This is a genomic window from Pseudoalteromonas sp. P1-9 (assembly GCF_001399975.1).
Classification (GTDB): Bacteria; Pseudomonadota; Gammaproteobacteria; order Enterobacterales; family Alteromonadaceae; genus Pseudoalteromonas.
This window is the reverse complement of sequence record NZ_LKBD01000018.1, coordinates 1-57671: the sequence shown is the minus strand read 5'-3', so window position 1 is coordinate 57671 and position 57671 is coordinate 1. Positions and strand designations below refer to the sequence as shown.

Here is a 57671-nt window from a genome sequence, read left to right as displayed (position 1 = left end):
GTTAATTGCATCGGCACTAATGTGCTCAGATGCCATAATTAAGTCGCCTTCATTTTCACGGTCTTCGTCATCCATCAGAATGACCATTTTACCTAGACGGATATCTTCAATAATTTCTGCTGCAGTGTGTAAGCCCATTTTGTTACCTTTGCTTGCGACTGGTTATCGATTCATAAAGCCAGCTTGCGCTAGAAGCTCATGAGTGAGAGAACTGGTTGGTTTTGCATCTTGCTGTGGCATCATTAAACGCTCTAAATAACGTGCGAGCTGATCCACTTCTAAATTCACTTTGCTACCTACTTTAAAGCCACTAATCGTGGTTTCGCCTGCTGTGTGCGGCACAATAGTTAGCTTAAATTCGTTGTCGTTTATTTCGTTTACGGTAAGGCTAATGCCATCAATGCAAACCGAGCCTTTATACGGAATGTACTTGAGTAATTGCGCTGGTGCACAAAGCCAGTAATCGGTTGCACGGGCATTGGCTTCAATACGGGTTACGGTAGCAATGCCGTCGATATGCCCAGAAACTAAATGACCGCCTAAACGCGACTGAGGCATTAACGCTTTTTCAAGGTTAACGGTTTGCCCAATTTGGTAGTTTTCAAAGTTGGTTAACGATAAGGTTTCTTTTGATACATCGGCTACATAGCCGTGGCCTGTTAAAGCAATAACCGTTAGACATACGCCATTGGTTGCGATGCTGTCGCCTAATTTAACATCAGCCAAATCAAGTTTGCCTGAGTTAATGGTAACGCGCATGTCGCCAGCAATCATTTCAATTGCCGCAACGTTTCCGGTTGCTTCTATAATGCCTGTAAACATATTAATTTCTTTTTACTAATGCATGTAGACAGATATCCTGTCCAACTTGCTTGAGTGTGTTTATTTCAAGTTCAGGGACTTGAGACATGGTTGTAAATGTTGGCAAGTTAATCAAGCTCTTACTGCTGTGCCCCATCAATTTAGGCGCCATAAACAAAACAAGTTCATCGACCAACTTTTGTTCGAACATTTTACCTGCCAAGGTTGCGCCCGCTTCTAATAATACTAAGTTAACGCCGCGCTCGGCTAATAATGACAATAAAGCGTGTAAATCTACTTTGCTATTGTTTTGATCAACCACTACTTGTTCAACAAAATGCGGCCAAGTGTGCGATTTATCAAGAGTTGTACGTGCAATAATTATTTTAGATGGTTGCTGAAATAACGCGAGATCTGGCGTAAGTCGGTTTTGCGAATCAATAATCACACGTATTGGCTGGCGAGTACTGTGTTTTGCATCAAGATCTGTTAATTCATCAGGGCGGACATTTAACTTCGCATTATCAATAATAACCGTATCAGCCCCTGACAGTACTGCACAGCTTTCAGCGCGTAAATCTTGCACAGCGCGGCGCGACTCACTACTGGTAATCCATTTACTTTCACCATTTTCAAGTGCCGTTTTACCATCAAGGCTTGCCGCGAGTTTACAGCGTACATAAGGCAAGTTGGTGCGCATGCGTTTTAAAAAGCCCAAATTGAGCGCTTCGGCTTCATGGTTTAATAAGCCAAAATCGGTTTCGATTCCGGCATCTTCGAGCATTTTTAAGCCGCGACCTGCGACTTCTGGGTTTGGATCAACCATAGCAGCAACAACACGGCTAACGCCTGCTTTGATCAGACCTTCAGCACATGGCGGCGTGCGGCCATAATGCGAACACGGTTCTAGCGTGACGTACGCGGTTGCCCCTTTAGCGTTATCGCCAGCCATTTTCAGCGCATGCACTTCGGCATGAGGGCCACCCGCTTGAATATGAAAACCTTCACCGATGATTTGATTATCTTTAACTAAAACGCAACCTACATTGGGATTAGGCGTAGTGGTAAATCGACCGCGTTTAGCAAGCTCGATGGCGCGTGCCATATATTTGTGATCACATTCAGAAAAGCGATTGTTGTGCATCAGATTACTCACCTAAGCGTGCGATTTCTTCGCCAAATTCTTTAATGTCTTCAAATGAGCGGTAAACAGATGCAAAACGAACGTAAGCAACTTTATCGAGTTTTTTCAGCGCTTCCATAATAAATTCGCCGACTGTTTTACTATCAACTTCGCGCTCACCTGTCGCACGCAGTTGCGATTTAATTTGGTGTACTACTTCTTCTACCTGTTCTGTGCTGACTGGACGTTTTTCTAGCGCACGATGCAAGCCATTGCGAAGTTTATCTTCATTAAACGGCTCTCGGCTGCCGTCTTGCTTGATTACGCGTGGCATAACAAGCTCGGCACCTTCAAAGGTAGTAAAACGTTCGTGACATTCATTACATTCGCGACGACGGCGAACCTGATGACCACCACCTACTAAGCGTGAATCGATAACTTTGGTGTCATTGGCTGTACAAAAAGGACAATGCATAAACAACTCTCGAAAGAAAAAAGGCCGCAAAAAAGCGGCCTTATCATATCATGTTAACAATGAGAAAACATTATGCGTAAACAGGGTGTTTCGCACAAATTGCTTTTACTTTCTCACGTACTTCATCTTGTACTTTTGTATCTTCGATGTTGTCTAGAACATCACAGATCCAGCCAGTTAACTCTTTTGCTTCTGCTTCTTTAAAACCACGACGCGTGATTGCAGGAGAACCAATGCGCAGACCAGATGTTACAAACGGAGAACGTGGGTCGTTTGGTACTGAGTTTTTGTTAACTGTAATGTAAGCATTACCAAGTGCTGCGTCTGCATCTTTACCTGTGATATCTTTGTTGATTAAATCAAGTAAGAATAGGTGGTTGTCTGTTTTACCAGAAACAACGTCGTAGCCACGAGCTTTGAATACTTCAACCATAGCTTGCGCATTTTTAACAACTTGTGTTTGGTATGCTTTGAACTCTGGCTCTAGTGCTTCTTTAAATGCAACCGCTTTAGCAGCGATTACGTGACATAAAGGACCACCTTGACCACCTGGGAATACCGCAGAGTTTAACTTTTTGTAAATCTCTTCGTCGCCACAGTTAGACACGATTAAGCCACCGCGAGGACCCGCTAATGTTTTGTGCGTAGTTGTTGTAACAACGTGTGCAAATGGTACTGGGCTTGGGTAAACGCCTGCAGCAACAAGGCCAGCAACGTGTGCCATATCAACTAGAAGGTAAGCACCTACTTTATCTGCGATTTCACGGAATTTAGCCCAATCAACAATACCTGAGTATGCTGAGAAACCACCGATGATCATTTTAGGCTTATGCTCTAGTGCTAGCGCTTCAACTTGTGCGTAGTCGATTTCGCCAGTTTCTTCATTTAGACCGTACTGAACTGCGTTGTACGTTTTACCTGAGAAGTTTACGTGTGAACCGTGAGTTAGGTGACCGCCGTGTGCAAGGCTCATACCTAAAACTGTGTCACCCGGCTGAAGTAACGCTTGGAATACTGCCGCGTTTGCTTGTGAACCAGCGTGCGGTTGCACGTTTGCGTAATCTGTACCGAATAATTCGTTAGCGCGATCAATTGCTAATTGCTCAACAACATCAACGTGCTCACAACCACCGTAGTAACGCTTGTAAGGGTAACCTTCCGCGTATTTGTTAGTTAACTGAGAACCTTGTGCTTCAAGTACACGCGGGCTACAGTAGTTTTCAGACGCGATAAGTTCGATGTGCTCTTCTTGACGCTGCTTTTCGTTTTCCATTGCGCCAAATAGTTCTGGATCAAAATCCGAGATATTCATGCTACGTTCTAACATGGTTACTCCTAAATAGAAGATGGTTGTGGGATAAAGGGCGTATTGTACGCTTAAAAAGCGCCCTTGCCTACTTTGTATATGTGAAGTTATTTAAACAGGGATTGAAAATTTTTCACAGTGTATTTTTAATGATATTTTTAAATCGAAATATAAATATTTAAAATGCGAAACAAATCTTTCATTAAATTTAATTATACAACTACCAGTGTTTGCCTAATGAGACAAAAAAGCTGGATTCGCCATCATCGGTTGCACCAAAACCAAATGCAGCTGGGCCAAAGCGTGTATCGGTGCCAACAAACAAGCTGCTGGCAAAAATAAGCTCAGATAAATCGACACTTTGTTGAATATCCCACACATTGCCTACTTCAGCACTCACACCAAAGTAAAGTGGCATGCTGGTCATATTAAGCATATCGCGACCTAAATCGTATTGATAAATCACTGCGCCAAACGCTTTTTTAGGACCGTTTAACACGTTTTTGCCATAACCCGATAAATTTAAAAAGCCGCCCAAGCGCTCAGTGTTAACGGTAAATGTACCGTCTGATTCATAACTGGTATACGATGCTGTGCCAACTAAGCCATGGTGGCGAATAGAAAAAGCGCCGCGCCAATCAATTTTGTATTTACTGGCATAGCGACTGTCGATTGGATCAAGGCGATCGTCATACGCTTCTTTAAAACGACCATAATAAACACGTAGTCGATTACCTTGGGTTGGAAAACTAATGCTATCTAAGGTGTCATACATCAAACTGCTGTAAAAGCCCGTTTGATCAAAGGGGAATTTATCATTAATCAATGATTTTTGTTCAAGTTCGCCTACATCCCGTATTGTGCCAAACTCAAATCGCCAAAAATTATTAATGTTGTAACCGAGCGCTAAATTACCACGCAGGTGATTCTTTTCTAAATCAAAGTACGCTTGCGTTACCGTTTGTAGCTTGTATCTGTCTTTGATAAACGCAAGGCGAGCACTCGCATAATAGTCATCTTCTGCGTTTAGCGGTTGATAAAATTCGGTCGCGATATACTCTTCAAAACCAAGCGAAATCTCATTGCGCCACGATCCTCCAAAGCGATTAATATTGCTGTTCGTAAACGCCATATCAATTGAGAGAACTGAGTTTACTGTCACATCACTTTGATAATTAGCGCCAAAATCTAAATAGTTTGGCCCCCACGATTTACCAACTGTTTTTAATACTAACACCCGCCCTTGCTCGGTATCTTTAAACTCGGTTTCAACACGCTCAAATTCATTGAGCGCATAAACGCGATTTACCGCCTGCTGCACATCATGCTCCGATGGGGTGTCTCCGGGGTTAATCGAAAAGTGTTTGAGTATCAATTTATTATTAACGTCTGACAAATTATCCAACGAAATCGCAAGTACTGGGTTATAAATTGGCTGAAACCACAGTTGGCTGCGCTCACGTTTAGCAACTTGGTACGCCTCAAATTCACTCGATGAAGTAGCTAAGGTTTGCAGTTTTGGTTCCGCGATTTTTGCAGCAGCAAGCCCGCGCACTAACGATTCTTCTAAATCAGCCCAGTCAGTGGTGCTTAAGTCATCAATGTCGGGGCGAATATAAATGTCCTTTTCACTTAGCAAACGTTTTTGCCATTGTGTTGAGGCATTGGTCAAAATAGTCGAAAGCTGGCCAAGTACTTCCATAGTTGATGTAAACTCATTCGACTGAGCAAGTGATGCACCTATATCCACGGCTATAACGATATCTGCGCCCATCTCTTTTACTACGTCAACCGGCAAATTATTGGCGATGCCACCATCAACCAGTAAGCGACCATCAATTTCGGTCGGCTGCACAGCCCCGGGTACCGAAGCCGAAGCTTGCATTGCTTCTGCAATACTACCAGATGAAATCACCACGGCTTCACTGGTCGATAAATCGGTAGCAATTGCGCGATACGGGATTGCTAACTGGTCAAAATCATCAAACAAATGCACTGAACGCGTGGAGTTTCGCAATAAACGGCTCATACTTTGCCCGACAAGCAAACCTTTAGATGAACGCAATGCACCGTCACGAATACCAAAATTCAGCTGTAGATTAAATTTATCGCGTGCCTCTTTATCGCGATAGCGTAATACTTCTCTTGGAATATCATCTGAATAACCTTGGTTCCAATCTTCATTAAGCATAAACTTTTCAATTTCACTCGCTGAATATCCCAAGGCATACATACCTGCAACATAAGCGCCGATACTAGTACCGGCGATATAGTCGACTTTTACATTATTCGCTTCAAGTACCTTTAACACGCCAATATGCGCACCGCCTTTAGCACCGCCACCTCCGAGTACTAAACCTATTTTTGGCTCATTCGATGCACTCAGTTCAAAACTCATCAATATTGAACAAAATAAAAGATAAAAAGAGGTTTTATTAAGCGCCGGCATAGGTAAGCAATTACTATTATTTTTATGTGAATTTACCTTAACTTAACAGAATGACATTTTAAATCTACTACGACATTGAATGCCCCCATTTATCACACTACAATATGCAGCAATTACATTATTAAAATCACTATAGGATTATTCATGCCTTTACCGGATAAGTTTATCTACACGATGCATCGTGTAAGTAAAGTAGTGCCGCCAAAGCGTACTATTTTAAAAGATATCTCGCTTTCATTTTTCCCTGGCGCAAAAATTGGTGTGCTTGGTTTAAACGGTGCAGGTAAATCTACCTTGCTTCGTATTATGGCGGGTGTTGATACCGAGTTTGAAGGTGAAGCGCGCGCATTCCCTGATACAAAAATTGGTTACTTACCACAGGAACCTGTACTAGACGAAAACAAAACAGTACGTGAAACTGTTGAAGAAGCGCTTTCTGAAGTAACAAATGCCCTTGCACGTTTAGACGAAGTTTACGCTGAATACGCAATGGACGGCGCAGACTTTGACGCATTGGCAAAAGAGCAAGGTGAACTTGAAGCAATTATTCAGGCGCACGATGGTCACAACCTAGATAATGCACTAGAGCGCGCCGCCGATGCGCTTCGTTTACCAGAGTGGGACACGCCAATTAAACTACTTTCAGGTGGTGAGCGTCGCCGTGTAGCGATTTGTCGTTTATTGCTTGAAAAGCCAGATATGCTATTACTCGACGAACCAACTAACCACTTAGATGCTGAGTCAGTAGCTTGGTTAGAGCGTTTCTTACACGATTACGAAGGCACTGTTGTGGCGATTACCCACGACCGTTATTTCCTAGACAACGTGGCAGGTTGGATTCTAGAACTTGACCGTGGTGAAGGTATTCCATGGGAAGGCAACTACTCATCATGGCTTGAGCAAAAAGATGCGCGTTTGAAGCAAGAAGAGAAAGCGGAAAAAGCACGTCAGAAATCAATTGCGCAGGAGCTTGAGTGGGTACGTTCAAACCCGAAAGGCCGTCAGGCTAAATCGAAAGCACGTATGGCGCAATTCTCAGAACTACAACATTCTGATTATCAAAAGCGCAACGAAACCAATGAGCTATTTATTCCACCAGGTCCTCGCCTAGGTGATAAAGTACTAGAAGTAAACAACATCAAAAAAGGCTACGGCGACCGTGTACTAATTGATGATTTAAGCTTCTCAGTACCAAAAGGTGCAATCGTCGGTATTATCGGTGCTAACGGTGCTGGTAAATCAACCTTATTCCGTATGCTAGGCGGTCAAGAAACACCAGACGCAGGTTCATTTGAACTTGGTGAAACCGTTGAACTTGCAACAGTTGATCAGTTCCGTGACGATTTAGATGGTTCAAACACCGTATTCCAAGAATTATCTGAAGGCCAAGACGTATTGAAAATTGGTAACTTTGAAATTGCCAGCCGTGCTTATGTATCGCGCTTTAACTTCAAAGGTAACGACCAACAGAAATACGTGAAAGACTTATCAGGTGGTGAGCGTAACCGTCTTCACCTAGCCAAGCTGTTAAAAGCTGGCGGTAATATGATCTTACTCGATGAGCCTACCAATGACCTTGACGTTGAAACATTACGCGCCCTTGAAAATGCGATTTTAGAATTCCCAGGCTGTGTAATGTGTATCTCGCACGACCGTTGGTTCCTTGACCGTATTGCTACGCATATTCTTGATTACCGTGATGAAGGTCAAGTTAACTTCTTCGAAGGTAACTACACCGAATACGAAGCATGGCTTAAGAAAACGCTTGGTGCAGAAGCTGCGCAACCTAAACGTATTAAGTACAAGAAAATCGGTTAATTGGTTTTCACACAATACAAAAAAGCCCGCACATTGCGGGCTTTTTAATGCATAAACGTTATTAACGTTTTAGCACAGCTTCTGGCTGATTGAGCAGTTTGATTAATGGGTTTTCAGCAAGCACCTTCTCTTTTAAGAAGTAACCAATCACTAAACCAACAATAAAACCACCGATGTGCGCGCCATAATCAACGCCATCTTGTAATACGATTAGACCGAAAATATTAATTGCTATCCAAATCGCAAAGAACCACACCGCGCTCAGTTTCTTTTGATAAATAACAAACATAAAGGTTAAGCTAGCGTGTCTAAACCACATTAGGTACATGCCAAATAATCCGGCAATTGCGCCACTGGCACCAACCGATGGAATATTCGGGTCTTGTGACATAACCAAGCTAAACAGCGATGCGCCTATGCCGCATATTAAATAATACATAAGGTATTTTTTATGGCCAAGCGCATCTTCTAAGTTATCGCCAATAATGTATAAGAAATACATGTTTCCAACTAAATGCATCACAGAGCCATGTAAAAAGACACACGTTAATAAAGTCCAAATCTCTTGGCCGTTATTAACATCAGCAGGTCTTAGTGCAAAGTTTTCTAATACAAAACCAAAGCTCTCGATGTTAAAGAAATACGCACAGAAAATCAGAATATTAATCGCAATTAAAGACCAGTTTACCCAAGGTTTTGACTTGGTTTTTAAGTTATATTCCACTGGCATTTGCGTTAGAAATTGGAATAAGTAAGTTTTCCAAGATACTTTTTTATTTAGTTCATCAAGTGCACCGCGTAACTCAGGACTGTTCTCCACTGACGTAAGTTCGTCTTTATCAATCCAGCTACCATCACACTTACGACAAATATCCAGTTCAGTTTGATAATCTTTTAATAAGTGCACCGCTTCTAAATGGCTGCCGCAATCAGGGCAGTTTAATTCTGTGCTACCCTGAGGCTCACCAAAGTGATGGCTATAACATTCGCCAATCGGGCCGTCATTAATCTCTTCAATCATGCGATTAACTTGGTTTTTCTCAAACCACAAACCACCGCACTGACGGCAAACATCAATTTCTTCACCGCAATAATGGGTAACTTCTAGTGCTACATTAACGCACTTTGGACAACGTTTGGTCATGGCTTATTACTCTCCTTTTAATACGCCAATTTGAATATCTTCTTTCGCTAACAAGCGTTTTAGCTCGTCAGCACTGTCTTTAAGTTTTAACAGCGGGCCATTTTTAAAATATTCCGTTTGTTCTAACAATAATTTTGATGCATGGCGTGAACCAATGGCCCAGCGACCTACCTGATCGATGGTGCGGTCGGCTTTACCATAAAAGCGGCGCACTTCAGAAAGAATTTCACTCGGCGTTTCCAAAGTAGTGGGATTGTACTTCATGGTTTGCCAAACGTATTTGTCGAGCATTGGGCGCTGCTCTGTAATCACTACTTTTGGCGGGCTTTTGGCGAGGACTTTTGCGTACGTTTCAATTTCTTTAACCGCGTCATCTAATTCATCGTATAACGACATGCGCAGATAATAGTTATCTTCCATTTTGCTTAACGTATCGAATTTTAGCGCTTGTTCAAGACCGCTTTGTGCAGCTAAATATACACCAACAATTGTCGATACAATCATAAACGCCTGATTTAACCAAAATCCGGTTTTTTTCAATTCACCGTGATCAATCTTTTGTTTTTCAGCGTGTTCTGGCATTGTTTTTCCCTTAAAAAATAAATTCCATAAGTGGCGCCCGCTATTTAAACATATCAGCATGAAAATATTTAATATTTTTTGTTAATCGGCTATGCTTTAAAGATGACGATAAGGAGCGCTCCTAATGCAAGAAAGACGACATTTCACTCGTATTATTTACCGCACGCCTGCAAAATTAACCTTTATGGGCGTAGAGTATAACGCTGAAATCCTTGATTTATCGCTTAAAGGTGCACTTTTAAATAAGCCTGATAACTGGCCTACTGCGTGTGATCTTTCGCATCACGCCAAGTTAGTGTTTCAACTTTCTAACAGTGATATTGCGATTGAGATGCTGGTGTCGCTGGCACATGTTGAAAGTGACCAATTGGGGCTACGCTGTGAGCAAATTGAAATTGACAGTGTGACGCATTTAAAACGCCTTATCGAACTCAATATGGGAGATGAAGAAGAGCTTTATCGTGAGCTTGAGCATTTATCGGTGTTAAACGATTAGACGCTTTCAATATCGCAGCATAAGTTAACTGCAAGTAATGTGTTTAAAATCACCTCGGTTTGAGGTCACCAGCGCGCTAAAGCGCGTTTTCTATTTATTGTGATCTTGAAGCTCATTCACGCAAGCCATCTTTAGTATTTCTACTTTCCCCTTTGAGTATCTTCTCGTCATCAAATATAGCCAAAACAACTTTTATATTTATTGCAACTGTATAGATTTAACACCTTTCACAGCCAGTACAACCTCTATCGCCATTGTTACCTGTCAAAAAGCGCAGCCTTATACACGCGTTAACCCTGCAAATATTGAATCATTATTTTCATTAAAAACATGGAGTGTTGAGAGTGTGACAGCTTTGCAATTGCATTCATTAAGCTATACGCCTTAAAAAAACAAAAGACTTTATGATTATTGGCGCTTATACATTTACGATTGAATTAATTGATAATCATTATCATTTTTATTGACTTGAAATTCTGCGCAGTATAATCTTACCAACATGTAAACCTAGCAGGGAAAAACCATGGAAGTTATTTTGATTGCTTTTTCATTTATTACGGTAATTATTGCAATGTCGTGCTATTTCAAAAGTAACCAATGCGCTGAAAGTATTCGCTTTGATAGCAATAGCCCGATTGGTCTTTATTGGTTACTGGCAGTCGTATCGTCTGCACTAGCCCTTTTTACGGCAGTTACAGCGCTAGGCGTATATGAAGGAACCCTTGCTTGGTTATCAATTCACACATTGATTTTAGTGCCTGTCTTATTGTTCTCCCCGTTCAAACTCTCACAAGATAAGCCGCAATAAAAAATAGCGCCATTTGGCGCTATTTTTTGTACTCGATTTGTCAATACAACACAGAAGCTTACTCTTGAAAGTAAGTGCCCCAACCATCGTATTCCACACCAGCTTTTGCAGCAAGATCGATAAGCTTATCTACATCTTCAAGAATAAGTTCTGCGTCAAGTTCACATTCAACTACAACGTCAAAGCCCCAAATTTTGCTGCCATCTTCTAATTCAAGTTCAGCTGGATCTTCCACGTCAAAACCAAGTTTGAATGCAGCAAGTGCCGCTTCTTCTAACTTATCAAAATCTTCACATACAAAGTGGTGTTCTACTTCGTACAGTTTGTCTGGGTTTGAGCCGTCTTCTAATAACGACTCAACAATGTCTTCACTTATTTCGCGCCAGTTTTCCACAATCGCTCTCTACTTTAGCATCTAGCTGTTCAATTTTACTCTGCATCATAGCATGAATTCGCTTTGCGTGCTCTCTTGCCGATACATCCTTTTCCAACGAAATCGGATCAAGTAATTCAACATAAATGGTTGGGTTAGCCCAACGATTTAACTTAATACGCCCTGTTGTTGTACTCATACAGACCGGCACAACCTCCACACCGGCTTGCATAGCCGTGTGAAATGCGCCTGTTTTAAATGGTAATAAACCACGCCCATAACTGCGTGTACCTTCAGGGAATAACCACACAGAAATCTTATCATTTTTAATTTTTGATGCGGCCTTATCAATTGTGCCTTTTGCTTTTGATTTATTATTGCGGTCAATTAAAATATTGCCTGACAACCAGTACAACTGGCCAAAAAATGGGATAAAGCGAATGCTTTTTTTACCAATGCTTACGGTATTTTCTGGTACTGCGTTGGTCACGGTAAACAAATCATAGTTATTTTGGTGATTCGAGACAAATACATATGACTTATCTTTATCTAATTGTTCAAGGCCTTTGATTTCCAACTTGGCGCCCAGTAGTACATGCATGCTGCCATACCAAGAAGCAAAACGGTGAACGTGGTTGCGGTTAAACGGCATTACTAAACATAACAGCAAACCAAAAATCGCACTAAAAAAGATAAAAATCGCAAGTAGTACTAAGCGAACAGCAAATATCAAAATAACGTCTCCAATAACTAAGCGCGCCATTATACGAATTTTAGCTAACATGTGTAAGCTAAAAAACACGGATTATAAAAAAACCAGCCCCATATTGAGACTGGTTTTCGTTATTTTAACGCTTTTCGACGCAAAGAAGCACTAATCTTCGCTATTTTCCGAATCAATAGCATCGTCGATCAATTCTTGTGCGGCAGTAAACTCAACTTCCATTAAGTCTACACGCTGTAAACCACGCGGTAACTTATTACCACGTCTGCCACGCTCGCCGTAGTAATGTTCTAAATCACTTGGTTTTAACGTTAGTTTACGCTTACCTGCATGTAAAGTAACAGACGCGCCATCTGGCACGATACCCAGCACTTTGACAAACTCTTCTCGCGATTTAACACGGGCGCTCGGAATGGAAATGATCTTATTTCCTTTACCTTTACCTAGTTTTGGCAAATCACGAATTGGGAAGATCAGCATGCGACCTTCGTTCGAGATTGCTAAACAGCGGTCTGTCGTAATGTCGTGAATTGACTGTGGTGTCATTAATAATGCAGCTTCAGGAATCGTTACCAGTGCTTTACCGTTTTTATTTTTACTCACCAAGTCATTAAATTCGGTAATAAAGCCATAACCTGCATCTGATGCCATCAGGAAGTTGGCTTTTTCTTCACCCATAACCACATGTTCAAGGTTCGCGCCAGGTGCAACATTAAAGCGCCCTGTCATTGGCTCACCTTGGCTACGGGCAGAAGGTAAACTATGGGTATCGGTTGCGAATGCTCGGCCAGAGCTATCTAAGAATACACTCGGCTGATTACTGCGTCCTTTGGCAAGAGACTTAAAGCTGTCACCCGATTTATAACTCAGGCCTTCAGCGTCAATATCATGGCCTTTAGCACAACGTGCCCAGCCTTTTTCAGAAAGCACGACTGTCACACTTTCTGATGGCATTAAGTCTTTTTCACTTAAGGCTTTTGCTTCACCGCGCTCAACCACAGGCGAACGACGATCGTCACCATAAAGCTCAGCGGCTTCTTGAATTTCTTTTTTCAGTAACGTCGACATACGGCGCTCAGAACCAAGAATCAATTCAAGTTTATCGCGCTCTTTGGCAAGTTCGTCTTGCTCACCGCGAATTTTCATTTCTTCTAATTTAGCAAGGTGGCGAAGTTTAAGCTCTAAAATTGCCTCTGCTTGCGTTTCCGTAATACCAAAACGCGCCATTAAAACTGGCTTTGGCTCATCTTCGCTGCGGATAATTTCAATTACTTCGTCGATATTTAAAAAGGCAATCAATAAGCCTTCTAAAATATGCAAACGTGCTAATACTTTGTCTAAGCGGTATTGCAAACGGCGGCGAACCGTTTCACGTCTAAACACTAACCATTCAGATAGAATTGTTTTTAAGTCTTTTACTTGAGGACGACCGTTTAGCCCCAGCATGTTTAAGTTAACACGGTAGTTTTTCTCAAGGTCGGTGGTCGCAAATAAGTGCGCCATAAGTGGCTCAGCTTTTACGCGATTTGAACGCGGCACAATTACAATACGCGTTGGATTTTCATGATCGGACTCATCACGTAAATCGGCCACCATAGGTAATTTTTTAGCGCGCATTTGCGTAGCAATTTGCTCTAACACTTTCGCACCAGAGCACTGATGAGGTAACGCCGTAATGACAATATCGCCTTGCTCTTCAGTATACACCGCGCGCATTTTGATAGAGCCTTTACCACTTGAGTAGATTTTGCGAATTTCAGCCTTAGGCGTAATAATTTCCGCATCAGTTGGGTAATCCGGTGCTTGTACTAAATCAAGCAGCTCTTCAAGTTCGGTTTTAGGTTTATCCAGTAATGTACAACAGGCATCTGCCACTTCGCGTACGTTGTGCGGCGGAATATCAGTTGCCATACCTACAGCAATACCGGTAATACCGTTCAATAGAATATGCGGTAAACGTGCAGGCAGTACTTCCGGCTCCTTCATGGTGCCGTCGAAGTTAGGGATCCAATCGACTGTGCCTTGGCCTAGTTCTTTTAATAAAACCTCAGAGAACTTAGATAAACGCGCTTCGGTGTAACGCATTGCCGCAAAAGACTTAGGATCATCTGCCGCACCCCAGTTACCCTGACCATCCACCAGCGGATAACGGTAAGAAAATGGCTGCGCCATCAGTACCATGGCTTCATAACAGGCGCTATCACCGTGTGGGTGATATTTACCGAGTACATCACCCACGGTACGGGCTGATTTTTTGTATTTTGCCGCTGCCGATAGGCCGAGTTCACTCATTGCGTAAACAATACGACGTTGTACGGGTTTCAAACCGTCGCCAATATGTGGCAAGGCACGGTCTTTAATTACGTACATTGAGTAATTTAAATAGGCGCTTTGCGTAAACTGCGCCATTGTTTGTTTTTCTATCCCTTGCATTGCGAGGGTATCGAGATCTGACATGCTCGTTTACCTAAATTTTTTAATGCTAGTTATGAGTTCCATGAATCCGCTTGGTCGCCACTGGTTTCTAACCACTCGCGACGATCGCTTGAGCGCTTTTTGGCAAGTAACATATCCATTACTTCCAATGTTTCTTCATCGCCCTCTAAGCTTAATTGCACTAAACGGCGCGTATTTGGATCCATTGTCGTCTCGCGCAGCTGCATTGGGTTCATTTCACCCAAGCCTTTAAAGCGTTGTACATTCACTTTGCCACGTTTTTTCTCTGCTTCGATACGGTCTAAAATGCCGGTTTTTTCATCTTCATCAAGGGCATAAAATACTTCTTTACCTACGTCGATTCTATAAAGCGGTGGCATTGCTACATACACGTGCCCTTGCTCTACCAAAACAGGGAAGTGTTTTACAAACAGTGCGCACAACAAGGTTGCAATGTGCAATCCATCAGAATCCGCATCCGCTAAAATACAAATTTTGTGATAGCGTAGATTAGTTAAATCTTTTGAATCTGGATCCATACCAATCGCCACTGAAATATCGTGCACTTCTTGCGACGCAAGAATTTGTCCTGATTCAACTTCCCACGTATTAAGGATTTTACCACGTAGTGGCATTACCGCTTGGAACTCACGATCGCGCGCTTGTTTAGCTGAACCACCCGCCGAGTCACCCTCTACTAAAAAGAGTTCACTGCGCTCGCTTTCTTGCGTGCTACAGTCGGTTAATTTACCCGGTAACGCAGGACCTGATGTGATTTTTTTACGAACCACTTTTTTCGCCGCACGCATGCGTTTTTGCGCGTTGCTAATACAAATTTCCGCAAGCAACTCTGCAATATCTGTGTGCTCATTAAGCCATAAACTAAACGAGTCTTTTACCACACCCGAAACAAATGCTGAGGTTGCACGTGACGATAATTTCTCTTTAGTTTGACCTGCAAATTGTGGGTCCTGCATTTTGACCGATAGCACATAACTACATCGGTCCCAAATATCGTCAGGTGTTAGTTTTACCCCACGCGGTAATAAATTGCGGAATTCACAAAATTCGCGCATTGCTTCTAGCAAACCTTGGCGCAGACCATTTACATGGGTACCGCCTTGCGCTGTTGGAATAAGGTTTACATAACTCTCATAAACCCCTTCACCGCCTTCAGGTAACCACAATACCGCCCAATCTACACCTTCGGTGGAACCGGAAAACTCACCGGTAAATGGTTGTTTCGGTAAAACTTCGTATTCTTTTAATGCATCAGCAAGGTAATCTTTTAAGCCATCTTCAAAAAACCATTCAATGGTTTCTTTAGTTTGTTTATTGATAAAACGGATTTTTAAGCCAGGACATAGAACCGCTTTGGCTTTTAATAAATGCTTGAGCTTTGATAGCGAGAAGTTTGCCGAGTCGAAGTAACTTGGATCAGGCCAAAAGTGCACTGACGTACCGGTATTGCGCTTGCCTACAGTACCGACCTCGGTTAAATCTTGTACCTTATCACCGTTTTCAAACGCAATTTCATACACTTTTGCATCGCGTCGTACGGTAACTAATACACGCGTTGATAAGGCATTTACAACGGAAATACCTACCCCGTGTAAACCACCTGAGAATTGATAGTTTTTGTTGGAAAACTTACCACCAGCATGTAGTTTGGTAAGAATAAGCTCAACGCCCGGAATACCTTCTTCGGGGTGAATATCGATTGGCATACCACGGCCATCATCGACTACTTCCAGCGAGTTGTCTTCGTGCAGGATCACATCAATTTTCGATGCATGCCCAGCTAAGGCTTCATCCACACTGTTATCGATAACTTCTTGGCCAAGGTGGTTTGGACGTGTGGTATCGGTATACATGCCGGGACGGCGCTTTACCGGTTCGAGTCCATTTAAAACCTCAATGGCTTCTGCATTATAATCTTGTGTCGTCATGAAATGCGGTTCTTTTTATATTAATTATCTTTGATACCTAGCTGCCCTTTTCTGGGTATTTTTTTACTAGGTTTTAGCGCGTTTTTATAGGTTATTCCCTTATCACTATTGTTTTACGATATTTTCAGGAAATCTACAATAACAGGAAAATAACGTTCGAACCCTATAAAGCTATGATCGCCAGCAAATTCAACGTGCTGACGGCAGTTTTTATAATAATCGACCGCCTGTGAAAAATCTAATACTTCATCACCCGTCTGTTGTAAAAGTAAAATCAACTCAGGCTGTGACAAGTTGGCAATGTAAAACTGCTTTAACTGGTCCACATGACGTTCAGTCACATCGTAATAGTAACCTTGATATGGGTTGTACTGCGTACCCAGGTAATCATGCATTAGGTCAAATGGTGCAACGGCCGGATTAACAACCACTGCTGGCAGTTGATAGCGCTCGGATAAAATAGTCGCAAAGTATCCGCCCAATGAACTGCCAATCAATTTAGTATTGGCCGTTATTAGCGCTTCGAGCGTCAGCAAAATTTCACGCGGTTCATGGTTTAGTTTTGGTACTAAATACTCAACATCATGATGTTCCGCTAAATACCGACCAAATTGTTGTGCTTTAAATGATTCTGGTGAACTATTAAAACCATGAATGTATATTACGCGTTGTTTAGCCATACTACCTGAGTGTTTAAACTGCCATTTTGCTGTAATCGTATCATACGAAAGGCAGGACCTAAGTCGACTTGTTGCCAATCGCTGGTATTTTTTTCAAATTGTATCGAGGTGGCGGGCGTAGCAAATACTGCAAACTCATTAAACAACCAGCTGTATTCATTGTGAACATGGCCGTGAATTAACCCTCTCACCTTTTTAAATTGGGTTAATTGTGAAAGCAGTGCTTCGCCATTTTCTAACATATGTTTATCAAGATAACCCTGAATAGGTATCGGGTGATGATGAGTAAACAGCAAAGCATGCTTAGTATTGTTCGTTAACTCATTTTGTATTTCGTTGAGGTGTGTTTCACTTACAAACCCCGCTGGCGTTGGCCCTTTGGAATTAGCTAATAGCACTTGCCAATGTTCATTTTCCAACACTTTACTGTCGCGAATGCCGTACTGACTAAAAACCTCGCGATAAACACCTATTTCGTCATGATTACCCGGTAGCCAGAACAACTTACCACTAAGACCTGCTTGTTGTACCAATTGAGCGAACAAGTGATATGACGCCTCACTGTGGTCTTGTGTTAAATCTCCGCCAAAAATAATGGCATCGCAGTCAATTGATTTAATACACGCTAATGTCTTTGCTAAATTATTTGCGGTATTTACACAAAAATATTCACCATTTGGTTCTGCAAAAACATGACTATCGGTGATATGAACCAGTGTTAATTGCGCTTTATCAAAGTGTTCGCGTTGGCTAAACCATGTCATGATCGGTATCCCAGTGGAAAGTACTACGTCCTTGGTTAATACAGTATTCTAACCAATCTTTTAAAAATGCATTCAATTGATATTTTTCATCTTTTTGATGCATATCAGGGTTTGGGTAACCATAAGCCGGCTTGACCCGTTTGGGATAATATTTACATACTACTTCTGCAACTTTGGCATCGTGATAGACGCGTACGTTTAAATCAGGTCGCGTAAATCCTATCACTTGGTGGTCTGTTTGTTTAAGCGAGACTAAATTAGTGTAAGGCGATGCCTCTAATACGGTAAGCGTAAATTCAAAACCACCAACCAATACCTTATTCACCGCCCCTCTATCATTTTCTTTTGGCATCAGGCGGTTTATGCGAGCATAGTTTTGCTCACATAAACGAATGTACTTAGGTAAGTTTTGTCGATAAGCCTGTGCTAACACGTACGGTACTTCTCTCTTATTGCATCAATATTTAGTTTAAGCCACTGCAAGCAAATTACGGTGGCAGCGTTATCCATTTCACCTTCATCAAGTAGCTGAAATGCCTGCTCTACTGGGATTACATGTACCCTAATATCTTCACCTTCTTCAGGTACGCCATAAATGCCACCGGCTTGTGATAAATCAGCTTCACCATAATATAAGTATAAACGCTCTGATGTTCCGCCGGGGCTTGAAAGATACGACAGCATAAACTCAATGTTATTAAGTGCTATACCAGACTCTTCTTTCGCTTCTTTTTTTACCACGGCTTCATAATCTGTACTGCCATCGGTCATACCTGCAATCACTTCAAGCAACCATGGCGATTTATCATCGTTAAATGCGCCAATGCGTATTTGTTCAATAAGCAGCACCGCATCCAATTTTGGATCATAAGGTAAGACTGCTACCGCATCGCCGCGTTCAAATATTTCTCGCACAATCACGTCAGATTGCCCACCGGCAAATAATGCATGACGAAAGTGATATTCATCAATTTTAAAAAAACCGTTAAAAGTGCGCTTTTTCGCGACAATTTCTACGTCTGATTGCTTGAATTTTGTAATTTTGGCCATATAAAAGGTGATTAATTAGTTTAAAATCTATTCGATAATCTATCGAATTTTCGGTATTTTAGCTGATAAAGTGAATAAAACGAATTTTTCATATTCTGTTACACTTGAATACTTTGTTTTACTGTATTGTTTTTCTAATCGATAAAAAAACACGCTAAGATGCTTTCAAAAATTGTCTGGGGATGACAACCACTATGAAAAAGAAATTATTATCTGCGCTTGTTGCATTAAGCTGTGGCTTTTCAGTTACACATGCTAATGCAGAAGACCTTATGCAAGTATACGAAATTGCACTTGCAAACGATCCTGTTGTGCTAAAAGCAAAAGCAACACGTGATGCACAAGACTACAACACTGACATCGCAATGGCGCGTTTATTACCACAAATTGGCGCATCAATGGGTTATAGCAAAGTTGATGGCGATGCTGGCGATTCTGATACGTTCAGCCGCGGCGTTAGACTAGACCAAGACCTATTCAACTTAGGTTCTTGGAAATCACTAAACATTGCAGAAAAACAAGCGCTACAAGCAGATGCTAGCTACCGATTAGCACAGCAAAACCTAATTGTACGTGTATCAAATGCATACTTTAACGTACTTGCACGCCAAGATGATTTAGAGTTTGTACGCGCAGAAAAACGTGCGATTGAGCGTCAATTAGAGCAAACAAAGCAGCGTCACGCAGTAGGTTTAACAGCAATTACTGATGTACATGAAGCACAAGCACAATACGATAACGCAGTAGCTCGTGAAATTGTGGCACTTAACGATGTTGAAACAGCACGTGAAGAACTAGGTGAAATCACGGGTAAGTATCACGAAAAGCTAAATGCACTTAATACAGACAAATTCACAACGGTAAAACCAGCGCGTAAGAGCAATGACTTTGTTGAATCTGCAAAAGAAAACAATATTTCACTGCAGGTATCACGCGTTTCTGTAGATATTGCGAAAGAGCAAATTGAACAAGCAAAAGCAGGTCATTATCCAAAACTTACGTTATCAGCTTCTTATGGTGATAAATTAGGCGAAACAGGCCCACGCGCTGACCAAACAAGTGTTGGTCTAGACTTCACTGTACCGATTTACCAAGGTGGCGGTACGCAAGCTGCTGTAAACCAAGCATCTGAGTACTTTGTTGCTGCAAGCCAAGAGTTTGAAAGCGCATACCGCAATGTAAATAAGCAAGTACGTACTTCTTACAACCAAGTAGTGTCAGATATCGCTACTTACCGTGCCCTCGAGCAAGCGGTTGTTTCAGCAGAGAGTGCATTACAAGCAACTGAAGCGGGTTTTGAAGTAGGTACACGTACCATCGTTGACGTATTGCTAAGTACACGTAACTTATATGACGCGAGCCGTAATTTATCTGCGGTACGTTACCGTTACGTTGTTTCTACACTAGGCTTAAAACTTGCTGAAGGTACACTGTCGCGCAGTGATATCGAAGCAATTAACCGCGGTTTAAACTAATCTCGGTGATGTAATGCAATGTGGGAATAAATCAATTCCCACGTTCTCCTCTCTTTTTGTTATACTCGCGCTAATTTTTACTTTTCCCTTCGAATACTGTGATCACTAAAGCGCCATTTTCATATTCTTTTCTTGCTCCAAAATATTGGCTTACTTGGTTAAGTGTGCTGATTTTGTATCTTCTGTCTTGGTTACCGTATCGACTGCAAATTTGGCTTGGTAAGTTATTAGGTCGCCTAGTTTATCGGTTTGTAAAAAAACGCCGTAAAATCGCCGAAGTCAATATTGCCTTAGCCTTTCCAGAACTCGACAAAGCAGCGCAGGCAAAATTAGTAAAAGAGAACTTAGAAAATACCGGCATTGCGATTTTTGAATCAGGTATGGCGTGGTGGTGGCCACAGTGGCGTGCAAAAAAACATTTTGGCGGCATTACTGGTTATCATCATATTGAAAAAGCGATTAATAATGGCAAAGGCGTATTGTTGCTGGTTCCTCATATGATGCATTTAGAAGTTGCGGGTCGCATGATGGGAATACAAAACAACGGTGTTGGCTTTTATCGCCCTCACAATAACCCGTTAATGGAATACATTATTGTCAATGGTCGCCTACGCTTTAGTGAAGCACTGGTTACAAAGCGCGATGTAAAAAGCTTATTAAAAGCATTAAGCCAACAAAAGTTATGCTATTACTTGCCTGATCAAGACTATGGTCGAAAACGCTCTGAATTTGTGCCGTTTTTTGCGGTTAAAGAAACGTGTACTACAACTGGCACGCTTATTTTTGCCAGCAGCAAGAAAAGTGAAACCGTCGCACTCTCTACTTATCGTAAGGATAATAAATACTATCTTGACGTAAGCCCTGTGTTTGAGAGCTTCCCAACCGGGAACGATGTTGACGATGTAACACGTGTCAATCAAGCTATGGAAGAGGCGATTGCCAAAGCACCTGAGCAATATTTGTGGCTTCACCGTCGCTTTAAAACGCAAAAGGATCCAAACGCGACGTCGTACTATAAAAAATAATACATAGCCGTTTTGTACTTCAAATTACAAAGCGACTTTTCATTTCGGTCTGTCAAAAAGCAGATAAAGCGTTATCACTGTTAGCTTATTATCTAAAAATACGAATTAAGTATTATGCAAATTAGTGTTAGGTTACGGCTATTATTGACTTGCTTTATATTTAATCATTGTGAGTGTCGTTGTGTGGTTTTGGATTAAACATTTATCTTTGGGTTTTATCTTAATTGCGGCCGCACTGTATCTTCTACTTGGCAAAGGGCCAGTATTAGAAGCTAACAAATCAAATGCAGCAGCAGAGGGCTTATCTAACTTTTATAATAGTTTTCGCAGCACCTTAAGCTCGATGACTGAACGCGAGAAATACGTCATTCAGTTAGGCGAACCCGACAGCTCTTTAGCTGAGCAACTAAGTCAACGCCGTACCTCAAACAAAATTCCAGCGCATTGGCGCGGTGAAATTAAAGCGCGCCGCTTCGATAAGGGTGATACATTAAAAGAAGTGATGTCGGATTTTGCCAAGCAAGAAGGCATTGAATTTTTGTGGTATCTCGACAAAGATTACGTCATTAAAGATAACTTTCGCGTAGACGAAACCTTTATAACAACCCTGTACCAAGTTTCTAAAGCCATCGACAGTGACTTCGAAAACACGGTGTACGGCTTTTTCTGTTATAAACACAGCACCGCAGTTATCACTGAAAATCCAACCCGCTATGTGCGTGATAACTGCGTTAAAGCAACTCTCTAAGCTAAGTACTTTTGCCAAATTGTCGTAACGGCGCTTACATCGTTTTGCACGCTTTCAAGGCTCACTAGCTTCGCTTCTTGGCGTAAACTCACTTGGTGATAGAGCTCGCGATAATCGCAATATGCTGACGTTAACTGCTGCATTTCAATAGGCTCAATAAAATCATGCTCTGCTGCACTGGCAAATATACGTATATTATCGGAATACTGAGTGATTTTTGGCTGAGCATAGGCATTTTTTAAGACAAAATATTGCGCCAAAAACTCAATATCTGCCATGCCCCCCACGCCTTGTTTAATATCAAACTCAGCACCACTGCCTTTAATTAAATGGTCTCGCATTTTTTGCCTCATCTTTACCACGTCCTCACGTAATTTTTGTTCATCACGCTGACGCGACAGCACTTCATTTCTAATTTCATTAAAACGTGCATGTAACGACGCTTGCCCGTAGGTCATGCGCGCTCTTACTAGCGCCTGATGTTCCCATGTCCATGCTTGTTTTAGCTGATATTCACGAAAGGTCTCAATATTAATCGCCAATAAACCTGACGCTCCTTCAGGGCGTAAGCGTGTATCAAGCTCATAAAGAATGCCAGAGGCTGTACGAGTATTAAATAAGTGCAATAAACGCTGTGCTAACTTCAAATAAAACTGGCGCGCATCAATTTGTTTATCGCCATTAGTTTGCCCAACACCATCACAGTTATGCACAAATACCAAATCAAGATCAGAATCGTAGCCTAGCTCTACCCCACCCGCTTTGCCATACGCGATAACTGCAAAGCCTTTTTCATCATCATTGGCCTCAGGTGGATAGCCAAAACGCGTTACCATTTGCTGCCAAGCCAGATTAACACACTGAGCCACTATCGCTTCTGATAATGCTGTAAGGTGATCGCTTACTTTCATAACATCGAGCACACCGGTGGCATCTGCTGCGGCAATACGTAATTGATGCGTTTGTTTAAACTGACGCAATGCCTCCATTTGCAGCTCTAAGTCATTTTCATCGATACGTAAAAAGTACTGACGGATTTCCTGCTCATAGCCACTTAACGGCAAGGTTTTATAAAGTTGGGCTGGGTCGATTAATTCATCCAGCAAAATAGGATAACAGGCTAAATGATCGCCTATCCATTTGCTATGCGCGCAGAGTTTAAATAGCTGATTTAGCGCCCCTGGATTTTCTAGCAATAACTCCAAATACGCTGTACGTGAAATCACTTTCTCTACCACAGCGAGTACGCGCTTAAGAATACTCGATTCACAACCGCATTTATCTGCTTGCTGTAGTAATAGCGGCATCAATTTATCAAGCACATCGCGCCCGCGTCCGCCCAATTTCCGCTTGGTTCCCGACACTTTAAAATCATAAACGATATTAAAAAACTCGATATTTTGCCCAAACAACTGATGCGAACTAATCACCTCAATACTTGGTTTTTCCCACAGCAGTTCATAGCGTGAGTCGACATCTTGTTCATCATCGTCCTCCGCACCTATCATGGCATTAAACTCATCGTGAATAAGTCGCATTTGTTGGTTAATCAATGCTATTGCATCACCATAATTTGACGTTTCTAACAAGGCACTTAAACGCATTTGGCCAATGTCTTCTTGTGGCAATGTCTGTGTTTGTTTATCGTCAAATTGCTGTAAATATTGCTCAATACGGCGTAAGAACAAATATCCGTCAGTTAATGTATTAGCAACATCTTGTGGTACTTCATTAAGCTTTGCTAATGCTTGCAGCGCTTTGCAAAATGATTGCACCTGTAAACTCGGCTCGCGCCCTCCTCGGATCATTTGTAGCGCTTGCACCACAAACTCGGCTTCACGAATGCCACCAGCACCAAGTTTAATGTTTTCAGTAAGTCCTTTACGACGCACATCTTGTGCGATAAGTGCTTTCATTTTTCGAAGCGATTCAATCACCGAAAAATCTATGTATTTACGATAAACAAAAGGCCTTAGTAAGTCATAAAACTCTTGCCAATAGCTTGATTCAGTACCAAGTAACCGCGCCTTTAACATAGCATAGCGCTCCCAATCACGACCTTGCTCTTGGTAATACTCTTCCATTGCATTAAAGCTCATAACTAATGGGCCGCTGTCGCCAAATGGTCGAAGACGCATATCAACGCGGAAAACCTGTCCTTCCGGTGTAACTTGATTCAATGCTGCAATGGTTTTTTGCGCTACTTTCGTAAAAAAAACTTGGGCTTCACACGATTTACGCCCACCTTGGGTTTCAACTTGGTACGGATACGTAAATATCAGGTCGATATCTGACGAGTAATTTAGCTCATAGCCGCCTAGCTTGCCCATGCCTAAAATCAACATCGGCATGGCATCCCCTTGTTCATCAGTAGGCTTACCCCAAACGCTAGCAACCTGCGCATATGCCCAGCGATAGGCTGAGTCTATTAACTGTTCACTTAATTGAGAGGTGTAACTAATGCTGTCGCGAATATCATTTTTAAGCACAAGATCAAGGTATGCAAGCTTTAACCAATGTAAATTGCGATATTCTCTGAGCGTTTGAAATGCATCGCTTTCTGCAATCTGAGCAAGTGATTGCGTATCAAAAACAGCGCTCGTATCGCGCGATGCAAGCCATTGGTCATTGTGTAAATAGTCTATAAAGTGTGGATGCTGCGCCAATATACGAAAAGCAAAGTCGCTCAACGCTAATAGTGCCACTACATTTGGTTCAGCTTGCTTATCTGCGAAAATCTCATTAAATCGCTGCTGCCCCAGTTGTTGTAAACCTTGTGCTAACTCCATAACTTACTTACACTCTTAAACTAAATTCTAAAGCTATCCAGTATCTTAGCAAAAAAGAAAGCTATTTTTATGTCTTATATCAGTCTATCTAACGATCTTTTAGTCGCATTCGCCATCACCGTACTATTGGTTTTGGTTGTTTTAATGGTGGTTAAAAAGCAATTACAAGCCGACAGCAGCGAACATGATTTAATGGATGAATTAGCGAAAAAAGATAACTTTGCTATGGGCATTAGTTATGCGTCTTCTATTTTCAGCATTATTTTAGTTGTTAGTTTTATTGCAAGGGAATTTGACTTGTCGCAATGGCAAGAAAGTTTACCGCACATGGCTATCGCACTCGCGCTTGCATTAGTGTTTATTTGGTTTGGTAAGTGGATCCATAACCGCCTCATTCTAAGAGATTTTAATGAAGCAAGGGCAATAGAGAAGCGCAATGTATGCGCAGCACTCATCGATACCGGCGTATTGCTGGCAAATTCAATCATTGTGCTTGGTCTTTACAAATGGTCTAAAGCGACAAACTTTAATACTTTACTGATTGATATTATCGCGTTTATTGCCATTCAATTTATTATTTTGCTGCATACTCGCTGGCAAGAGAAACGCTTTGCCGCCACCAATCAAGGCGCTTCAATGCAAACTTATTTTGCCTACGACAATACGTCAATAGGCTTGCGCTTTGCATCACGCATGACTGCGTTATCGCTAGCAATTTTTGCGGCACTTGCCAGTATTCAGTTTATTGCTGGTAACTTTATCGACAATATCATTATGATTTTATTAAACGTGGTTGTGTTTGTTGCGCTGCACCAAATTACCGCATTATTGATATTAAAACTGGCACTACCAAAAGTACAAAACAACATTGAAGTGGAACAACAAGACAACATCGGCATCGCCAGTATTGAGCTTGCTGTTCATATTGCGATAGGAATTTTACTACTGCGTTTGTTCTCGCTGTAACATCTGCTTTAATTGGAATTTGAGCAAGCGCGGTTTATCGCGTTTGCCCTTTCCAGCTAAAGAATAGAGCGCCAAGCAATAGAAACACCACACTTTGCCCGATGAGAATAAACAGCTGTGGTGCAATTTCAACAAACCCTGCCCCCTCTAACATCACGGCACGCGCACCAATCAACATTTGCGTAAGCGGAAATACCTGAGAAATTGCCTGTACAAATGCCGGGCTGCCTTCAAGTGAAAACCACACTCCCGACAACATCATCATCGGCCATGACACTAAATTGAGAATGCCACCGGTAAATTCTTCCGACTCAGAACGACACGCGATCAGTAACGATAGCGAAATTAGTGAAAACGCACCGAGTACGCACAGCACTAATAACCACAACATACTGCCGATTAAATAAAAATCAAAAATAAGATGACAGGCTACGAATATGGCGGACGTTAATGCCACAACAATCAATAAACGCGAAACGATTTGCGCTGCCAGGAATTCTACCGGCTTTAATGGCGTGGCACTTAAACGCTTTAGCACTGCGTTTTTACGATAACGTACAATTACATAACCCACGCCATACAAACAAGAAAACATCATATTCATCGCTAAAATTCCGGGCACAACCCAATCAAGATAGCGTATTTCTTGGCCTTCTATTGCCTCTTTTACAAACTGCGCGGTTGCTTGTGTTGTTTCAGCAAGTAGCAATTTTTCTGCAATATAACCATTTGCCGAACTTGAATTTACCCAATACTGTTTTGCATCAAAGCTCACCAGTAAATCCAGTTTATGTTGGCGCAGTTTTTCGATTGCCACACTTTTATCTTGATACTCAATAAACTCTAAATGCTTATACTGGCTAATACTGTGTTGCTGTAAATCACCTACGTAGCCAATTTTAAACAGTGTCGGGTTATCATTTTTAAAGATAAAGGCAAACCCAACAACTAACAAAATAGGAAATGCTAAATTCCAACCGAGCGCCGAGCGGTCGCGGAAAAACTCTAAATTACGCGCCACTAAAACAGCAAAAAATCGTTTAAACATCTGCTTTTTCCTCGTTAGTGTGTAATGCGTGACCTGTTAACTTTAGGAATAAATCATCTAAATTAGCCGACTTAACTTGCAGCCCCTGCAATGAAATTTGCTCCGTTAACAACTTAGCTAATGTGGCCTCGGTATTATCACTATGAATAAGCACACTGTCTTGACTGTAATGAGCATTCGTAAACGAAATTTGTGACGATACATTTTGCTTTGGTAACGATATTAATGATCCTTTAAAATGCTCTCTCAATAGGTTTTCAGGGCTATTCATCGCGATAATCTGTCCCTTATCCATAATCGCAATTTGGTCACATAAGTACTCGGCTTCATCCATATAATGGGTCGTCAATAAAATGGTTTTGCCCGCCGCTTTAATATCATTTACTAAATCCCAAAATAAGCGCCTGCTATGGGGGTCGAGTCCGGTGGTTGGCTCATCTAAAAAAATAAGTTCTGGGTCGTTAATTAATGCCAACGCCAATAGCAAACGCTGCTTTTGCCCGCCCGACAACTTTCGGTGATCAACATTAATAAAGTCTGTTAACTGACATTGCGTAATGAGGTCGTCGGTTGGCACTGTCTTTTTATAAAACGACGAGAACAAATTGAGCGTTTCTCGTACCGTTAAATAATCTTGCAACGCGGTATGCTGAAACTGAATACCCAGCTTTTGAAAATCTTCTCGTGTAATTCCCTGACCGTTAAATAAAATATCGCCGGATGTTGGCGTTAAAATCCCTTCAAGCATTTCGATGGTGGTGGTTTTGCCCGCACCATTTGGTCCTAACAAACCAAAACACGAACCTTTAGTCACTTTGAAATCAATTTTATCGACTGCACAAAAGTCCGAGAAATACTTACTAAGCTTCTTAACCTCAAGAATTGTTGTCATAACTGCCTTTATTACTTGCCTTTGTTATTGCGCTTTTCATACCATATAAGCATATTAATCGCTGAGAGTCATTATGCGCATTCCCCATATCTACCAAGCCGGCACTATTGAAGTCGGCACAGAATTACAACTCGGCGATGATGCCGCAGGACACATAGGTCGCGTTCTAAGAATGCAACCAGGTCAACAGGTTAGCTTATTTAACGGTGAAGGTGGCGAATACTTGTGCACCATTTCACAAGCCAATAAAAAAAATGTGTATGTTAGCGTTGATGAATTTCACAATGTCACCAGTGAGTCACCGCTAAAAATCCACTTAGGGCAAGGAATTTCGCGCGGCGAAAAAATGGAGTTCACCATTCAAAAATCAGTAGAGCTTGGTATTACTGAAATCACCCCATTATTTAGCGAGCGCTGCGGTGTTAAATTACAAGGTGAACGCCTTGAAAAGAAACACCAGCAATGGCAAAAAATCGCAATTGCCGCAGCGGAGCAATCAGGCCGCAACTTTGTGCCCGTTGTTCACCCACCAATAAAATTAGAGCAATGGCTAACCCAGCCAAGCGACGAAACAAAGCTCACCCTGCACCCACGTGCTGAGCACAGCATTAAAACCATTGATAAACTTGCAAACTTTAATGCCACAGCAATGCGCTTTGTGGTTGGCCCAGAAGGCGGATTTACCGATGCAGAAATTGCAGCAACAAAAACCGCAGACTTTGTTGATATAAAGTTAGGACCACGTGTACTGCGTACTGAGACTGCAGCACTTACTGTTCTCTCTGCGCTGCAGCTTGTCTACGGTGATTTAGCTTGATTTAAGCTGCAAGCATCCCCATAACATAGAGAGTTGAAAATAAAGGAAACTAACATGACGATTAAGCTTGGCATCATTTCTGATCCTATTGCTGGATTTAATATCAAAAAAGACACCGGCTTCGCCATGATGCTCGAAGCGCAAAAACGCGGCTATGAAATTCATTACATGGAAATGAATGACTTGTTTTTACGTGGTGGGCAAAGTTTCGCAACGTCGTCTGTTGCTACCGTGTTTGATAACACCGAAAAATGGTATGAACTTGAAGACAAGCAAACCATTGCTCTAGCTGATTTAGACGTGATTTTAATGCGTAAAGATCCACCGTTCGATACCGAATATATTTACGCAACTTACCTGTTAGAGCGCGCTGAGCAAGCGGGTACTCTCGTAATTAACAAACCGCAAAGCTTACGTGACGCTAACGAAAAACTATTTACTGCGTGGTTTAGTGAACATACACCAGACACACTGGTGACTCGTGAACAGGCACATCTTCGCGCGTTTTTAGAAGAGCACAAAGACATTATTCTGAAACCACTTGACGGTATGGGTGGCGCGTCAATTTTCCGCGTAAAACAAGATGACCCAAATATTGGCGTTATTTGCGAAACATTAACAGCACACGGCAGCCAATATGCAATGGCACAGAATTACATTCCAGCGATCAAAGATGGTGATAAGCGCGTATTGGTAGTTAATGGTGAAGTGATTCCCTATTGCTTAGCGCGTATTCCACAAGGCGGTGAAACCCGCGGTAATTTAGCAGCCGGTGGCCGAGGCGAAGCACGCCCGATTACCGATGTAGAACGCAAAATTGCCGAAGCAGTGGCGCCAACATTAGTTGAAAAAGGCTTAATTTTTGTCGGTCTTGATATTATTGGCGATAGGCTTACTGAGATTAATGTTACTGCACCAACGTGCGTAAAAGAAATTGAAGCGGCATTTGATATTTCAATTACCGGTAAGTTATTCGACGCAATTGAGCAAAAAGTGGCGCATACTTAAAGCTGAAGATAATACAAAAGGTGCAATCAATGAGTAATCAAACCCAGTCATTACAAAATACCTTTTTAGTTGCAATGCCAAACATGCCCGACCCACGCTTTAAACACAGCGTGACTTACATTTGTGAGCACAATGAATCTGGGGCAATGGGGCTGGTTATTAATCAACCCACCAATCTTACGGTGGGCGAGTTACTCGACCAAATAGATATCGAGAATAACAAGATGGCAACTAACAGTAGCGTAGCAGTAATGTCGGGCGGTCCAGTTCACACTGACCGAGGGTTTGTATTGCACAGTACCAAGCCAGGTTATAGTTCAAGCTCGAATATTAGCTCTGATATTATGATCACTACCTCGAAAGATGTGCTTCACGAGCTGACAAGCCATGAAGCACCAGATCAATTTCTGATTACCTTAGGCTATGCAGGTTGGGATCCCGGTCAGCTTGAAAAAGAACTGGTCGAAAATACTTGGCTTACCGTACCTGCCGACCCTGAGATTATTTTTAATACACCAGCGCACTTGCGTTGGCAAAAAGCAATAGAGAGTTTAGGCATTGATATCGATAAACTTTCTCTCTATTCAGGAAATGCGTAAATGAGTAAAAACCCTATCGGGCAACGTACACTAATTGGTTTTGATTTTGGTACCAAAAGCATTGGCATTGCCGTAGGTCAGGAAATATCAGGTACGGCAACCGCACTTAGCGCTGTCGCTGCAAAAGACGGTATTCCAAATTGGGACAACGTAAAAAAAATTCTCGATGAATGGCAGCCTGATTTATTAATAGTCGGCTTACCGCTCAATATGGATGGCACCAACCAAGAAGTAACCTTTAAAGCCAAGAAGTTTGCAAAACGCTTGCATGGCATGTTCGGTTATCAAGTTGAAGTGCAAGATGAGCGCCTTACCACGACGGATGCAAAAGCACGCTTATTTGATCACGGTGGCTATCGAAATTTAGCGAAAGATAAAGTAGATAGCATGTCGGCACAAATTATCTTAGAAAGCTATTTTGAAAGCCTTTATGGGGACTAAGCACCTCGCTTAGTCTTTACTAATTAACTCACTATTTAGCACTTTCACACTGCCCTTTTCAGGAATAAAACCCGCTTCAATATACGCCGATTTAATGCGTTGTTGCGTTGCGAGTATTGCTAACCCCTTTTGTAACGCCTCAAACGCCGCTTTACCATCAGGGTGAGTTTTGCTCACCACATAATGACGACTATCATCAAATGTAAGTGCGATGCCCGGCACAGCTAGTAACTCTAACGAGTGCAATTTGTAGTGGTTATTAACAGCAGGCATAAAAGGCAACAAAGCAAAATCCGCCCACTTTTTATCAACTGCACGAATTTGCTGTAACCATTCATCATCTTTGTACAGCTTTTTTAACTTTAAGCTTTTGAGAGTTTGCCAGTCGGCGTGCCAACGGGGGGTTGAAATAGATGTGAAATGAGAAAAATCATCTAAGCTGTCAATTGCGAAGACTTTTCGGTTTTCAGGATGAGCAAATACGCCTGCTAGGTACTCACCTTTGTTAAACACAGCTGCAGAAATATAAGCGTGCTCTGCTATTTTTTCTGCATCTGCGTACCAGTACGTGTCGAAGCTAAGTAGTTGCTTACCACGCTCTAAAATATTGGTGTTGCGCAGCGTTACTTTACCCACTTGGTAGTTAAATGTTTTATCAAAACCACCGAGTTTCAATGCCTGCAATGCAAGCACCATATCCACTACGTCGCGACGCATGCGATAACCGCTAAACGAGGTAATCTGATGTACATCACGTCCAGCCAGAAAAGCTTGAAAATCAACATACACATCATCGCGAATATACATATCAACGGAGTTATTTGAATTCGCAGCGTTCGCCGCAAAACCAAATAACATGCACGCTAATACACAAAAACAAATTTTAAAACGACTTAACTTCAACATAAGCGTATCACTTACTACTGGTTTTTATCTCCATCAAGGCCATCAACCGTAACACCTTGTAAAAAGCCTGCACCTTGTTGCTCATTATTGCGTAATTTAATCATTAAGCGCAGATCGTTCGGTGAGTCAGCATGGTGTAGCGCATCGGCATAATTAATGCGATGCTGCTGGTAAAGGTCAAATAACGCTTGGTCAAAGGTTTGCATACCCATTTCGCGCGATTTAGACATGGTTTCTTTAATTGCCCCTACTTCACCGCGTTTTATTAGTTCTGCCACCATAGGCGAGTTAAGTAAGATTTCAATTGCAGCTGCACGGCCGTGTCCATCGCTGGTCGGCACAAGTTGTTGTGCAACAATAGCACGTAAGTTAAGCGCTAAATCGTACTTTAACTTATCGTGCTTTTCTTTTGGTACTAAATGCATAATACGGTCGATTGCTTGGTTCGCGTTGTTTGCGTGCAGTGTAGCCACACACAAGTGACCTGTTTCAGCAAATGAAAGTGCATATTCCATGGTTTCTTGCGAGCGGATCTCACCAATCAAAATTACATCAGGAGCCTGACGTAGAGAGCTCTTTAGTGCCGATTCGAAACTTTCAGTATCCAGTCCCACTTCGCGTTGCGTTACAATACTCTTTTGGTGTTCGTGAACAAATTCAATCGGGTCCTCAATAGTTAAGATATGACCACGCTGGTTGCGGTTACGATACCCTAACAGTGCCGCAAGTGAGGTTGATTTACCGGTACCCGTACCACCCACAAACAGGACTAAGCCACGTTTTGACATAATCACGTCGGTTAAAACCGGTGGTAAGCCAAGGTCGTGCACTTCCGGAATGGTGGTTACGATACGACGAACAACCATGCCCGCTTTGTCGCGCTGCCAAAAAGCCGAAACACGGAAACGACCCGAATCACGTGCGATCGCAAAGTTACATTCTTTGGTTTCATGAAATTCGGTTTTCTGCTTGTCGGTCATTGCCGATTCAACTAGCTCTAACGCTTCTTCTTCAGTTAAATCTGAATGACCAATCGGACGAAGTTCGCCATTAACTTTTACACTTACAGGCAAGAATGTAGACACGAATAAATCCGATGCTTCACTCTCTACCATTTGTTTTAAAAAATGATCTAAGCCGTGCATAATTTACCCCTAGTAAGATCGTGCGCCTGCTGCGCCAAAGTTGCTCTTATCGTGGGCTTTTGCATATGCATCTTGCTGTGTAATTAAGCCGCGATTTAGCAAGTTACCTAAACACTGGTCCATCGTCTGCATGCCGTGCGATGCACCGGTTTGTAGCGATGAATACATTTGCGCAATTTTATCTTCACGAATAAGGTTACGAATTGCTGGTGTACCTATCATGATTTCGTGTGCTGCGATTCGTCCGCCACCTACTTTTTTCACCAGTGTCTGTGAAATTACAGCACGTAATGATTCAGATAGCATTGAACGTACCATGTCTTTTTCTTCACCTGGGAATACGTCAATAATACGGTCAATGGTTTTTGGTGCAGAGGTGGTGTGCAAGGTGCCAAATACTAAGTGACCGGTTTCTGCCGCAGTCATTGCAAGGCGAATGGTCTCGAGGTCACGTAATTCACCTACCAGAATAACATCTGGGTCTTCACGAAGCGCCGAGCGAAGTGCGTTATTAAAGCTGTGTGTATCACGGTGCACTTCACGTTGGTTAATTAAGCTTTGCTTATTGTCGTGTACGAATTCGATTGGATCTTCAATGGTTAGTACGTGGTGATGCTTATGCGAATTAATATAATCAATCATCGCAGCAAGCGTTGTTGATTTACCCGAACCTGTCGGCCCTGTTACCAACACTAAGCCACGCGGGTTGTTGGAAATATCTTTAAATATTTCAGGACAGCCTAAATCATCAAGGGTTAAAACTGTGCTTGGGATGGTACGAAACACCGCGGCTGGACCACGGTTAGAATTAAAGGCATTAACACGGAAACGCGCTAGGTTTGGCACTTCGAAAGAAAAGTCACATTCTAAGTTTTCTTCGTATTCTTTTCGCTGCTTATCATTCATAATATCATACACTAAGCCGTTTACGTCTTTTGGTCCAAGTGCGGGGATATTGATTCTTCGAACGTCGCCATCAACGCGGATCATAGGTGAAACACCTGATGATAAGTGTAAATCTGATGCATTATGTTGCACACTGAATGCCAGTAATTCAGTAATGTCCATTGGATTGCTCCACTAAGTTACTTATTTGAATAATTATATGATTACAATAGCAGAACGACTTAAAATAGCCTATGACAGAATCGCAAAAGCGATAAAAAATTCTCACATTTTAGGGCAAAAAGTGGCTTTATTAGCGGTCAGCAAGACAAAGCCTAGCACTTTAATACGAGAGGCATACCAAGCTGGTCAACGTCAATTTGGTGAGTCTTACGTGCAAGAAGCGGTCGATAAAATCGCTGAATTATCCGATTTAGGCGACATTGAATGGCACTTTATCGGCCCTATTCAATCAAATAAAAGCGCGCAAGTAGCAGCTAATTTTGACTGGGTGCAAAGTGTCGACCGCATTAAAATAGCCAGGCGCCTAAATTATCAACGCCCCTCTGAACGCGCTAAATTAAACGTGCTTATACAAGTTAATATTGATGATGAGCAGAACAAGTCTGGCTGTTCGCTGTCAGAAGTCGATGCCTTAGCACAGTACATTGCAACATCTGACAATTTGGTATTGCGTGGTGTTATGACAATTCCTAAAAAAAGCGACTCACTAAACGAGCAACAACACAGCTTTGCCAAACTGCAAACTTGTTTTAATCAATTGAAATCCCAATATGATAGTATAGATACACTTTCAATGGGCATGAGTAACGATGTTGAAGCAGCAATAAGCCAAGGCAGCACAATGGTGCGTATTGGCACCGATATCTTTGGCCCAAGAAACTAACGATTAACCAAAAAGAGAGTTCCTATGTCACAAAACACCATTGCATTTATTGGTACCGGTAATATGAGTTACGCCATTATTGGCGGATTAATCAATGGCGGCTTTGCCCCAAACAATATTATCGCAACCAACCGCAATGCAGAAAAACTTGCCAAAGTTGGCAATGACTTTGGTATTCAAGTAACTAACGACAACATTAAAGCAATCGACCAAGCCGATTACGTTGTACTCTCGGTTAAACCGCAAATGATGGCAGACCTATGCCAAACCATTAAAGATTCAGGCATTGCTTACCAAGACAAAGTGTTTATTTCCGTTGCGGCAGGCATTAAAGTGGCGCGTTTACAAGAAATGCTAGACCACCCGGTTAAGATGATCCGCTGCATGCCAAATACTCCTAGCTTACAAAGCAAAGGCGTAAGCGGCTTATTCAGCAATAATACCAGTGAACAAGAAAAGCAATTTGCAACCGAGGTATTTAGTGCAACAGGTATTGTTACTTGGCTTTCAGAAGAAGACCAAATTAACGATATTATTGCGGTAACGGGTTCATCTCCTGCGTATGTATTTTTGTTCTTAGAAGCGATTGAACAAAAAGCAAAAGAGCTCGGTTTTAACGCTGAACAAGCACGAGAGTTAGTGCAGCAAGTAGCTGTAGGTGCCAGCGATATGGTGGCAAAATCGCCTGACTTATCAATCAGTCAGTTACGTGCTAATGTTACTTCAAAAGGCGGTACAACTGCCGCGGCTATTGCGCATTTAGAGCAGCAAAACTTAATGCAAACTGTCGCCGATGCGATGGATGCATGTATCGCACGCGCACAACAAATGGAGCAAGAATTTTAATGAATGACGCGTTTCGATTTTTAGTTGAAGTCGTTTTTGACTTGTACTTGATGGTTGTATTACTGCGCTTTTGGCTACAATCCGCGCGCGCTGATTTCTATAATCCGCTCAGCCAGTTTGTAGTAAAAGCCACCAGCCCTCTACTCAACCCAATTCGCAAGGTAATTCCTGGACTTGGCGGTTTTGATCTTGCCTCACTAGTGCTTGCACTGATTGTCGCAGCGCTCAAAATAGTGACCATTTCACTGCTTTTCTTTGGTGGAATTGAACCTGTTACCGTATTGGTTGGCAGTTTAATTACTGTGATTAAAGAAGGTTTAAACTTGGCCTTTTGGGTACTAATTATCCGGGCAATTTTAAGCTGGGTAAGCCAAGGACATAACCCAATCGAAGCGATTTTCCATCAACTTACTGAGCCAATGTTACGCCCGATTAGAAAAATCATTCCACCCATTGGCGGGTTAGATTTATCAATCTTAGTGCTGATTATTGGATTACAGTTTCTTCAAATCTTATTCCTTGATTTATTTAGATAAAAACGAATAAATTCAGGTAGAATAAAAAAGCCGCACAATGCGGCTTTTTTGTCATCTATACTAATATTAATACTTAATTTAAGGGGCGGATTATGAAAACCCTAATTTCACTTTGTTTAGCATTTTGTGCATTTATGGCAACAAGTGTTTTAGCAAATACCGAGCAAGGTGGGCAATATAAAGAGCTTGGTAATTGGCAAGTGCATTACATTGCTTTTCCATCAACTGTATTGCAACCAAAAATAGCGCAACACTATGGTATTGAACGCAGTAATTACAATGCGGTTATCAATATTTCGGTATTGGATAAAGCAACGAAAAAAGCACAAAAAGTGGCTATTTCAGGCACAGCCAAAAACTTACTTGGTCACAATGAAACGCTAGCATTTAAAGAGATCATTGATGGTGATGCAATTTACTATATTGCAGAGCTTGGCTACAGCAATGAAGAGCTGTATCGCTTTAAGCTTGATATTAAAGGGCAAAATAAAAGCGAAGTGCTCAGCTTCCAACAAAAATTTTATGTTGATTAATATTTTTTCTTAAACAAATTAGTTTAAACATTAAAAAAGCGCCTTACGGCGCTTTTTTGTTATTGGCTAGTGTTACTCTTAAAGTGAGTTTACAAGCCAAGCGCTGCCATCATTTTCTGACCAATATCAACATGGTGTTGCATGGTTGAGAACTGTTTAGTTACACCTTCAGGACCAAACGCATAAACTGGAACAGGTGCTGCTGTATGTGTCCCTGTACCCCAAACAACATTTTGGTGACGAGCAAGTGCACGACCAATTTTTGCTGTGTGGTCTTCGTCTGCATATACATAAAACTCGTTAAAGTCGTCAAACTTTGGCGTTACATCAGCACTTTGATAAGAGTGATCTGGGTCATAGTAAGGGTTGTTTTCACGCTCACCTACTTTCTCAGCTTCCTCTAGTGTCACTTTATACGCGCTGTAGTTATTGATTGCAGTCATCCAATCGTTTGCTGTTGCAGCGTCAAAGTTCCAATCTGCGTTTGCCATATCAAGCATGTTGTAGAAAGTACCCGACTGCTTATAAAGCATTTCTAAGTGGCTTAAATCACCAAAGTTGAAGTTAGGCTTGTAATCGCGACCTTGCATGCCATCGCCTGGAAGTGTTGTTGCTTCAGGCATATTGTAACGTGAGTAACTAAAACCAAAGCTACCCGTTTCATGGTCAGCTGTTACAACAACTAGCGTATCGTTACGGTCTTTTACCCATTCGTAAACCGCTTCTACCGCTTCGTCAAACTTTAATAGTTCATGTAGCATCCAACCCGCATCGTTCGCGTGTCCTGCCCAGTCAATCTGACCACCTTCAATCATTAGGAAGAAGCCATCTTCATCTTTAGAAAGCACATCAAGTGCCTTTTTAGTCATTTCTTTAAGCGATGGCTGAGAGCAGTTATTTGCCTCTTTACATGCTGAGTAGGCAATACCGTCAGCCATACCCGAGTTTGCGAACAAACCAAGTAGTTTAGTTGTTTCTGTAGCAGCTAGCTGGGCTTTATCAAACGCTAGTTCATAACCAAACTGCTCTTTCGCTTCAACGACTAAGTTACGGTTGTCGCTACGCTTTGATTTTTTATATACCGATTCAGGCGCGCCAAGTGCACTCATAACATCACGATCGGCCGCATCCGTTTTAATATCAGACGGTAAGAATACGCGAGCACCACCTGAAAGTAATACATCAACATTGCCACTTTCGATTAGCTCTTCAGCAATCGCAGGTTCAAGTGAACGATGTGGTTGGTGCGCGGCAAATGCCGCTGGTGTTGCATGGGTAATGCGAGTATCTGATACTAAGCCTGTTGCTTTGCCTGCTTTTTTCGCTTTTTCTAAAATGGTTTCAACGATATTACCTTGTTCATCAAGGCCAATCATTTCAGAACCTGCCGCTAAGCCTGTCGCTAATTGTGTTGCAGAACACGCTGAGTCAACAACCAACTTACCATTATCACCATGCGGTGCATTAAGCGATAAGCCCATTACACCTTGATTGGCAAAGTTAGATAACGCAGTCACACCATTTTTAGCACTGTAGGTTGAATTAGGTGCGCGGCGTGCATACTCTTCAAGTAAGCCAACTTGCTGCGGGCCCATACCATCACCAATCATTAAAATCACGTTTTTAACTTCAGTAACCGCTACTGGTGGTACTTCCACCTCTTTAATCACTTCAACTTCTTTAATTACTTCTACGATTTCTTTATCGTCAGAACCACAACCCGTTATAAGTAAGCTAGCAACTGCTAGGGCGACACATGTTTTTTTCATTATTTTGTACCCGTATGATTTAAAATTTGCGATAGCCTACTTATCTATTGTTAAACTAAGATTTCATATTTATGGCATTTAGAATAATCACTCAAACTCTAACTCATTGAAAAGTAACAGTATAACATTTCATGAAATCCACAAAGCAATACGCTTGCGCTCTTGATATAATAACTAACATCATTCCTTTAGAAATTTCGTTTTATGTCATTTGAAAAAATCGTTTTGGCAACGGGTAACCAAGGTAAAGTTGCTGAGCTTGCGGATAAACTTGCTAGTTTGAATATTGAAGTAATCGCACAGTCAGAGTTTGATGTGCCAGAAGTTGCAGAAACCGGCACCACATTTATTGAAAATGCCATAATCAAAGCAAGGCATGCGGCAAAGATTACTGGCTTACCGGCAATCGCCGACGATTCAGGTCTTGAAGTTGAAGCCCTAGGCGGTGCTCCGGGCGTTTACTCAGCACGATTTGCAGGTGTTGATGCGAATGACTCTGATAACATTGATAAGCTATTAAGTGAACTAGGCGATAATCCAAATCGTACAGCCCGTTTTTGGTGTGTATTAGTATTAATGCGCCACGCTGATGACCCTACTCCACTGATTTGCCAAGGTGTATGGCAAGGAGAGATTTTACCCGAGCGTCAAGGTGAACAAGGCTTTGGTTACGACCCTGTATTCTTTAGTCATGAGAAAAATTGCAGCGCAGCAATGCTTGATAAGGCAACTAAAAATAGCCTAAGCCACCGCGGTAAGGCGCTTAATCAACTGCTCGACTTGCTCAAGGCTAATTAATGAAACTGCCACCATTGAGTCTTTACATACACATACCTTGGTGTGTGCAAAAGTGCCCATATTGTGACTTTAATAGTCATGGCGTAAAGTCCGATATTCCTGAATCTGCTTACGTACAGCATTTGCTAGATGATTTAAAAACCGACCTCGATTATGTGCAAGGCCGCAAACTCACTAGTATATTTATCGGTGGCGGCACACCGAGCCTGTTTAGTGAAAAAGCTATAGCTAACTTATTGCAAGGTGTTGAGCGCCTTATCCCATTCGCAAACGATATAGAAATAACCCTTGAAGCGAACCCGGGTACTGTTGAAGCTGAGCGCTTTATTGGCTACCGCGCAGCTGGCGTTAATCGTATTTCTATTGGTGTTCAATCACTGCAACAAGACAAACTAAAAAGCCTTGGCCGTATTCATAATGCCGATGAAGCAATTAATGCGGCAAAATTAGCAAAGACCATAGGTTTAAACAGTTTTAATATGGACTTGATGCATGGATTGCCAGATCAATCCATCGATGATGCACTGAGTGATCTTAAACAAGTTATCGCGCTCAATCCGCCCCATATTTCGTGGTATCAACTCACCATTGAACCTAATACCCAATTTGCGTCAAAACCCCCAGTATTGCCTGAAGATGAAACCTTGTGGCAAATTCAAGAACAAGGCCACCAGCTATTAACGGATGCAGGTTACGAACAGTATGAAATATCTGGCTATGCCAAACCGGGTTTTCAATGTCAGCATAATTTAAATTACTGGCGCTTTGGTGACTACTTAGGTATTGGCTGTGGCGCCCATGGCAAAATCACCGATTTAACAACACAAAAACTGGTACGCACTGTTAAGGTAAAACACCCTAAAGGCTATATGGACTTAACTAGGCCATACCTATTTGATAGCTGGCACGTAACAAACGATGAACTGCCTTTTGAATATTTCATGAACCGCTTACGCCTACATGAATCATTCAACATCAACGAGTTTGGTGAGTTTACTGGGCTACCACTTGAACACGTTGAAACTAATTTAAATCACGCGGTTACTGCAGGATTAATGCAAAAAAACGACAATATCTGGCAAGTTACCGCAAAAGGACACCGCTTTTTAAATGACTTGTTACAATTATTTGTGTAACGTCGTTTGTAGCGACCCCTGTAAAACAGTAACGTTGAGTAAATACTTCGTTATAAAGTCATAACTATAAAGGTAAAACAAAATGCTTAAGCGCTCATTAATTGCAGCAGCAATCAGCTCTGTTTTTTTAGTTGGTTGTCAAACACCAGCAACAACACAAGATACAACTGCTGAAGTAGTTAAACAACAATCAGAAAGCGAACGTGCAAACGCGTTCTTTGAAGAAGTTTTTATGCGCGGCGTAATGCGCAGCCCTGTTTACCAAACCTATATGGGCATCAAAAAAGACTATGACAAATGGGACGACGGTTCTGAAGCACGTGCGTTAGAAGATTTAGCGCTTGCGAAAAAAGACCTTGAAACGCTGCGCGCTTTTGACCGCAGCAAGCTAGATAGCACGACACAAGTTAGCTATGACTTAATGGAACAGCGTTTAGTACAAAGCATTGATGACTTTAAATGGCGCTACCACACGTATCCAGTAAATCAAATGTATGGCACACACTCAATGATCCCTGCATTTTTGATTAACCAACATCAAATTGCCGATTTAAGTGATGCAAAAGCGTATATTTCTCGTTTAAATGGTGTACCAACGGTATTTGAACAACTTGAAAAAGATCTAGAAACTCGTGCTGTAAAAGGCATTATCGCACCTAAATTCGTGTTCCCACATGTAATTGATTCAAGCAAAAACATTTTGAAAGGTGCGCCTTTCACAACTGGTGAAGATTCAACCCTGCTTACTGACTTTAAACGCAAAGTGGCAAAGTTAGAAATCGCACAAAATGAAAAAGACGCTCTTATCACTGATGCAACAAATGCGCTTAAAACAGCAGTTGGACCTGCATATGAATCGCTTATCAGCTACCTAATTGGTTTAGAATCTCGCGCTGATAACCGCGATGGAGCTTGGAAGTTCCCAGAAGGCGAAGCTTACTACAACAATGCATTAGCACGCACGACAACAACCGACCTTACTGCGAAAGAAATTCACGCGATTGGTTTAGCTGAAGTGGCACGTATTCATGATGAAATGCGTGAAATCAAAGATAAAGTTGGCTTTAAAGGCGACTTAAAAGCGTTCATGGAATTCATGAAAACCGATAAGCAGTTCTACTTGCCAAACACGGAAGAAGGTAAAGCAAAGTACCTTGCTGATGCGACGGCAATGATCGATAACATGAAGTCGCGCCTTGATGAGTTATTTATCGTTAAGCCAAAAGCCGACATGATTGTAAAACGTGTTGAAGCATTCCGTGAAAAAGCAGCAGGTAAAGCGTTTTACCAGCAACCTGCGCCAGATGGCTCACGCCCTGGTATTTACTATGCCAACCTTTACGATATGGAAGCAATGCCAACTTACCAAATGGAAGCGCTTGCTTACCATGAAGGTATTCCAGGCCACCACATGCAAATTGCTATCGCGCAAGAGCTTGAAGGTGTGCCTAAATTCCGTAAGTTTGGCGGTTACACAGCATACGTTGAAGGCTGGGGTTTATACTCTGAAATGGTGCCAAAAGAAATGGGCTTATACGAAGACCCTTACTCAGACTTTGGTCGTTTAGCAATGGAGTTGTGGCGTGCATGTCGCTTAGTAGTAGATACAGGTATTCACGCGATGAAGTGGACGCGCCAACAAGGCATCGACTACTACGTAAATAACACGCCAAATGCAACGTCAGACGGCGTTAAGATGGTAGAGCGTCACATTGTAATGCCATCACAAGCAACAGCGTATAAAATCGGTATGATCAAAATTGTAGAACTACGTGAAAGCGCGAAGAAGCAACTTGGTGAAAAATTCGATATCCGTGAGTTCCACGATGTTGTACTTAAGAGCGGCCCTGTACCACTTAATACCCTTGAAGGCTTTGTAAACGATTGGGTTGCAAGCAAACAAAGTTAATACGCTTTAAAAAATAAAAGGCGTAGTAAGCGCCTTTTATTTGTTATCAATTAAGATACAAAAAGGCCGCAATTGCGGCCTTTTTTACTGTAACAACTTACCGCGGAATTAACCGTTGATGAAGTCGATACCTTCTTGAATGTCTTTGTTAAGCGTTTCAAGCATGTCGTTCTTTGCTTTCTCTTCGAATGCGCTAAGCTCACCGTAAGAAAGGATTTCTTCAACACCGTTTTTGCCTAAACGTACTGGGTGTGCAAAGTATGCTGCGTCACCACCGTCGATTGCAACGTATGCGTAGTCGATAACACCTTCTTCACCTTGTAAGCCTTTAACTAAAGACTGAGTGAAACGTGCAGCTGCTGCGCCCATTGAAAGTGTCGCTGAACCGCCACCCGCTTTTGCGTTAACAACTTCAGTACCTGCATTTTGAATACGTGGAGTAAGTGCTTCAACTTCTTCCGCTGTGAACTCAACACCTTCAACTTGTGAAAGAAGTGGAAGAATAGTTGTACCTGAGTGACCACCGATTACTGGTACTTTAACAGAAGCAACGTCTACGCCTTTAAGTTCAGCGATAAACGCTTCTGAACGGATAACGTCTAGTGTCGTTACACCGAATACACGGTTAGCTTCGTAAGTACCTGCCTTTTTGAATACTTCAGCAACGATTGGTACAGTGCCGTTTACAGGGTTAGTGATAACACCTACAAGCGCCTTAGGACAGTTTTTAACAATGCCTTCAGCAAGTGTTTTAACAATGCTTGCATTAACATTGAATAAGTCTGCACGGTCCATACCCGGCTTACGCGGCATACCTGCTGGAATAATTACGATATCTGCGCCAGCAAGTGCTGCATCTAAATCGTCTTTACCAAAACCTTCAACTTTAACTGCAGTTGGGATATGTGATAGGTCAACAGCAACACCTGGAACAACTGGCGCTACATCGTATAACGATAGCTCAGAACCAGCTGGTAATTGTGTTTTAAGTAATAAAGAAAGGGCCTGGCCGATACCACCAGCTGCGCCTAAAACTGCAACTTTCATGTGAATTCTCCGTGATTAGAGGTAGGTATTTAAAAAAGTGCCATAAAGATAATGAAAAGTGCGCATAAAAACAAATAAAACAGGTATTTTTTATATAAATCTCGACCATAGTTGTAAACTTTATCCGACTAGATTAGTTGACAACGCTATCAATTAAAAAAATCGCATTTTCATTGAGATTAATTCAACTCTAATTGAATTAATCTGACGATTTTATTAATGCAATTACCCCTAACTTGTGTAAAATTTAAGGTAACGTCCATCAATTGGTTAAACAGCCCGTTCACATGCAAATACAAGATAAACAAGAAGCGCTGGTTAAAGCGTTCAAAGCCCTTTTAAAAGAAGAAAACTTTGGTTCACAAGGCGAGATTGTTGATGCCTTAAAAGACATGGGTTTTGACAATATTAGTCAGAGCAAAGTGTCTCGCATGTTAAGTAAATTTGGCGCTGTACGCACACGTAATGCGAAACAAGAGATGGTGTATTGTTTACCTGCAGAAATGGGTGTACCAACAGCGAAAAGCCCGCTGCGCCAGCTGGTAATTGATATTATGCATAACGAAATGATGATCATCATTCGTACCAGTCCAGGTGCTGCACAACTGATTGCGCGTTTGCTCGATTCACTTGGCAAAGCAGACGGTGTGTTAGGGACCATTGCTGGTGATGATACAATTTTTATCGCCCCTGAAAAAGTCTCTGAAATTGACGTTACACTTGAGCGCGTTAAAAAGTTATTCGAAAACGTTTAAAACTAATTAAGAGAGTTTTGTATAGCATAACTCTCTTAAACTCTAGCTTGCTAAATCTAACTAGCTAATTCCCTTAGCATATTCACAGATGGTGCAAAAAACGCCGCACCAAAATCACTTTTCGCAAACTCCAGCCACATATCTGGGCCATTATCATCAATGTAGCCTAAACGGTGTTTGAGAAGCGTTTGAAACGCATAGCCATTATTTGCACAGCTAATAAATAAAAAGCCCTGTTGGTTAATATCAGCAAATGGCATGCCTTGATTTAAAAATAATGCATTGCCATCTTCATCGTAAAGCTCTGTACGAGCACTATGGCTATTTTCTGGAGCGCAGCTAACCGCTTGGTTAGAATTAGCCATTCGCCCCATTACAATCTCTTGTTCAGCTTTTGAGATTTCTTGCCATGCCTTTAAGTCATAACGATAACGCTGCACATGAATATAGCTGCCCGCAGAAAACGCAACGTCTTCATCTCCCACTAAAGCAACAAGCTGCTTTTTGCGACCATGTGGATTAGCTACACCATAAATAAAGCCATTTAGGTCACGACCGTCTAAATAATGAAAACACTTTACTTGGTCAATCAGCTCAATATCACCACTCAGTAATTCAATTACCTCCATCACAAACAAATGAACTACATCAAGGCGATCTGCCCTAATTTGAATCATTAAATCTATTGGACGTGATGGCGTAGCATGCTCAATATGTTCAAATTGCGGAAAGCCTGCCAACGTTTTTGGCATTTTACTGGGGTAAATATGTGGCCAGAACTGGGAACCTATCGCCACAACACAAGACACAAGCGCTTCCGAAAATTCGTGATCAAACCGCTCTTGCATATCAATAATACTTGCCAATTTTTTCGACAAGCTGAGTTCTTGGCCATCTAATACATTTAAAAATAAATGCACACCATGTAAATTGGCTTCAGCACAAACTCCTGATTGCGCTTGTGGCATAGCGGGTTTCCTACTTAATTGTTATTAGTATAAGCGAAATAATTAACCAAATGCGGACGAACATCAATAGCTAATCGCTGACCATAAGCATAGCGTTGATGTTGCGTGCATGGAATTTCAAGTTCTTGTTGCCCTAGTTTTACACGACATAAATAGCGGTTACCAACAAAACGGCTCGCTACAAACTCACCTACTCCCTGTTCGCTTTCGCTCAAAGTTAAGTACTGAGGCTTTAAATATATACAGCCTTTGCCTGACACCTCATCTTGGTCGTCTGTCACAGGTTCAAGTGAAGTAATGGTGCCAAACTCAGTTTTAAATTCAGTGCTTGATGTCGCTTCTGCATCAATAAAAATACCAGCACTTAAAAATGCCGCAACGCCTTTTGTCGCAGGTTTGCGATAAAGTGCTTCTGCTGTGCCTAATTGGGCAATTTTGCCCTCTTCCATAATCGCCAGCTTATCGGCGAAAGCAAAAGCTTCCTCTTTGGAGTGGGTTACAAAAATGGCAGAAACTTGCTGATCTTTAATAATAAGGCGAATATCATCAATTAATTGGAAACGTACTTGGTGATCGATATTGGAAAATGGTTCATCAAGTAACAATAAACTCGGTTTATACGCCAATGCGCGGGCAATTGCCACACGCTGTTGCTGACCACCTGATAATTGGTGAGGATAGCGCTCAGCAAATGCCTCTAGCTTAATCAGTGACAGCATTTCTTTAACACGCTCGTTGCGTACACTCGAGGATTCTTTATGTAAGCCAAACGCAATGTTTTGCTCAACGGTTAAATGAGGAAACAACGCATAGTCTTGAAACATCATACCGATATTGCGCTCTTGTGGCGGCACATAAAGCGAATCACCGTTAACCGCAACTTGCGCAATCGAAATATTCCCTTTGCTAGGTTTCAACAAACCAGCGATTGCTTTTAACGTGGTGGTTTTGCCACAGCCACTTGCACCGAGTAAACACACAATTTCATTGTCTTTTACCTGCAATGACAAATCTTTTAAGATCGGTTTGCCATTGTAGCTATATTCTAAATTGTTAATCGACAAATTACTCATGAGATGCTTTAGCTTCCATAGTGTTATTAACTAAATATAAAGGGATTAAGCCGACAAGTACGATAAATAATGCCGACACTGAGGCAAGCTCAAGTTGCTCATCACTGACGTATTGAAAAACATAGGTTGCCAGCGTTTCAAAGTCAAAAGGGCGTAATAACAGTGCCGCAGGTAACTCTTTCATACATTCAATAAATACAATTAAACCAGCAGTAAGCATGCCGCGCTTAAGCAGTGGCATATGCACTCGGCGCAAAGTATTGCCTGCACTTACACCCATTGAATGACTTGCCATATCAAGCGATGGCGAAATACGTGCATAGCTAGATTCAATGGCGCCTTGTGAAATCGCATAAAAGCGCACAACGTAAGCAAACATTAAGGCAAAAATAGAACCACTAAACAACAATCCTGGTTCAGCAAACCACTGTGTTGATTCAGCAAAAATATTGAGCTGTTGATCAAGTGCGGTGAGCGGCAGTAGCACTGCTATCGCTAATACGGTACCAGGTAATGCATAACCAGTGCTGGCAACTTTGCCTGGCACACCTGCCCAGCGCGACAAGCTTGAACGTTGATAGAAATTCACCAGCACACTTAACGCAACACAAACAAAACTCACGATTAGCGCTATTTTCAAACTCTGCCAAGCATATAAAAACGCATCGCTATTCCATGCCTCGTTAAAATAGCTCACTGCGTAGCTCAACAAAATAAGAATTGGCAGCACAAACCCTGCAAAAAGTATTAATGCACAATACGCTGTTGCTAACCACGCTGATTTTCCCGATAGGTAATAAAGTGGTCCGTTATTCTCACTTGCACCGCGCTCAAATACCGCTTGGTTGCGTCGGCTAAATTTTTCTACGCCGATCACGACAAACAAAAACAGCAACATAATGCCGGAGATTTTCGCTGCCGCAGTAAGTGAATAGTAACCAAGCCAAGTATCGTATACTGCGGTTGTCAAAGTACTTACAGCAAAATAGTTTACAGTTGCAAAATCTGCCATTGATTCCATGCTGATCAGCGCTAGTGCCGCAGCAATTGCGCCACGCCCCAACGGAATAGATACTTTAAAAAAGCTTTTAACGGGCGAGTAACCCATTACTTGGCTGGCCTGAACTAATTTATAAGATTGCTCTTTAAGTGCCGTTTTAAAAATCAAAAATAAATATGGGTAAAGCACTAACGCAATCATTACGATTGCACCGCCTAGCGTGCGAATATCAAAGAACCAATAATCATTCGGTGACTGCCAGCCAAAAACCGCGCGAAGCCATGACTGAATGGGGCCCGCATAATCAAATAAGTCGGTGTAAATATAGGCGATAATATAAGTTGGCATTGCAAGTGGTAGCATTAATGCCCACTCGAAATGCTTTTTACCGGGAAAGTCGCTGTAGGCACAAAGCCATGCTAGCGGCAACGCAATCACACAACTAAGCAAGCAGACGCCAAAAATCAACACTATGGTATTAAAAGTGTAATCCCACAATACTGTTTGTTTTAAGTGTTCAAAGACTTCCTTATCAGGCTGGAAGGATTCAAAAATCAGGAACAATAACGGAAGCGACAGGCAAAAGCCTGTCGCGAAAGCAATAAACTGCCATTTAGACAGTGAAAAATTAAGGCGCATTAAAGATCAAATTTTACCTCGTCGATTAGCTTCAATGCCAATGGACGGTATTCACTTACCTTTGTTAATGGCAGTGCATCTTCCTTAAATTTGCCCCAAGACGCCACCAACTCAGACACTTCAACATCCGTCTTTACCGGATATTCCATATTCACTGAAGCATACATATTCTGAGCTTTGTTGTCAGTCATAAATTCGATTAATTTTAATGCGTTAGTCGTATTTTTTCCGTACTTGGTTAAAACCGCACCAGATACATTAATATGTGAGCCACGATCTTGCTGATTTGGGAAATTAATGTATACAGACTCAGCCCAAGGCACTTGCTTTGGATCGTTCAGCATTTTACCAAAATAATAACTGTTACCAAGCGCTACATCACACAAGCCTTCTTTTACTGCTTTTACTTGTGCACGGTCGTTACCTTGTGGCTTACGTGCTAAGTTTGCTTTTAATCCCTTTAACCACTCACGCGCTTCTGCCTCGCCATGATGCGCAATCATAGAAGCAACTAAGCCCAAATTATAAGGGTGCTTACCTGAGCGCATACAAATTTTGCCTTTGTATTCAGGTTTTGCGAGATCTTCATAGGTTAACGTGTCTAACTTACCAACACGCTCTTTAGACGAGTAAACATTACGTACACGTTTAGTCAGTGCAACCCAATTTCCTTCGTCATCACGAAATTGCTTTGGTACATTTTTTTCGATTACGTTACTTTTAATTGGTTGCACTAAGCCTTCATCTTCAAGCTGTAACAGCGCACTAAAGTTAGACGTAAGCACCATATCGGCTTTCGTGTATTTACCTTCTTTTTTAAGTTTTTCAATTAAACCTTTTTTTGCAAAAACAACTTTTGTTTCAATACCTGTCTCTTTTGTGAACTCTTGCAGAATAGGTTCAATTAAAAAGCCCTGACGATAAGAGTAAATATTAACAACATCTTTTGCTGCAACTTCACCAGCTGCTAGCAGTGCGAGTAATGCGATTGCTTTTTTCATATTCTAGAACCATTAATAAGAAGTATTATCACTTGAATTGTATCTATCTGATATTGAATGTACAGCGTTAAATGCACTCAATTTAATTAAATGAAAACTATTTTCAGTTAGAAGAGCAAAGGACATTAGCGAATTTAGTTGTAGGATATATCTCACAGCCCCCCCCTACTTATCTCAAAAAACGAGGTGAACACACGCACCCAAAATAGTTAACACCTTGTTTTATAAAAACATAACCACGTTAAACTCTATATTTCAGCAATAAAACAAATTCACTAAGCCATTTTATATAGTTTTATTCAACAACCACTGCTCTAGAATTAACAGTGTCAAAAGGAAATGGACTGAATTGACCTTACTTAGGATTAGTAAGCGGCAGGAGCTGATAGGATTTACTAGATGGATTTTGGGCTAGGATGCCAAGGGAATTGATGGTTTACAGGATGTGGACCTTAAACGGATTTTCTTACAGGATTGTAAATAGGATAGATGGATTGAGCACGGATTTAGCTCATTGACGAGTCATGTCAAAATAGGGATATCAAGGATTGCACTAATCAAACAAAGATATGTGCATAGCAGGACGCTAATAAGATTCCGTTAAGGCGCAGCTTTAAGCTGCGCTTTTTATTTGCCTAAAACTCACTTATCACGTTTTGAATATGCGCTTTAAGCCACTAGTTTACTGCACTCACCCTTCAAGAAATGACTCATTTCTAATATCGAAAAATAACACGTTAGGTTTTAGCTCACCGCAAATTCATCACACGAATTTGAGTCGTATTATTACGGCACTAATTTACTGCGTTTACCCTTAAGGTAAGCATTTCTAAAATCAATAAAATGACGCTCTAATTTTTGTGACGCATCAAGCTCTCCTGCAAGTTCTAACACCATAATGGCCACTTCAGCAGTACCCAATTGGTGCTCAAATGCGGCAACACGTAAATGATATTCGGAGAGCTTTTCAGGGCTAATAGATAAAATCGGAAAACCGTCTAAATAAGGGCTTTTGCGAATCATTTTCTTCGCTTCACGCCAAGTACCATCTAAAAAGACAAATAACGGTTTTTTACCTGCAATACGACTGACCTGTTTAACAACCCGGTCTACTGGCATATTATCTTCAGGAAACACGATAAAGGGTTGGTATTTATCACTTTGTAATAAATCTAAAAGCGCTTTATCTGGCTCTGTTCTGTCCCAACGAAAGGCATAATTGTCAGGCACAATATCAGCAATTAAACGTCCTGTATTTGACGGCTTAAAACTCTCATTGTGATACATCAGCAAACAAACTGCAGCATCACAATTTGCCTCTTCGATACCATCACAAATACATAAGGTTTCAGATAACAAACAATGCTCACAGCGCGATAATTTTGAACCGCGCGCTTTATATTCACGCTTTGCTGCAGCGATCTGTTGTTGCCTAAGTGCTAATACTGAATTTTTCAATCGACCTCTCCCAAACAAGCGGCGTATTCTAACTTTTTTTGGCGCTTTGAGCTAATACTAAGCCGATGTACAAAATCTAGATAATAAAAAACCCAGCACAATGGCTGGGTTTCTCTAAAGAAGTGTTAGATTACTTCTTTTTAACTGCTTTTTTGTTTGGAAGGTCAGTGATTGAACCTTCGAAAATTTCTGCAGCTAGACCGATTGACTCGTTCAGTGTTGGGTGAGCGTGAATTGTAAGCGCTAAGTCTTCACCATCTGCGCCCATTTCAACCGCTAGGCCGATTTCACCAAGCATTTCACCTGCGTTGATACCAACCATTGCACCACCGATAACGCGACCTGAGTCTTTATCGAAGATAAGCTTAGTTGAACCTTCAGTACGAGCTGAAGCAATTGCACGGCCAGATGCTGCCCACGGGAATACCGCTGTTTCAATTTTAAGGCCTTGCTCTTTTGCTTCTTTCTCAGTTACACCAACCCATGCAATTTCTGGATCTGTGTATGCAATTGAAGGGATACACTTAGGATCGAAATAATGCTTCTTACCAGAGATAACTTCAGCTGCAACGTGTGCTTCGTGAACCGCTTTGTGTGCAAGCATTGGTTGACCAACGATATCACCAATCGCGAAGATGTGGTTTACGTTTGTCTTCATTTGCTTGTCAGTGTTGATAAAGCCACGCTCATCAACTGCTACGCCCGCTTTTTCAGCGTCAAGTAGTTTACCGTTCGGAGTACGACCCACAGCAACAAGTACTTTGTCGTAACGAACAGCTTCAGCTGGTGCGTTTTTACCTTCAAATGAAACGTATAGACCGTCTTCTTTCGCTTCAACTGCAACCACTTTAGTAGAAAGCATTACGTTGAACTTGTTCTTAACGTACTTTTGGTAAATCTTGATAACGTCTTTATCAGCTGCTGGTACTAGTTGATCAGCAAATTCAACAACGTCGATTTGTGAACCTAGTGCACGGTAAACAGTACCCATCTCTAAACCGATGATACCACCACCTAATACAAGTAGCTTTTCAGGAACGTCTTTAAGTTCAAGCGCGCCTGTTGAGTCAATTACACGATCATCTTCAGGGATGAAAGGTAGGTTTACAGGTTGAGAACCCGCAGCGATAATTGCATTATCGAAAGTAACAGTAGTTGTACCGTTTTCGCCTTCAACAGCAATGGTGTTAGAACCTGTGAATTTGCCGTAACCGTTAACTACGTTAACTTTACGCATTTTCGCCATGCCGTCTAGGCCGCCAGTAAGTTGACCGATTACAGACTCTTTCCATGAACGGATTTTGTCTAGGTCGATTTGAGGAGCACCGAAAGTAACACCGTGAGACGCCATTTCAGCTGCGTCGTCAATTACTTTAGCTACGTGTAAAAGTGCTTTTGAAGGAATACAACCTACGTTTAAGCACACACCACCTAAAGTATCGCGTGATTCGATTAATGTTACATCTAAACCTAAATCAGCAGCACGGAATGCTGCAGAGTAACCACCAGGACCACCGCCTAGTACAACAACTTGAGTTTTGATTTCGTTGCTCATGTTATTACCTTAACTGTTATTCGAACGGGATAATACGAGAATTGTATCACCCAAACTCCTGCCTATTTATCTCAATTAACAAGACTTTGGGCAGATAAATTAATATTGCGCGAAATTCTAGCATTGCCGTTTACATATGTCGTGCAATTTTCAAGAGATTTCGTTCAATTAATACTATTTGCTACATCAGAGCGATAAACAAAACGCATAACCGAAGTTATGCGTTAAGCTCTTTTCTTACATTACTAACTGGCGAATGTCGCTCAAGTAAGCTGCAAGAGTTGCAGTAAAGCGTGCTGCTAACGCACCGTCAATTACACGGTGGTCGTATGAACAGCTTAGCGGCACCATTAGGCGCGGCTCAAACTCTTTACCATTCCACTTCGGCTTCATGTCTGACTTAGACACGCCTAAGATAGCAACTTCTGGTGCATTTACGATTGGTGTAAACGCAGTACCACCGATGCCACCTAGGCTAGAAATCGTGAAACAACCGCCCTGCATATCAGATGCAGTTAGTTTACCTTCACGTGCTTTGCCAGAGATTTCCATCAACTCACGAGATAACTCAATGATGCCTTTTTTGTTCACGTCACGAACAACAGGAACAACTAGACCATTTGGTGTATCTACTGCGATACCAATGTTTACATACTTCTTAAGAATTAAGCTTTCGCCATCTTCAGACAGTGATGAGTTAAACGTTGGGAACTCTTCAAGTGCTTTAGCCGCGGCTTTCATTACGAATACTAATGGTGTGATCTTCACACCCATTTTCTTCTTCTCAGCCAGTACATTCTGTTCTTTACGGAATGCTTCTAGCGTGGTGATGTCTGCTTCGTCAAACTGTGTAACATGCGGGATCTGTACCCAGTTACGGTGAAGGTTTGCACCAGAAAGCTTTTGAATGCGAGAAAGCTTCTTCTCTTCAACTTCACCAAACTTGCTGAAATCTACTTTTGGCCAAGGAATTAGGTTTAGCTCGCCACCGCCAGTGTTGCCACCTTTAGATAGCTGACCTGATTCAACTTGCTTCACTAACTCTTTCACATAGTTTTGTACGTCTTCTTTAAGTACACGATTCTTACGACCTGTACCCTTAACGCGTGCAAGGTTAACACCAAACTCACGAGCAAGACGACGAACAACCGGAGACGCATGCGCATATTGATCGTTCGCTACAAACTCATCTTTTTGCGCTGAAGCAGTCGGTGCTGGTGCAGGTTTTGCTGCTGGAGCTGGTGCCGCGGAAGGAGCTGATGCAGGTGCAGCCGCCGCAGGAGCCGCAACCGGTGCTGAACCCTGAGTTTCAAATACAAACACCAAAGAACCCGTTGATACTTTACCGCCAACTTCTACTTTGATTTCTTTAACCGTACCTGCAAATGGTGCTGGTACTTCCATTGAAGCCTTATCACCTTCAACGTTTAAGATTGACTGATCTTCCGAAACGCTGTCGCCTACTGCAACCATGATCTCAGTAACTTCAACTTCATCACCGCCGATATCAGGTACATGCACTTCTTTCAGTTCAGCTGCTGCCGGTGCTGCTGGTGCAGGAGCAACCTCAGCTGCAACAGGTGCCGCCGCGCCAGTTTCAAATACGAATACTAGCGAGCCCGTTGATACTTTACCGCCAACTTCAACTTTGATTTCTTTAACTGTACCGCCAAATGGTGCTGGCACTTCCATAGAAGCCTTGTCGCCTTCTACGTTTAAGATTGATTGGTCAGCTTCAACCACGTCGCCTACGGCAATCATGATCTCAGTTACTTCAACCTCGTCACCACCGATATCTGGTACGTGAACCTCAACTAATTCAGATGCCGCTGCTGGAGCAGGTGCAGCTGCTGGGGCTGCTGGTGCTTCAGGCTCGGCTGCTGCAGGTGCATCACCCGCAGCATCAAAAATCATAATTAAAGAGCCAGTTGCAACAGTGTCGCCTTCAGCTACTTTAATTTCTTTCACTGTACCCGCTTGTGCAGCTGGCACTTCCATTGAAGCTTTATCACCTTCAACTGAAATAAGAGATTGATCAACTTCAACTGTATCACCTACGTTAACTAGGATCTCAGTTACTTCAACCTCATCTGCACCAATGTCTGGAACATGAATTTCGATTGCCATTCTATCTGCCTCTTATGCGTATAGTGGGTTAGTTTTCGTTGTGTCGATATCAAATTTCTTGATAGCGTCTGCCACAACTGATGCGTCAACTTTACCTTGCTTAACAAGCTCTGTAAGTGCAGCGACTACAACGTAACCTGCATTTACTTCGAAGTGACGACGTAAGTTTTCACGGCTGTCTGAACGACCATAACCGTCAGTACCTAGTACTTTGTAAGATGCGCTTGGCATGTATGCACGTACTTGCTCTGCATAGTTTTTCATATAGTCAGTTGCCGCAATTGCTGGAGACTCACCTAATACAGTTGTGATGTAAGGTACTTTTGCATCGCTTGTTGGGTTAAGCATGTTGAAACGCTCAACGTCTTGACCATCACGTGCAAGCTCATTGAATGACGTTACAGAGAATACATCTGAACCAATGCCATATTCTTCGCTTAGGATCTGACCTGCTTTACGTACTTCGTTTAAGATAGTACCTGAACCCATTAGCTGAACGTGTGCTTTGTCGCCAGCGTTGTCTTCAAGCTTGTAGATACCCTTACGAATACCTTCTTCCGCACCTTCTGGCATTGCAGGCTGAGCATAGTTCTCGTTCATTAACGTTAAGTAGTAGAACACGTTTTCTTGCTCAGGACCGTACATACGACGGATACCGTCTTGTAGGATTACCGCTACTTCAAATACGAACGTTGGGTCATAAGAAATACAGTTAGGAATAGTACCCGCTTGAATGTGCGAGTGACCGTCTTCGTGCTGCAGACCTTCACCGTTAAGGGTTGTACGACCAGCCGTTGCACCGAGTAAGAAACCACGCGCTTGTTGGTCACCCGCCATCCACGCCATGTCGCCAACACGTTGGAAACCGAACATAGAGTAATAGATGTAGAATGGGATCATTGGTAGGTCATTTGTCGAGTATGATGTTGCAGCAGCAACCCATGAAGACATTGCACCTAGCTCGTTGATACCTTCTTGAAGTACCTGACCTGATGTTGCTTCTTTGTAGTAAGAAACGATATCACGGTCTTGCGGTGTGTAGTTCTGACCATGTGGGTTGTAAATACCGATTTGACGGAATAAACCTTCCATACCAAAGGTACGAGCTTCATCCGCAATGATAGGTACGATGTTTTTACCTACGCCTTTATCTTTTAATAAGATATTTAGCGCACGTACATAACCCATAGTCGTAGAAATATCACGCTTTTGCTCTTCTAGAAGTGGCTTAAATTGCTCTAGCGTTGGAATTTCTAGTGCTTGCGTGAAGTTAGGTAAACGCTGTGGCGTGTAGCCGTGTAATGCTTTACGACGCGCATGTAAGTATTCGTACTCTGTAGAGCCTTCTTCAAGCTTCAGGTATGGTAAGTCTTTGATTTGCTCATCAGATACCAAGTCTTCAAGGCCAAGACGTGAACGAAGGTGTTCAACGTGTGTCATGTCCATTTTCTTAACTTGGTGCGCAATGTTTTTACCTTCAGCTGCTTCACCCATGCCGTAACCTTTAACCGTTTTAGCTAAGATTACAGTAGGACGACCTTTTGTCTCTTGCGCTGCTTTATATGCTGCGAAAAGCTTAGACGTATCGTGACCACCACGCTTAAGCGCGAAGATCTCGTCATCAGTCATATCTGCAACAAGCGCTGCAGTTTCTGGGTAACGACCAAAGAAGTGTTCACGCACGTAAGCACCGTCTTTTGACTTATAAGTCTGGTAATCACCGTCGATTGTTTCATTCATAAGCTGTAAAAGCTTACCCGACGTATCTTTAGCAAGTAGTAGATCCCAACCAGAACCCCAAACTACTTTAATTACGTTCCAGCCAGCGCCTTTAAATAGACCTTCAAGTTCTTGAATGATCTTACCATTACCCATTACTGGGCCATCTAGGCGCTGTAAGTTACAGTTAATTAGGTAACATAGGTTATCTAGCTTCTCACGGGCAGCGAAAGAAATTGCACCACGTGATTCTGGCTCATCCATCTCACCATCACCTAAGAACGCATAAACGCGCTGCTCGTTAGTCTCTTTCAGACCGCGACCTTCTAGGTATTTAAGGAAACGTGCTTGGTAGATAGATGCGATTGGACCTAGACCCATAGATACCGTTGGGAACTGCCAAAATTCAGGCATTAACTTAGGGTGCGGGTATGAAGAAATACCGTTGCCGTCTACTTCTTGACGGAAGTTATCAAGTTGCTCTTCTGTTAAACGACCTTCTAGGAAAGCACGTGCGTAGATACCAGGTGAAATGTGACCTTGGTAATAAACTAAATCGCCACCGTCTTTCTCGTTTGGTGCACGGAAGAAGTGGTTAAAACACATTTCGTAGAATGCAGCTGAAGACTGGTAAGACGCCATGTGGCCGCCTAGCTCTAAGTCTTTCTTAGACGCACGTAATACGATCATGATTGCATTCCAACGCACGATTGAACGAATACGACGCTCAATTGTTGTGTCACCTGGATACGCAGGTTCTTGATCTGCTGGGATAGTATTCACATAGTTAGTTGTGATACCAGTTGGCATATCTACGCCGTCAAGACGTGCTTGCTCTAGTACTTGTTCAAGTAAAAACTGTGCGCGTTCAACGCCTTCTTCTTTTACTACTGACTCAAGCGCTTGCAACCACTCTTGGGTTTCTAACGCGTCAACGTCAATTTTATTGACTTCAGACATATGGAGTGTTCCTTATGTTTAAATTCAAATTTATCCCTAACAGATAAATCGAGTTATGTTTCAAATCGTTTAATTTTTTTGCGAACGGCGTAAACTGCGCTCAATACGAGAGTGCTCTTTACCCGCTTGCAATAAAGCTTCTTCAATAAAGGCTAAGTGCGCATTACTTGCGTCACGTGCTTTATCTGGTTGTCCTGTAATTACTGCATCAAACAGGAATTTTCTGTGTTCAGCCAGTTGCGTTTTAACATCTGATTTTTGCACTAATACCATTAAATTCTGCTGAATATTTTGCTCAAGTAATGATTTCATACCGCGAATTAAGTGCAGCAACACTACGTTGTGCGATGCTTCTGCTACGGCAAAATGAAAGGCATTGATCATTTGAGCTTGGGTTTCAATATCATTTGCAGTTGCAATGGCATCAAAACACTTGGAAATATATTCAAAATCTGTATCAGTACCACGAAGTGCCGCATAGTAGGCTGCGATACCTTCTAAGGCATGACGGAATTCAAGTAGGTCGAATTGTGATTCAGGGTGTTTGGAAATCAAATCAAACAGTGGATCTGTCATGCCACCCTCAAGCTGGTTTTTAACATAAGTACCGCCACCTTGGCGACGTGTTACCAGCCCTCTCGCTTCCAATTTTTGAATCGCTTCACGTAATGAAGGACGTGACACTTCAAATTGTTTCGCCAGCTCACGCTCCGGAGGTAGTTTTTCGCCGGGCGCCAACGAGCCCTCAAGAATCATATTCTCAAGTTGTTCTAAAATCACATCCGACAGCTTAGCGGCTTTTATCTTAAATGACATAGGCTTTTGAAGTAACCTTCTGTTTTCCGTTCCTAATCAAGCAAATAGTGTGTCAAATTCGCAAAAGGTAAATTGGTCATACCAAAAATTAGCGATTAAATTATCAGAAATACGGTGAATAGTCAAAATTATCAAGATTAATGGCATAACTATTCAATGCAGTGTTTTTTGCCTAAAAATAGTTTGGCAACGATGCACTAAACCTCAGGTTACGTACGAGATAAGAAATCAAACACCATTAAAGGTAGACAAAAAATAACAGAATAATTATTTAATTGGTGAAAAAGTAAAATGGTCAGACCAGATAAGGTTCAGGGTTCAGGGTTCAGGGTTCAGGGTTCAGGGTTCAGGGTTCAGGGTTCAGGGTTCAGGGTTCAGGGTTCAGGGTTCAGGGTTC

Annotated in this window: 52 protein-coding genes (1 of these 52 running past the window's edge); 19 read left to right on the top strand and 33 right to left on the bottom strand. The window is 42.0% G+C overall.

Features of this window, described 5'->3' with window-relative positions:
- The 6 genes from ribBA to AN214_RS12415 form a co-directional block, all read right to left on the bottom strand.
- Positions 1-138 carry the start of a bifunctional 3,4-dihydroxy-2-butanone-4-phosphate synthase/GTP cyclohydrolase II gene (gene ribBA / locus AN214_RS12440; RefSeq protein WP_054980017.1) on the bottom strand. 975 nt of this gene lie to the left of the window's left edge, so only the first 138 of its 1113 coding nucleotides appear in the window; its start codon is at positions 136-138; its stop codon lies beyond the left edge, outside the window.
- A gap of 24 nt (positions 139-162) precedes the next feature.
- Positions 163-822, bottom strand: coding sequence for a riboflavin synthase (locus tag AN214_RS12435; RefSeq protein WP_054980016.1), 660 nt, complete (start codon positions 820-822; stop codon positions 163-165).
- Position 823: 1 nt separating this feature from the next.
- A complete protein-coding gene (gene ribD, locus AN214_RS12430; protein WP_054980015.1) occupies positions 824-1945 on the bottom strand; it encodes a bifunctional diaminohydroxyphosphoribosylaminopyrimidine deaminase/5-amino-6-(5-phosphoribosylamino)uracil reductase RibD in 1122 nt (373 codons plus the stop codon).
- A 4-nt stretch (positions 1946-1949) separates the two neighbouring features.
- On the bottom strand, positions 1950-2399 hold the full coding sequence (gene nrdR / locus AN214_RS12425; RefSeq protein WP_010561691.1) for a transcriptional regulator NrdR: 450 nt from the start codon (positions 2397-2399) through the stop codon (positions 1950-1952).
- Between the two features lie 70 nt (positions 2400-2469).
- On the bottom strand, positions 2470-3726 hold the full coding sequence (glyA, locus tag AN214_RS12420) for a serine hydroxymethyltransferase (RefSeq protein ID WP_054980014.1): 1257 nt from the start codon (positions 3724-3726) through the stop codon (positions 2470-2472).
- A gap of 199 nt (positions 3727-3925) precedes the next feature.
- Positions 3926-6103 carry a patatin-like phospholipase family protein gene (locus tag AN214_RS12415; protein ID WP_235576749.1) on the bottom strand — a complete coding sequence of 726 codons (2178 nt, stop codon included), beginning with the start codon at positions 6101-6103 and terminating at the stop codon, positions 3926-3928.
- Positions 6104-6298: 195 nt separating this feature from the next.
- Between AN214_RS12415 and ettA the strand changes: the two genes are divergently transcribed.
- Positions 6299-7972 carry an energy-dependent translational throttle protein EttA gene (gene ettA / locus AN214_RS12410; protein WP_054980012.1) on the top strand — a complete coding sequence of 558 codons (1674 nt, stop codon included), beginning with the start codon at positions 6299-6301 and terminating at the stop codon, positions 7970-7972.
- A 61-nt stretch (positions 7973-8033) separates the two neighbouring features.
- Here the strand turns inward: ettA and AN214_RS12405 are convergent, their stop codons facing one another.
- Together AN214_RS12405 and AN214_RS12400 are read right to left on the bottom strand one after the other, a co-directional pair.
- Positions 8034-9116 (bottom strand): rhomboid family intramembrane serine protease, encoded by a 1083-nt coding sequence (locus AN214_RS12405; protein ID WP_054980011.1) that lies wholly within the window; start codon positions 9114-9116, stop codon positions 8034-8036.
- 6 nt (positions 9117-9122) lie between these two features.
- Complete coding sequence (locus AN214_RS12400; RefSeq protein WP_010561695.1) at positions 9123-9698, bottom strand: hypothetical protein; 576 nt, start codon at positions 9696-9698, stop codon at positions 9123-9125.
- Positions 9699-9822: 124 nt separating this feature from the next.
- On the opposite strand from AN214_RS12400, the gene AN214_RS12395 reads away from it, so the two are divergent.
- Together AN214_RS12395 and AN214_RS12390 are read left to right on the top strand one after the other, a co-directional pair.
- Positions 9823-10194, top strand: a complete 372-nt coding sequence (locus AN214_RS12395; protein ID WP_010561696.1) for a PilZ domain-containing protein — start codon at positions 9823-9825, stop codon at positions 10192-10194.
- A 523-nt stretch (positions 10195-10717) separates the two neighbouring features.
- Entirely contained in the window at positions 10718-11002 is a 285-nt protein-coding gene (locus AN214_RS12390; RefSeq protein ID WP_010561697.1) for a hypothetical protein, read from the top strand.
- Positions 11003-11060: 58 nt separating this feature from the next.
- Here AN214_RS12390 and rraB read toward each other — a convergent pair whose 3' ends face one another.
- From rraB to nudF, 8 genes are all read right to left on the bottom strand, one after another.
- The gene (gene rraB / locus AN214_RS12385; RefSeq protein ID WP_010561698.1) at positions 11061-11396 is read right to left on the bottom strand and encodes a ribonuclease E inhibitor RraB; all 336 of its coding nucleotides are present in this window, start codon (positions 11394-11396) and stop codon (positions 11061-11063) included.
- Positions 11371-12108 (bottom strand): 1-acylglycerol-3-phosphate O-acyltransferase, encoded by a 738-nt coding sequence (locus tag AN214_RS12380; protein WP_054980039.1) that lies wholly within the window; start codon positions 12106-12108, stop codon positions 11371-11373. The genes rraB and AN214_RS12380 overlap by 26 nt, the downstream gene beginning before the upstream one ends.
- A gap of 141 nt (positions 12109-12249) precedes the next feature.
- Entirely contained in the window at positions 12250-14556 is a 2307-nt protein-coding gene (parC, locus tag AN214_RS12375) for a DNA topoisomerase IV subunit A (protein ID WP_054980010.1), read from the bottom strand.
- Positions 14557-14585: 29 nt separating this feature from the next.
- On the bottom strand, positions 14586-16484 hold the full coding sequence (gene parE / locus AN214_RS12370; RefSeq protein WP_054980009.1) for a DNA topoisomerase IV subunit B: 1899 nt from the start codon (positions 16482-16484) through the stop codon (positions 14586-14588).
- Between the two features lie 113 nt (positions 16485-16597).
- The gene (locus AN214_RS12365) at positions 16598-17164 is read right to left on the bottom strand and encodes a YqiA/YcfP family alpha/beta fold hydrolase (protein WP_054980008.1); all 567 of its coding nucleotides are present in this window, start codon (positions 17162-17164) and stop codon (positions 16598-16600) included.
- Complete coding sequence (locus tag AN214_RS12360) at positions 17146-17928, bottom strand: metallophosphoesterase (RefSeq protein ID WP_054980007.1); 783 nt, start codon at positions 17926-17928, stop codon at positions 17146-17148. The genes AN214_RS12365 and AN214_RS12360 overlap by 19 nt, the downstream gene beginning before the upstream one ends.
- Complete coding sequence (locus AN214_RS12355; RefSeq protein ID WP_010561704.1) at positions 17915-18361, bottom strand: DUF1249 domain-containing protein; 447 nt, start codon at positions 18359-18361, stop codon at positions 17915-17917. The genes AN214_RS12360 and AN214_RS12355 overlap by 14 nt, the downstream gene beginning before the upstream one ends.
- Positions 18355-18978 (bottom strand): ADP-ribose diphosphatase, encoded by a 624-nt coding sequence (gene nudF, locus AN214_RS12350; protein ID WP_054980006.1) that lies wholly within the window; start codon positions 18976-18978, stop codon positions 18355-18357. The genes AN214_RS12355 and nudF overlap by 7 nt, the downstream gene beginning before the upstream one ends.
- 194 nt (positions 18979-19172) lie before the next feature.
- On the opposite strand from nudF, the gene tolC reads away from it, so the two are divergent.
- The 3 genes from tolC (at position 19173) to AN214_RS12335 (ending at position 22226) form a co-directional block, all read left to right on the top strand.
- Positions 19173-20453: an outer membrane channel protein TolC gene (tolC, locus tag AN214_RS12345; RefSeq protein ID WP_054980005.1), complete on the top strand. Its 1281-nt coding sequence runs from the start codon at positions 19173-19175 to the stop codon at positions 20451-20453.
- A gap of 98 nt (positions 20454-20551) precedes the next feature.
- Positions 20552-21478 (top strand): LpxL/LpxP family Kdo(2)-lipid IV(A) lauroyl/palmitoleoyl acyltransferase, encoded by a 927-nt coding sequence (lpxL, locus tag AN214_RS12340; protein ID WP_054980004.1) that lies wholly within the window; start codon positions 20552-20554, stop codon positions 21476-21478.
- Positions 21479-21659: 181 nt separating this feature from the next.
- Positions 21660-22226: a TcpQ domain-containing protein gene (locus tag AN214_RS12335; protein ID WP_054980038.1), complete on the top strand. Its 567-nt coding sequence runs from the start codon at positions 21660-21662 to the stop codon at positions 22224-22226.
- Here the strand turns inward: AN214_RS12335 and glnE are convergent.
- Complete coding sequence (gene glnE / locus AN214_RS12330) at positions 22223-25015, bottom strand: bifunctional [glutamate--ammonia ligase]-adenylyl-L-tyrosine phosphorylase/[glutamate--ammonia-ligase] adenylyltransferase (protein WP_054980003.1); 2793 nt, start codon at positions 25013-25015, stop codon at positions 22223-22225. The two genes, AN214_RS12335 and glnE, sit on opposite strands and share 4 nt — an antisense overlap.
- 69 nt (positions 25016-25084) lie before the next feature.
- Between glnE and AN214_RS12325 the strand changes: the two genes are divergently transcribed.
- Positions 25085-25981 (top strand): DUF350 domain-containing protein, encoded by an 897-nt coding sequence (locus tag AN214_RS12325; RefSeq protein ID WP_054980002.1) that lies wholly within the window; start codon positions 25085-25087, stop codon positions 25979-25981.
- Positions 25982-26015: 34 nt separating this feature from the next.
- On the opposite strand, the gene AN214_RS12320 is transcribed toward AN214_RS12325, so the two are convergent.
- The gene (locus tag AN214_RS12320; RefSeq protein ID WP_054980001.1) at positions 26016-27029 is read right to left on the bottom strand and encodes an ABC transporter permease; all 1014 of its coding nucleotides are present in this window, start codon (positions 27027-27029) and stop codon (positions 26016-26018) included.
- Entirely contained in the window at positions 27022-27921 is a 900-nt protein-coding gene (locus AN214_RS12315) for an ABC transporter ATP-binding protein (RefSeq protein WP_054980000.1), read from the bottom strand. Before AN214_RS12315 ends, AN214_RS12320 begins: the two co-directional genes overlap by 8 nt.
- Before the next feature lie 73 nt (positions 27922-27994).
- Here AN214_RS12315 and rsmE point away from each other — a divergent pair, with 73 nt between their 5' ends.
- From rsmE to ruvX, 4 genes are read left to right on the top strand one after another with little or no spacing between them, the layout of a single operon-like run.
- Positions 27995-28738, top strand: a complete 744-nt coding sequence (rsmE, locus tag AN214_RS12310; RefSeq protein WP_054979999.1) for a 16S rRNA (uracil(1498)-N(3))-methyltransferase — start codon at positions 27995-27997, stop codon at positions 28736-28738.
- A 54-nt stretch (positions 28739-28792) separates the two neighbouring features.
- Positions 28793-29746: a glutathione synthase gene (gene gshB / locus AN214_RS12305; RefSeq protein WP_054979998.1), complete on the top strand. Its 954-nt coding sequence runs from the start codon at positions 28793-28795 to the stop codon at positions 29744-29746.
- 29 nt (positions 29747-29775) lie between these two features.
- Entirely contained in the window at positions 29776-30345 is a 570-nt protein-coding gene (locus AN214_RS12300; protein WP_054979997.1) for a YqgE/AlgH family protein, read from the top strand.
- Entirely contained in the window at positions 30346-30786 is a 441-nt protein-coding gene (gene ruvX, locus AN214_RS12295) for a Holliday junction resolvase RuvX (protein ID WP_010561716.1), read from the top strand. It abuts the gene before it with no gap.
- 9 nt (positions 30787-30795) lie between these two features.
- Here ruvX and AN214_RS12290 read toward each other — a convergent pair whose 3' ends face one another.
- The 3 genes from AN214_RS12290 to AN214_RS12280 are packed head-to-tail and all read right to left on the bottom strand — an operon-like array spanning position 30796 to position 33905.
- Positions 30796-31692, bottom strand: coding sequence for a hypothetical protein (locus tag AN214_RS12290; RefSeq protein ID WP_054979996.1), 897 nt, complete (start codon positions 31690-31692; stop codon positions 30796-30798).
- Between the two features lie 14 nt (positions 31693-31706).
- Complete coding sequence (locus AN214_RS12285) at positions 31707-32837, bottom strand: PilT/PilU family type 4a pilus ATPase (protein WP_054979995.1); 1131 nt, start codon at positions 32835-32837, stop codon at positions 31707-31709.
- Between the two features lie 9 nt (positions 32838-32846).
- A complete protein-coding gene (locus AN214_RS12280) occupies positions 32847-33905 on the bottom strand; it encodes a type IV pilus twitching motility protein PilT (protein WP_010561719.1) in 1059 nt (352 codons plus the stop codon).
- A 37-nt stretch (positions 33906-33942) separates the two neighbouring features.
- On the opposite strand from AN214_RS12280, the gene AN214_RS12275 reads away from it, so the two are divergent.
- From AN214_RS12275 to AN214_RS12260, 4 genes are all read left to right on the top strand, one after another.
- On the top strand, positions 33943-34629 hold the full coding sequence (locus AN214_RS12275; protein ID WP_054979994.1) for a YggS family pyridoxal phosphate-dependent enzyme: 687 nt from the start codon (positions 33943-33945) through the stop codon (positions 34627-34629).
- Positions 34630-34653: 24 nt separating this feature from the next.
- Positions 34654-35475, top strand: a complete 822-nt coding sequence (gene proC, locus AN214_RS12270) for a pyrroline-5-carboxylate reductase (protein ID WP_054979993.1) — start codon at positions 34654-34656, stop codon at positions 35473-35475.
- Positions 35475-36011 (top strand): YggT family protein, encoded by a 537-nt coding sequence (locus AN214_RS12265; protein WP_010561722.1) that lies wholly within the window; start codon positions 35475-35477, stop codon positions 36009-36011. Before proC ends, AN214_RS12265 begins: the two co-directional genes overlap by 1 nt.
- 92 nt (positions 36012-36103) lie before the next feature.
- Positions 36104-36544 carry a DUF4426 domain-containing protein gene (locus tag AN214_RS12260; RefSeq protein ID WP_010561723.1) on the top strand — a complete coding sequence of 147 codons (441 nt, stop codon included), beginning with the start codon at positions 36104-36106 and terminating at the stop codon, positions 36542-36544.
- A gap of 89 nt (positions 36545-36633) precedes the next feature.
- Here the strand turns inward: AN214_RS12260 and AN214_RS12255 are convergent, their stop codons facing one another.
- Entirely contained in the window at positions 36634-38313 is a 1680-nt protein-coding gene (locus AN214_RS12255; protein ID WP_054979992.1) for an alkaline phosphatase, read from the bottom strand.
- 204 nt (positions 38314-38517) lie between these two features.
- Here AN214_RS12255 and rdgB point away from each other — a divergent pair, with 204 nt between their 5' ends.
- The 3 genes from rdgB to AN214_RS12240 all read left to right on the top strand — a co-directional run bounded on the left by rdgB (position 38518) and on the right by AN214_RS12240 (position 42156).
- Positions 38518-39111, top strand: a complete 594-nt coding sequence (rdgB, locus tag AN214_RS12250; protein WP_054979991.1) for an RdgB/HAM1 family non-canonical purine NTP pyrophosphatase — start codon at positions 38518-38520, stop codon at positions 39109-39111.
- Positions 39111-40247 carry a radical SAM family heme chaperone HemW gene (gene hemW / locus AN214_RS12245; protein WP_054979990.1) on the top strand — a complete coding sequence of 379 codons (1137 nt, stop codon included), beginning with the start codon at positions 39111-39113 and terminating at the stop codon, positions 40245-40247. Before rdgB ends, hemW begins: the two co-directional genes overlap by 1 nt.
- 82 nt (positions 40248-40329) lie before the next feature.
- A complete protein-coding gene (locus tag AN214_RS12240) occupies positions 40330-42156 on the top strand; it encodes a DUF885 family protein (RefSeq protein WP_054979989.1) in 1827 nt (608 codons plus the stop codon).
- A gap of 108 nt (positions 42157-42264) precedes the next feature.
- Here the strand turns inward: AN214_RS12240 and mdh are convergent, their stop codons facing one another.
- Positions 42265-43203 carry a malate dehydrogenase gene (mdh, locus tag AN214_RS12235; protein WP_010561728.1) on the bottom strand — a complete coding sequence of 313 codons (939 nt, stop codon included), beginning with the start codon at positions 43201-43203 and terminating at the stop codon, positions 42265-42267.
- A 287-nt stretch (positions 43204-43490) separates the two neighbouring features.
- Here mdh and argR point away from each other — a divergent pair, with 287 nt between their 5' ends.
- Positions 43491-43958: a transcriptional regulator ArgR gene (argR, locus tag AN214_RS12230; protein WP_054979988.1), complete on the top strand. Its 468-nt coding sequence runs from the start codon at positions 43491-43493 to the stop codon at positions 43956-43958.
- Between the two features lie 56 nt (positions 43959-44014).
- Here the strand turns inward: argR and AN214_RS12225 are convergent, their stop codons facing one another.
- From AN214_RS12225 to pdhR, 9 genes are all read right to left on the bottom strand, one after another.
- Positions 44015-44926: a Dyp-type peroxidase gene (locus AN214_RS12225; RefSeq protein WP_054979987.1), complete on the bottom strand. Its 912-nt coding sequence runs from the start codon at positions 44924-44926 to the stop codon at positions 44015-44017.
- 14 nt (positions 44927-44940) lie between these two features.
- Complete coding sequence (locus AN214_RS12220) at positions 44941-45999, bottom strand: ABC transporter ATP-binding protein (RefSeq protein ID WP_054979986.1); 1059 nt, start codon at positions 45997-45999, stop codon at positions 44941-44943.
- A complete protein-coding gene (locus AN214_RS12215; protein ID WP_054979985.1) occupies positions 45992-47638 on the bottom strand; it encodes an iron ABC transporter permease in 1647 nt (548 codons plus the stop codon). The genes AN214_RS12220 and AN214_RS12215 overlap by 8 nt, the downstream gene beginning before the upstream one ends.
- Entirely contained in the window at positions 47638-48639 is a 1002-nt protein-coding gene (locus AN214_RS12210; RefSeq protein ID WP_054979984.1) for a Fe(3+) ABC transporter substrate-binding protein, read from the bottom strand. The genes AN214_RS12215 and AN214_RS12210 overlap by 1 nt, the downstream gene beginning before the upstream one ends.
- A 786-nt stretch (positions 48640-49425) precedes the next feature.
- On the bottom strand, positions 49426-50097 hold the full coding sequence (locus AN214_RS12205; protein WP_010561734.1) for a tRNA-uridine aminocarboxypropyltransferase: 672 nt from the start codon (positions 50095-50097) through the stop codon (positions 49426-49428).
- Positions 50098-50227: 130 nt separating this feature from the next.
- Positions 50228-51652: a dihydrolipoyl dehydrogenase gene (lpdA, locus tag AN214_RS12200; protein ID WP_054979983.1), complete on the bottom strand. Its 1425-nt coding sequence runs from the start codon at positions 51650-51652 to the stop codon at positions 50228-50230.
- A 237-nt stretch (positions 51653-51889) separates the two neighbouring features.
- Positions 51890-53779 (bottom strand): pyruvate dehydrogenase complex dihydrolipoyllysine-residue acetyltransferase, encoded by a 1890-nt coding sequence (gene aceF, locus AN214_RS12195; protein WP_054979982.1) that lies wholly within the window; start codon positions 53777-53779, stop codon positions 51890-51892.
- 12 nt (positions 53780-53791) lie between these two features.
- A complete protein-coding gene (gene aceE, locus AN214_RS12190) occupies positions 53792-56458 on the bottom strand; it encodes a pyruvate dehydrogenase (acetyl-transferring), homodimeric type (RefSeq protein ID WP_054979981.1) in 2667 nt (888 codons plus the stop codon).
- 69 nt (positions 56459-56527) lie between these two features.
- Positions 56528-57274 carry a pyruvate dehydrogenase complex transcriptional repressor PdhR gene (gene pdhR / locus AN214_RS12185; protein ID WP_010561738.1) on the bottom strand — a complete coding sequence of 249 codons (747 nt, stop codon included), beginning with the start codon at positions 57272-57274 and terminating at the stop codon, positions 56528-56530.
- Positions 57275-57671 lie beyond the last annotated feature (397 nt).

Coding starts and splice junctions, on each gene's coding strand:
- AN214_RS12255 (WP_054979992.1), bottom strand. CDS start 38,313: ATGAAAAAAACATGTGTCGCCCTAGCAGTTGCTAGCTTACTTATAACG.
- AN214_RS12275 (WP_054979994.1), top strand. CDS start 33,943: ATGATTACAATAGCAGAACGACTTAAAATAGCCTATGACAGAATCGCA.
- ribD (WP_054980015.1), bottom strand. CDS start 1,945: ATGCACAACAATCGCTTTTCTGAATGTGATCACAAATATATGGCACGC.
- nudF (WP_054980006.1), bottom strand. CDS start 18,978: ATGGCCAAAATTACAAAATTCAAGCAATCAGACGTAGAAATTGTCGCG.
- AN214_RS12415 (WP_235576749.1), bottom strand. CDS start 6,103: ATGAGTTTTGAACTGAGTGCATCGAATGAGCCAAAAATAGGTTTAGTA.
- argR (WP_054979988.1), top strand. CDS start 43,491: ATGCAAATACAAGATAAACAAGAAGCGCTGGTTAAAGCGTTCAAAGCC.
- glnE (WP_054980003.1), bottom strand. CDS start 25,015: ATGGAGTTAGCACAAGGTTTACAACAACTGGGGCAGCAGCGATTTAAT.
- AN214_RS12300 (WP_054979997.1), top strand. CDS start 29,776: ATGAGTAATCAAACCCAGTCATTACAAAATACCTTTTTAGTTGCAATG.
- AN214_RS12215 (WP_054979985.1), bottom strand. CDS start 47,638: ATGCGCCTTAATTTTTCACTGTCTAAATGGCAGTTTATTGCTTTCGCG.
- mdh (WP_010561728.1), bottom strand. CDS start 43,203: ATGAAAGTTGCAGTTTTAGGCGCAGCTGGTGGTATCGGCCAGGCCCTT.
- AN214_RS12225 (WP_054979987.1), bottom strand. CDS start 44,926: ATGCCACAAGCGCAATCAGGAGTTTGTGCTGAAGCCAATTTACATGGT.
- AN214_RS12365 (WP_054980008.1), bottom strand. CDS start 17,164: ATGGCTAAACAACGCGTAATATACATTCATGGTTTTAATAGTTCACCA.
- AN214_RS12220 (WP_054979986.1), bottom strand. CDS start 45,999: ATGAGTAATTTGTCGATTAACAATTTAGAATATAGCTACAATGGCAAA.
- pdhR (WP_010561738.1), bottom strand. CDS start 57,274: ATGTCATTTAAGATAAAAGCCGCTAAGCTGTCGGATGTGATTTTAGAA.
- aceE (WP_054979981.1), bottom strand. CDS start 56,458: ATGTCTGAAGTCAATAAAATTGACGTTGACGCGTTAGAAACCCAAGAG.
- AN214_RS12265 (WP_010561722.1), top strand. CDS start 35,475: ATGAATGACGCGTTTCGATTTTTAGTTGAAGTCGTTTTTGACTTGTAC.
- AN214_RS12260 (WP_010561723.1), top strand. CDS start 36,104: ATGAAAACCCTAATTTCACTTTGTTTAGCATTTTGTGCATTTATGGCA.
- AN214_RS12360 (WP_054980007.1), bottom strand. CDS start 17,928: ATGACATGGTTTAGCCAACGCGAACACTTTGATAAAGCGCAATTAACA.
- gshB (WP_054979998.1), top strand. CDS start 28,793: ATGACGATTAAGCTTGGCATCATTTCTGATCCTATTGCTGGATTTAAT.
- AN214_RS12400 (WP_010561695.1), bottom strand. CDS start 9,698: ATGCCAGAACACGCTGAAAAACAAAAGATTGATCACGGTGAATTGAAA.
- aceF (WP_054979982.1), bottom strand. CDS start 53,779: ATGGCAATCGAAATTCATGTTCCAGACATTGGTGCAGATGAGGTTGAA.
- AN214_RS12325 (WP_054980002.1), top strand. CDS start 25,085: ATGTCTTATATCAGTCTATCTAACGATCTTTTAGTCGCATTCGCCATC.
- AN214_RS12405 (WP_054980011.1), bottom strand. CDS start 9,116: ATGACCAAACGTTGTCCAAAGTGCGTTAATGTAGCACTAGAAGTTACC.
- rdgB (WP_054979991.1), top strand. CDS start 38,518: ATGTCATTTGAAAAAATCGTTTTGGCAACGGGTAACCAAGGTAAAGTT.
- AN214_RS12280 (WP_010561719.1), bottom strand. CDS start 33,905: ATGGACATTACTGAATTACTGGCATTCAGTGTGCAACATAATGCATCA.
- parE (WP_054980009.1), bottom strand. CDS start 16,484: ATGACGACACAAGATTATAATGCAGAAGCCATTGAGGTTTTAAATGGA.
- tolC (WP_054980005.1), top strand. CDS start 19,173: ATGAAAAAGAAATTATTATCTGCGCTTGTTGCATTAAGCTGTGGCTTT.
- AN214_RS12390 (WP_010561697.1), top strand. CDS start 10,718: ATGGAAGTTATTTTGATTGCTTTTTCATTTATTACGGTAATTATTGCA.
- parC (WP_054980010.1), bottom strand. CDS start 14,556: ATGTCAGATCTCGATACCCTCGCAATGCAAGGGATAGAAAAACAAACA.
- nrdR (WP_010561691.1), bottom strand. CDS start 2,399: ATGCATTGTCCTTTTTGTACAGCCAATGACACCAAAGTTATCGATTCA.
- AN214_RS12395 (WP_010561696.1), top strand. CDS start 9,823: ATGCAAGAAAGACGACATTTCACTCGTATTATTTACCGCACGCCTGCA.
- AN214_RS12315 (WP_054980000.1), bottom strand. CDS start 27,921: ATGACAACAATTCTTGAGGTTAAGAAGCTTAGTAAGTATTTCTCGGAC.
- AN214_RS12285 (WP_054979995.1), bottom strand. CDS start 32,837: ATGCACGGCTTAGATCATTTTTTAAAACAAATGGTAGAGAGTGAAGCA.
- rsmE (WP_054979999.1), top strand. CDS start 27,995: ATGCGCATTCCCCATATCTACCAAGCCGGCACTATTGAAGTCGGCACA.
- hemW (WP_054979990.1), top strand. CDS start 39,111: ATGAAACTGCCACCATTGAGTCTTTACATACACATACCTTGGTGTGTG.
- glyA (WP_054980014.1), bottom strand. CDS start 3,726: ATGTTAGAACGTAGCATGAATATCTCGGATTTTGATCCAGAACTATTT.
- proC (WP_054979993.1), top strand. CDS start 34,654: ATGTCACAAAACACCATTGCATTTATTGGTACCGGTAATATGAGTTAC.
- ruvX (WP_010561716.1), top strand. CDS start 30,346: ATGAGTAAAAACCCTATCGGGCAACGTACACTAATTGGTTTTGATTTT.
- ettA (WP_054980012.1), top strand. CDS start 6,299: ATGCCTTTACCGGATAAGTTTATCTACACGATGCATCGTGTAAGTAAA.
- AN214_RS12290 (WP_054979996.1), bottom strand. CDS start 31,692: ATGTTGAAGTTAAGTCGTTTTAAAATTTGTTTTTGTGTATTAGCGTGC.
- AN214_RS12210 (WP_054979984.1), bottom strand. CDS start 48,639: ATGAAAAAAGCAATCGCATTACTCGCACTGCTAGCAGCTGGTGAAGTT.
- lpdA (WP_054979983.1), bottom strand. CDS start 51,652: ATGAGCAACGAAATCAAAACTCAAGTTGTTGTACTAGGCGGTGGTCCT.
- AN214_RS12320 (WP_054980001.1), bottom strand. CDS start 27,029: ATGTTTAAACGATTTTTTGCTGTTTTAGTGGCGCGTAATTTAGAGTTT.
- AN214_RS12435 (WP_054980016.1), bottom strand. CDS start 822: ATGTTTACAGGCATTATAGAAGCAACCGGAAACGTTGCGGCAATTGAA.
- AN214_RS12240 (WP_054979989.1), top strand. CDS start 40,330: ATGCTTAAGCGCTCATTAATTGCAGCAGCAATCAGCTCTGTTTTTTTA.